Annotated in this window: 52 protein-coding genes and 2 pseudogenes (1 of these 54 running past the window's edge); 3 read left to right on the top strand and 51 right to left on the bottom strand. The window is 52.6% G+C overall.

The annotated features are described in order from the left end of the window. The 5 genes from C6Y32_RS09345 to C6Y32_RS09325 all read right to left on the bottom strand — a co-directional run. Positions 1-8 carry the 5' end (the start) of a tyrosine-type recombinase/integrase gene (locus C6Y32_RS09345; protein ID WP_015535499.1) on the bottom strand. The gene continues 1,204 nt to the left of window position 1, outside the view, so 8 of the gene's 1,212 nt are visible here — the first part of the coding sequence; the start codon lies at positions 6-8; its stop codon lies off the left edge, out of view. Between the two features lie 143 nt (positions 9-151). Beyond that, positions 152-1,384, bottom strand: a complete 1,233-nt coding sequence (locus C6Y32_RS09340; protein ID WP_015535500.1) for a tyrosine-type recombinase/integrase — start codon at positions 1,382-1,384, stop codon at positions 152-154. 61 nt (positions 1,385-1,445) lie between these two features. Next, complete coding sequence (locus C6Y32_RS09335; RefSeq protein WP_044933357.1) at positions 1,446-1,682, bottom strand: helix-turn-helix domain-containing protein; 237 nt, start codon at positions 1,680-1,682, stop codon at positions 1,446-1,448. Between the two features lie 9 nt (positions 1,683-1,691). Then, entirely contained in the window at positions 1,692-2,222 is a 531-nt protein-coding gene (locus C6Y32_RS09330) for a type II toxin-antitoxin system PemK/MazF family toxin (RefSeq protein WP_015535501.1), read from the bottom strand. A gap of 620 nt (positions 2,223-2,842) precedes the next feature. Further along, the gene (locus tag C6Y32_RS09325; RefSeq protein ID WP_044932497.1) at positions 2,843-3,295 is read right to left on the bottom strand and encodes an RNA polymerase sigma factor; all 453 of its coding nucleotides are present in this window, start codon (positions 3,293-3,295) and stop codon (positions 2,843-2,845) included. Positions 3,296-3,809: 514 nt separating this feature from the next. Between C6Y32_RS09325 and C6Y32_RS09320 the strand changes: the two genes are divergently transcribed. After that, complete coding sequence (locus tag C6Y32_RS09320; protein ID WP_049940538.1) at positions 3,810-4,142, top strand: helix-turn-helix domain-containing protein; 333 nt, start codon at positions 3,810-3,812, stop codon at positions 4,140-4,142. Between the two features lie 50 nt (positions 4,143-4,192). Here C6Y32_RS09320 and C6Y32_RS09315 read toward each other — a convergent pair whose 3' ends face one another. Next, positions 4,193-4,366 (bottom strand): cysteine-rich KTR domain-containing protein, encoded by a 174-nt coding sequence (locus C6Y32_RS09315; RefSeq protein WP_015535502.1) that lies wholly within the window; start codon positions 4,364-4,366, stop codon positions 4,193-4,195. Between the two features lie 213 nt (positions 4,367-4,579). Here C6Y32_RS09315 and C6Y32_RS09310 point away from each other — a divergent pair, with 213 nt between their 5' ends. Beyond that, entirely contained in the window at positions 4,580-5,611 is a 1,032-nt protein-coding gene (locus C6Y32_RS09310) for an IS6 family transposase (protein WP_105205005.1), read from the top strand. 76 nt (positions 5,612-5,687) lie between these two features. Here the strand turns inward: C6Y32_RS09310 and C6Y32_RS09305 are convergent, their stop codons facing one another. From C6Y32_RS09305 to rplM, 44 genes and pseudogenes are all read right to left on the bottom strand, one after another. Then, positions 5,688-6,059 carry a metal-dependent transcriptional regulator gene (locus C6Y32_RS09305; protein WP_015535503.1) on the bottom strand — a complete coding sequence of 124 codons (372 nt, stop codon included), beginning with the start codon at positions 6,057-6,059 and terminating at the stop codon, positions 5,688-5,690. A 38-nt stretch (positions 6,060-6,097) separates the two neighbouring features. Then, complete coding sequence (locus tag C6Y32_RS09300) at positions 6,098-6,685, bottom strand: MptD family putative ECF transporter S component (protein ID WP_015535504.1); 588 nt, start codon at positions 6,683-6,685, stop codon at positions 6,098-6,100. A gap of 14 nt (positions 6,686-6,699) precedes the next feature. Continuing rightward, entirely contained in the window at positions 6,700-7,404 is a 705-nt protein-coding gene (locus tag C6Y32_RS09295) for an energy-coupling factor transporter transmembrane component T family protein (protein WP_044932499.1), read from the bottom strand. Next, positions 7,397-8,896, bottom strand: coding sequence for an ABC transporter ATP-binding protein (locus C6Y32_RS09290; protein WP_044932501.1), 1,500 nt, complete (start codon positions 8,894-8,896; stop codon positions 7,397-7,399). Before C6Y32_RS09290 ends, C6Y32_RS09295 begins: the two co-directional genes overlap by 8 nt. A gap of 11 nt (positions 8,897-8,907) precedes the next feature. Beyond that, positions 8,908-10,632: an ABC transporter ATP-binding protein gene (locus C6Y32_RS09285; protein WP_015535505.1), complete on the bottom strand. Its 1,725-nt coding sequence runs from the start codon at positions 10,630-10,632 to the stop codon at positions 8,908-8,910. A gap of 1 nt (position 10,633) precedes the next feature. Next, a complete protein-coding gene (locus C6Y32_RS09280; protein ID WP_015535506.1) occupies positions 10,634-12,391 on the bottom strand; it encodes an ABC transporter ATP-binding protein in 1,758 nt (585 codons plus the stop codon). 67 nt (positions 12,392-12,458) lie between these two features. Continuing rightward, entirely contained in the window at positions 12,459-13,049 is a 591-nt protein-coding gene (locus tag C6Y32_RS09275; protein ID WP_015535507.1) for a TetR/AcrR family transcriptional regulator, read from the bottom strand. Between the two features lie 202 nt (positions 13,050-13,251). Then, positions 13,252-15,063 carry a CHAP domain-containing protein gene (locus C6Y32_RS09270; protein WP_164998203.1) on the bottom strand — a complete coding sequence of 604 codons (1,812 nt, stop codon included), beginning with the start codon at positions 15,061-15,063 and terminating at the stop codon, positions 13,252-13,254. Between the two features lie 33 nt (positions 15,064-15,096). Next, positions 15,097-15,885 carry a class B sortase gene (gene srtB / locus C6Y32_RS09265; RefSeq protein ID WP_015535510.1) on the bottom strand — a complete coding sequence of 263 codons (789 nt, stop codon included), beginning with the start codon at positions 15,883-15,885 and terminating at the stop codon, positions 15,097-15,099. 17 nt (positions 15,886-15,902) lie between these two features. Continuing rightward, entirely contained in the window at positions 15,903-16,655 is a 753-nt protein-coding gene (locus tag C6Y32_RS09260) for a DUF6674 family protein (RefSeq protein ID WP_105205004.1), read from the bottom strand. A 26-nt stretch (positions 16,656-16,681) separates the two neighbouring features. Further along, positions 16,682-17,086, bottom strand: coding sequence for a DUF6075 family protein (locus C6Y32_RS09255; protein ID WP_081459202.1), 405 nt, complete (start codon positions 17,084-17,086; stop codon positions 16,682-16,684). Then, positions 17,083-19,440, bottom strand: a complete 2,358-nt coding sequence (locus C6Y32_RS09250) for a VirB4-like conjugal transfer ATPase, CD1110 family (protein WP_081459203.1) — start codon at positions 19,438-19,440, stop codon at positions 17,083-17,085. The genes C6Y32_RS09255 and C6Y32_RS09250 overlap by 4 nt, the downstream gene beginning before the upstream one ends. Further along, positions 19,433-19,846: a PrgI family protein gene (locus tag C6Y32_RS09245; RefSeq protein WP_055271109.1), complete on the bottom strand. Its 414-nt coding sequence runs from the start codon at positions 19,844-19,846 to the stop codon at positions 19,433-19,435. The genes C6Y32_RS09250 and C6Y32_RS09245 overlap by 8 nt, the downstream gene beginning before the upstream one ends. Positions 19,847-19,861: 15 nt before the next feature. Then, a complete protein-coding gene (locus C6Y32_RS09240; RefSeq protein WP_055271107.1) occupies positions 19,862-20,065 on the bottom strand; it encodes a hypothetical protein in 204 nt (67 codons plus the stop codon). A 16-nt stretch (positions 20,066-20,081) separates the two neighbouring features. After that, positions 20,082-20,375 (bottom strand): annotated as a pseudogene (locus C6Y32_RS09235) (hypothetical protein); the annotation flags it as partial. 102 nt (positions 20,376-20,477) lie between these two features. Further along, entirely contained in the window at positions 20,478-22,310 is a 1,833-nt protein-coding gene (locus tag C6Y32_RS09230) for a reverse transcriptase/maturase family protein (RefSeq protein WP_105205003.1), read from the bottom strand. Positions 22,311-22,913: 603 nt separating this feature from the next. Further along, a pseudogene (locus C6Y32_RS09225) lies at positions 22,914-23,456 on the bottom strand (VirB6/TrbL-like conjugal transfer protein, CD1112 family); the annotation flags it as partial. Between the two features lie 73 nt (positions 23,457-23,529). Further along, positions 23,530-23,883, bottom strand: a complete 354-nt coding sequence (locus tag C6Y32_RS09220) for a hypothetical protein (protein ID WP_015535514.1) — start codon at positions 23,881-23,883, stop codon at positions 23,530-23,532. Continuing rightward, complete coding sequence (locus C6Y32_RS09215; RefSeq protein ID WP_015535515.1) at positions 23,867-25,690, bottom strand: VirD4-like conjugal transfer protein, CD1115 family; 1,824 nt, start codon at positions 25,688-25,690, stop codon at positions 23,867-23,869. The genes C6Y32_RS09220 and C6Y32_RS09215 overlap by 17 nt, the downstream gene beginning before the upstream one ends. Next, positions 25,677-25,874, bottom strand: coding sequence for a hypothetical protein (locus C6Y32_RS09210; protein WP_015535516.1), 198 nt, complete (start codon positions 25,872-25,874; stop codon positions 25,677-25,679). Before C6Y32_RS09210 ends, C6Y32_RS09215 begins: the two co-directional genes overlap by 14 nt. 15 nt (positions 25,875-25,889) lie before the next feature. Then, positions 25,890-26,813 (bottom strand): hypothetical protein, encoded by a 924-nt coding sequence (locus C6Y32_RS09205; RefSeq protein WP_015535517.1) that lies wholly within the window; start codon positions 26,811-26,813, stop codon positions 25,890-25,892. Between the two features lie 6 nt (positions 26,814-26,819). Further along, complete coding sequence (locus tag C6Y32_RS09200) at positions 26,820-27,632, bottom strand: PcfB family protein (protein WP_015535518.1); 813 nt, start codon at positions 27,630-27,632, stop codon at positions 26,820-26,822. 6 nt (positions 27,633-27,638) lie between these two features. Continuing rightward, positions 27,639-29,075: a relaxase/mobilization nuclease domain-containing protein gene (locus tag C6Y32_RS09195; RefSeq protein WP_044932516.1), complete on the bottom strand. Its 1,437-nt coding sequence runs from the start codon at positions 29,073-29,075 to the stop codon at positions 27,639-27,641. Between the two features lies 1 nt (position 29,076). After that, entirely contained in the window at positions 29,077-29,508 is a 432-nt protein-coding gene (locus tag C6Y32_RS09190) for a plasmid mobilization protein (protein ID WP_015535519.1), read from the bottom strand. Next, on the bottom strand, positions 29,505-29,618 hold the full coding sequence (locus C6Y32_RS09185; protein WP_015535520.1) for a DUF3789 domain-containing protein: 114 nt from the start codon (positions 29,616-29,618) through the stop codon (positions 29,505-29,507). The genes C6Y32_RS09190 and C6Y32_RS09185 overlap by 4 nt, the downstream gene beginning before the upstream one ends. A gap of 141 nt (positions 29,619-29,759) precedes the next feature. Next, positions 29,760-29,951: a DpnD/PcfM family protein gene (locus tag C6Y32_RS09180; protein WP_015535521.1), complete on the bottom strand. Its 192-nt coding sequence runs from the start codon at positions 29,949-29,951 to the stop codon at positions 29,760-29,762. Positions 29,952-30,030: 79 nt separating this feature from the next. Beyond that, complete coding sequence (locus C6Y32_RS09175; RefSeq protein ID WP_015535522.1) at positions 30,031-31,425, bottom strand: helix-turn-helix domain-containing protein; 1,395 nt, start codon at positions 31,423-31,425, stop codon at positions 30,031-30,033. Positions 31,426-31,509: 84 nt separating this feature from the next. Beyond that, positions 31,510-32,481 carry a DUF3991 and TOPRIM domain-containing protein gene (locus C6Y32_RS09170; protein ID WP_015535523.1) on the bottom strand — a complete coding sequence of 324 codons (972 nt, stop codon included), beginning with the start codon at positions 32,479-32,481 and terminating at the stop codon, positions 31,510-31,512. Between the two features lie 335 nt (positions 32,482-32,816). Beyond that, positions 32,817-33,149, bottom strand: a complete 333-nt coding sequence (locus C6Y32_RS09165; RefSeq protein WP_015535524.1) for a DUF6664 family protein — start codon at positions 33,147-33,149, stop codon at positions 32,817-32,819. Between the two features lie 83 nt (positions 33,150-33,232). Then, complete coding sequence (locus C6Y32_RS09160) at positions 33,233-33,568, bottom strand: DUF3848 domain-containing protein (protein WP_015535525.1); 336 nt, start codon at positions 33,566-33,568, stop codon at positions 33,233-33,235. Between the two features lie 11 nt (positions 33,569-33,579). Further along, positions 33,580-43,341 carry an LPD11 domain-containing protein gene (locus C6Y32_RS15525; protein WP_015535526.1) on the bottom strand — a complete coding sequence of 3,254 codons (9,762 nt, stop codon included), beginning with the start codon at positions 43,339-43,341 and terminating at the stop codon, positions 33,580-33,582. A gap of 18 nt (positions 43,342-43,359) precedes the next feature. Further along, positions 43,360-43,668 (bottom strand): hypothetical protein, encoded by a 309-nt coding sequence (locus C6Y32_RS09135; RefSeq protein WP_015535527.1) that lies wholly within the window; start codon positions 43,666-43,668, stop codon positions 43,360-43,362. Between the two features lie 10 nt (positions 43,669-43,678). Beyond that, a complete protein-coding gene (locus tag C6Y32_RS09130) occupies positions 43,679-44,224 on the bottom strand; it encodes a hypothetical protein (protein WP_015535528.1) in 546 nt (181 codons plus the stop codon). Then, positions 44,221-45,177 carry a hypothetical protein gene (locus tag C6Y32_RS09125; protein ID WP_015535529.1) on the bottom strand — a complete coding sequence of 319 codons (957 nt, stop codon included), beginning with the start codon at positions 45,175-45,177 and terminating at the stop codon, positions 44,221-44,223. Before C6Y32_RS09125 ends, C6Y32_RS09130 begins: the two co-directional genes overlap by 4 nt. Continuing rightward, positions 45,177-45,815, bottom strand: a complete 639-nt coding sequence (locus C6Y32_RS15520) for a DUF7007 domain-containing protein (RefSeq protein ID WP_015535530.1) — start codon at positions 45,813-45,815, stop codon at positions 45,177-45,179. The genes C6Y32_RS09125 and C6Y32_RS15520 overlap by 1 nt, the downstream gene beginning before the upstream one ends. Next, entirely contained in the window at positions 45,812-46,435 is a 624-nt protein-coding gene (locus C6Y32_RS09115) for a hypothetical protein (RefSeq protein WP_015535531.1), read from the bottom strand. Before C6Y32_RS09115 ends, C6Y32_RS15520 begins: the two co-directional genes overlap by 4 nt. Beyond that, positions 46,435-46,674, bottom strand: coding sequence for a hypothetical protein (locus C6Y32_RS09110; RefSeq protein WP_015535532.1), 240 nt, complete (start codon positions 46,672-46,674; stop codon positions 46,435-46,437). Before C6Y32_RS09110 ends, C6Y32_RS09115 begins: the two co-directional genes overlap by 1 nt. Continuing rightward, positions 46,667-46,909: a hypothetical protein gene (locus C6Y32_RS09105; protein WP_015535533.1), complete on the bottom strand. Its 243-nt coding sequence runs from the start codon at positions 46,907-46,909 to the stop codon at positions 46,667-46,669. The genes C6Y32_RS09110 and C6Y32_RS09105 overlap by 8 nt, the downstream gene beginning before the upstream one ends. Positions 46,910-47,098: 189 nt before the next feature. Beyond that, positions 47,099-51,328, bottom strand: coding sequence for a SpaA isopeptide-forming pilin-related protein (locus tag C6Y32_RS09100; RefSeq protein ID WP_015535535.1), 4,230 nt, complete (start codon positions 51,326-51,328; stop codon positions 47,099-47,101). A gap of 283 nt (positions 51,329-51,611) precedes the next feature. Then, on the bottom strand, positions 51,612-52,583 hold the full coding sequence (locus C6Y32_RS09095) for a ParB/RepB/Spo0J family partition protein (protein WP_015535536.1): 972 nt from the start codon (positions 52,581-52,583) through the stop codon (positions 51,612-51,614). Further along, a complete protein-coding gene (locus C6Y32_RS09090) occupies positions 52,537-53,385 on the bottom strand; it encodes a ParA family protein (RefSeq protein WP_105204999.1) in 849 nt (282 codons plus the stop codon). Before C6Y32_RS09090 ends, C6Y32_RS09095 begins: the two co-directional genes overlap by 47 nt. 145 nt (positions 53,386-53,530) lie before the next feature. After that, entirely contained in the window at positions 53,531-53,695 is a 165-nt protein-coding gene (locus C6Y32_RS15375) for a hypothetical protein (protein ID WP_015535538.1), read from the bottom strand. 442 nt (positions 53,696-54,137) lie between these two features. Beyond that, positions 54,138-54,536: a 30S ribosomal protein S9 gene (gene rpsI / locus C6Y32_RS09085; RefSeq protein WP_105204998.1), complete on the bottom strand. Its 399-nt coding sequence runs from the start codon at positions 54,534-54,536 to the stop codon at positions 54,138-54,140. A 17-nt stretch (positions 54,537-54,553) separates the two neighbouring features. Next, positions 54,554-54,982: a 50S ribosomal protein L13 gene (rplM, locus tag C6Y32_RS09080; RefSeq protein ID WP_105204997.1), complete on the bottom strand. Its 429-nt coding sequence runs from the start codon at positions 54,980-54,982 to the stop codon at positions 54,554-54,556. 306 nt (positions 54,983-55,288) lie between these two features. On the opposite strand from rplM, the gene C6Y32_RS09075 reads away from it, so the two are divergent. Next, positions 55,289-55,999: a tRNA 2-thiocytidine biosynthesis TtcA family protein gene (locus C6Y32_RS09075; protein ID WP_105204996.1), complete on the top strand. Its 711-nt coding sequence runs from the start codon at positions 55,289-55,291 to the stop codon at positions 55,997-55,999. A gap of 58 nt (positions 56,000-56,057) precedes the next feature. Here the strand turns inward: C6Y32_RS09075 and C6Y32_RS09070 are convergent, their stop codons facing one another. Then, positions 56,058-57,440, bottom strand: coding sequence for a DUF5011/hyalin repeat domain-containing protein (locus tag C6Y32_RS09070; RefSeq protein WP_129589426.1), 1,383 nt, complete (start codon positions 57,438-57,440; stop codon positions 56,058-56,060). Positions 57,441-57,671 lie beyond the last annotated feature (231 nt).

Genomic DNA, 57,671 nt, shown 5'->3' with positions numbered 1-57,671 from the left:
TTCGCCATGATTTCAGTTCCTTTCTATTTAATATGTATTTCAGCGCCGATACCTTCTTTATACTGAAAAATCATGGCTCTATCAAAGGTGCGATTCTGGGAAACGCAAAGGGCGGGGAACACTCCCCGCCCTTTGTACGTTTTCCGTCAAATTATTGTGCCGCTTCGTATTCACCGCCATCCCATTCTGCAAAGGCTCCGCTTAAAACTCCTGCCAGTTGCTCCGGCTTGTTGTACTTTACCTTCGCATAAATGTCCATCGTGATCTTACTGCTCTCATGGCCAGCCAAGTATTGAACTGTTTTCGGGTCTACCGAAGCATGAATCAAATTTGTGATGTAGGTATGACGAAGCATGTGTGGCGTAACCTCAAAATCCAAGCTATATACCACATGACCATTGTTCCGTGCTTTTTCACCCAGCTTCGGGTAAAGCATATACTTCACATATTTCCCGTCCACAAGTTTGCGAGCTATCCTCGGTTTTGCTGTCCGTGTCACGATATACTGCCAAAGCCGCTTAAACTGCGTATAAGACAACGGCTCTCCATCCTGGTTGGCAATTACATAGTCTGATGTCGATTTTTTCTTTGCCGCTTTCAAGCACTCTGCCAAACGATCCGGGAGAGGGATATTCCGCTCCGCAGCCTTCGTTTTTAACTCTGTGAGAATGACCGGCCTATTATGTTCCGTGTGCCACGCCCGCCGGACCGTCAAATACGGCGCATCTGTATCCAGATATACCGAATCCCATTGCAGTGCAAGGATTTCTTCCCGCCGCAGCCCGGCATACAGGCCAATCATCACAAATACATAGGGCGGCAACCCACGAATGGCGTCCAAAAGCCGTTCTACCTGTTCATCCGTCAAAGCCTGCCGCTCCTCCTGCGGAACGCCTCCGCCTTTTGCCTCAAGGTATATCGTCGGGTTTGTATCAATCACATGGCTCTCCTTGGCCGCCCGGAAAATAGACTTGTAGAGGATTACCACGGACTTATATACTGAAGCCGACTTTTTAGAGACTGGCACAAGGGCAACCTGGATGTCATCCAGGGTTACATCGGCCATTCGTTTCTCACCCAGCTCCTTGATAATATGCCGCCGCACCTTGGATGTATAATCAATCAATGTGGTGGCACGGATATGGACGGACTGCATCAGAAGCCACTTTTCACAATACTCGGCGACCGTGGGGGATTTACGCCGGAATGTGGCGTTGTCGATTTGCTCAAGAGCCGCCATTTCCTTGTCGTAAACTTCCTCGCGGGTTTTTCCGTAAAGAATCACCCGTTTGCCATCTGCGTCCTCAATATCTGTTTTGTAATACTCATGCCCATTTATCTGGACTTTGCTGTACCTGGGAATTCGTTTTCTTTTTGCTGCCATTTTTCTACCTCCAAATGCAATCGGTGTTGTATCTTTGTTTTACCAAAACCGCACGATTTGCTCAAAGGTGCGATTTGTTTCCTCGCACATTTCGGTAGGTTGCTTTCTTTTCCACAGGTTTTGCCCGATAGGTGCATTTAGCAACATATTCCTGAAGGTAGGCAGAAGTGAAATATACGCACCCATTCGGTACATATTGAATATAGGAAATCAAACCGCTGTTTCTGGCTTCATCCAAGGTGGCAAGGCTGATTCCCAACAGTTTTGCCGCCTCCTTACGAGTAATCAGCTTTTCCATATCCAATCTTCACTTCCTTTCCTTCTTTTTTACTACTTCATAATCAAAACCGGGCCGCTGGCCGCAGTAGGTGCAGATGTCCTTTTCCACCCGGCCAGGGTGGACCCGGCGCAAATAATAAGAGCCTGTGCCGTAGAAGTTATTGGCACAGGCCGGACAAAGGCACATGATTAAATTTTTCGACGTTTCTTCAATCAATCCCACGCTGACTGCCAGAGCGCGGTTGAGCCGGCGGATATGCTGTTCCTCCAGATGTCCGATGTACGTTTCCAGCCGTCTTTTATCAATGGTGCGGAGCTGCTCCATCAGCACCAGAGAAGGCAGCTCCAGGCCGTTCTCTGCTTTGAGAAGGTAATGAGTGGGCAGCTTGGCCTTGGCGTCCACTTTGCTGGATATGGCTGCCACAATGACCGTGGGGCTGTGCTTGTTTCCAGTATCGTTCTGAATAATAAGGACAGGGCGATACCCTTCCTGTTCGGAGCCGATTCCCCGGCCCAGATCGGCATAGTACATATCGCCGCGCAGATATGTCTTATTCATGTCTATGACCTCCCTTTGAAATGCAGGCGGCAGGTGCCGCCTATGTAGAGCCGGACAGCAGAACAGAATGAAGGCCAGGGAGAGATAAAACAATCCTCCTGTTTTCATTGGCCCGTCCTGCTGTACGGCCCGTATTTCAAAGTGTTCCTATTTGTCCTCGACACCCCGGAACACTGCGGGAAGTCATCAAACGGCTGGCGGCTCACCAGCTCCACGGGGAATCTCACCCCTCGCGTGGTTCTCACGCAACCGCCCCCATTGCCTGCGACGGATCACGGCGGCAAACCGCTTCAACGCTCGGACGTTAGGCTGGACGGGAGTATCATTGTCCCCGCTGCTGGTTATGGCCGTACCGGGAGCCGCCCGGTACTGGCAGCCTGCTGTTTCTCGCTCCTTGCCTGGAAGAACAAACCAAAGACCTACAATCTCTTTTTTCGGTGGTGTCTCGTTGTTTTCTCCCGGCAGATCACTGCGCAGCCGCTACCTGGGCTTTGGCTTTCGCCAAAGCAGCGGGAATGTGCCTGATGAATGGGTATGCAGTTTTCAAGGTGCCATGAGGCCATAAAAAGAACCTCTCACCCTATTTGCCGTTGGGTGAGAGGTTCTATAACCGCTAAAACTTATTTTTCCAGAAAAATTTTTAGCTTTTTGAGGATTTTCATTTTCCTCTTATAAACGGCGGGCTGAGAAATGCCGAGTTCCACCGCCAGCTCGCTCTCCTTGCGCTCATCAAAGAATAATGCCTGGATCAGCGCACGTTCTTCTGGGGTAAGCAGGGAAAGCGCGGTATGTAGCCTGTCCACTTCCAGCTTGTGGAGCACCACGCTCTCCACGCTTTCCTGCTCATCGGAGAATTGCCGGGCATTTTCATCCACCAGCCGGTCCAAAGAATCTTCGCGGCTGGGGATGATCTGCACCACTTGGCCCTCCTTTCCGAGAACGAACCGCTCGGTTTTCAAATCGTTCTCAAAATAGCGCATTTTCCGGTCGCCCTGCATATAGGCCCGGTACACTTCATCCGTGACCTCGACAAATTGGCCGCGAATCCATATTCTTTTTTTATCAGCGTCCACGCTGTTTTCCCTCCGATCAGTCTGAATTGCGAGAAATTCAGACTGGCCGGCGGTCCCCTACAACGTGAAAATGGGGTTTCTCTATATTGAAAAACGCACCTGCAGAATGGGGTATTCCCCCAAACAGCAAGTGCGTTTCTTTTTAGTTCGTATAAATCATGGCATGATGGTTCAGTGCGAAGGGCATAGTATCCCGCTGAAAAACGGGAAGTTTTTTTGACCGTACACCGTCAAGCAGGCGGCCTACGACATAGAATCATACTCGCTGCTTCTAATAAGCAGCGGTGCGAAGGATGACCAACGCATGAAATATCCCTCCAGGCCAAAACGTGGTCTGGAGGGATGGGCATGACAAACCAACCTGCCAAAACCTCGTTTTTTTTATTGACAGGGCCAGTTATACGATCCTGGTCAGTTCACTTTTATCCGCACTATCAGTTCTCTAAAATTTGAACTGCTATGCCATTATAAATCTGGCATAAATCCGTAAAATAGAAGGAGAGGTGAACTGAAAGTGCAGAATGAACATGAAATGCTTGGCGAGATCATCAAGAATGCCCGCATGAAAGCAGATATTACGGTCGAAGATCTGGCAGCCAAGGTCGGAGTAGGCGAGAGATTTATATATCGTATCGAGAACGAAGGCAAAAAGCCCAGCTACGACATCCTGTACAAGCTGATTCGGGAGCTGTCCATTTTACCCGATCAGATTTTCTTCCCGGAAAAGAAGATTGAGGATTCTGAAATGGAAAGCCTTGTCCGTATGCTGTATAACTGCGATGAGCGTTCTATGCAGATCATCAAGGCGACAGTTAGAGCGGCCTTGGATAGCCAGCCCAAAGAGTGAAAAAGAGCCGATGTCCGTGGGAAATTCTCACGGGTTCATCGGCTCTGCGTCTATGCGTCTGGCTCTTTGATGACAACGATGTGTAGCTGTTTCGCCTGAATCAAGCTCTTTCGTTTGCACTTCGGGCAGTAGAGAGGATAATTGATTAAAACCGTATCCTCCCTGATTCGATCACGGGTTTTATTCCCGCAGACGGGACAATAAACCCATTCTGTTTGCTGCATGGGAACCACCTCCATTCTCTTGTTTCCAAGACATGGCTGAGGACTTGCTACTCTGCAAGCCCGTCGGCGTGTCTTTTCTATTTAATCTTCATTTTTCCTCCCATAAGTTAGCCACGGACTGTAAAGTTAAATGAAAGTTGAGGACCCGTCAGCCCTTCTGGTACAATGGTTTTACCACAAACCCACGTACCTCCCGAAAGGAGACGAGTCCTCATGGCAAAATTGTATCAAATAAGCTGCCCGAAGTGCAACAACAAAACGGATTTTTATCGCTACGGAAAAGATTCGCATGGACATCAAAAGTATCGTTGCAAGAAGTGTTGGTATCAGTGGGCACCGGAAACGCCGGAGCGTGTTTATACTCGAACGAAGAGCTATCCTTCCTGTCCTATTTGCGGCAAGGCAACTTTCCTGCACCATGATATGGAGCACTACAGCGACTACCGCTGCTGTGACAAGAAGTGCAACCACTCCATGTTTGTACCGAAGCCTACCGCTATCTCTGCTCCGTCCATGTCCCAACTCTTTGGAAAGACCGATTTCAAGCGGATACGCTACCCTGTTCATGTGATTCTAACGGCCTTGAGCATGTTCTACCTGGGCAAGAACTCGTTCCGCAATATCGCATTGATTCTGCGTACCGTGATGAATGTCCAGGTGTCCCACACGACCATTAGTAACTGGTGTACCAACTTCGCCCCGATGTTCCAAAACATGGCCTTACAGCTCATTCCAGCACTCAATTTCAACTCTGACGAGTGGCATGCCGATGAAACTGTCGTTAAGATACAGGGCAAGAAATACTACCTCTGGCTCATTCTGGACAGTGAGACGCGCTTTGTCCTTGGCTTCCATCTGGACCGCCACAGGGACAGTCCTCAGGCTTTCACCATACTGGAAGCGGTAAAGGATTTAGGCTCGCCTCGCGCCATTGTGAGCGACCGTTACTTCGCCTATCAAATGCCTGTCAAGACGCTGCATGGGGTTCAGCACATCCGCGTGGAAAGTTTCCACGATGACATCACCAACAACCTCATTGAGTGCTTTAACAAGCAGTTCAAGGCATGGTACAAAACCAAACAGGGCTTTTCCTCTTTTTCCTCTGCCAACAACCTCATTTCCATGTTCATCTTTTTCTACAACTTCGTCCGCCCTCACTCCGCCTTGAATGGCCTTACTCCGGCTCAGTGCGCCGGCCTTCAACTATCCAAAAAGCGTAAGCGCGAGCTTCTGCTCGTTGCATAGAGCTTTTTTGTGCTTTCGGGTCCTATTTTTTCATTTTTACTTTACAGTGCCGTTAGCCATTAAAAATTTATCCAGGTTAATCTTGTTTCTGTGTTGCTGTCTCTTTCAGCCGTGAGAAACTTTCGTCGCTGATGTTGTGTTCAATCCGGCAGGCGTCGGCCTCCGCAGTCTTGGGGTCAATACCTGCGGCGATAAGCTGTTCAGTAAAAAAACAGTGACGCTCATAGATTTTCTTGGCTGTTTCTTGTCCTAAATCTGTGAGTAAAAGAAAACTGTGATCATCCATTGTAAGGAAACCACCATCTTTTAGGACAGTCATTGCCCGCCAGACGCTTGGTTTGCTAACATTTAATTGTCGAGCTATATCAACAGAGCGCACCTCAATTTGTTTTTTAGCTACTATTAAAACTGCCTCTAAATAGTCCTCCATAGATGATGTTAAGGGCATAATGGTACACCTCCTTCTGACACATATAATTACTTCATTTACACCATACCTGCTTTTTTGAAATGCTTCTTGAGCAGTTTCTTAGCGATGAGCGCGCCAACAAAGGCGCAAATTGCAACAACGACAAGCATTATGATAGCTGTTACAGGTGATACTAACGTTTGCAAAATTCCCAAATAACTTTCGCCAAACATTCCCGCATACTGCTCAAGTGTTTGATTTGAGAAAAACAAGAAGGGAATATATGTACCACTGAATGCTGCTAAAACCATATAAATGATATAACTGAACGTAAGTGTTTTTCCATTAGTGCAACCTGTTTTCCACGCGATCAACGCAGAAATAATGCCAGCAATAATGCAGCAAATTATCATGGGCGGATAAAATCCATAAATGCCTGTTACCGCACAAAAAATGAACAGTGCCCACGGTTTCTTAGTCTTAGCTGCTACAAGGAAATATGTAATAGCTGCCAATAATGACCACAATGGACTTACCACTAACATCGTGTAGGGAGAAAAAGATAGGAACGCACAAATGATATAGATAACAAGTGCGCACAAAGATAAAAGAGCTGTGACGATCAAATCCTTTACTTGAAATCCTTTTTTGTTTTCGGTTTGCATGAAATAAATCCTCCTTAAAATGATATTGGTTGGAACGATGTCCATATGATAACCGCAAAAAGAGCAAGCATACCTATCAACAAAATACTATCTCTTAAGCGGAAATCAACTAATATATAGTGAGTTTTTTCACAAGGATAGCTGATGCCTCGCGTTTCCGCTGATGCGGATAATTCTGTCGCCGTCATCAGAAGGCGCATAAGTATAGGGACTAAAAAGCCTTCGTATGTCTGCGCCGGATGACTTACTATTCTCCAAAAAGACAATCCCACGCCCCTCGTTTTCATCCCTTGTTTTATATAAAGCACATCTTGTTTCAAAGATGGAAGAAATCTCAATATGATAGCCACTGGTATCACAATTGCTTGAGGGATATGACTTGCCTGAAGCGCTGCTATCAATTCCGATATTTCCGTAGTCTGAAATAGAATATTCAAAGCAAGTGCAATAGTCAAAATTCTTAGTAAAAAGAATGTTATCACGGAAGATAAATGAATTGGAAGGACTTGCGCCAACATAAGCAGAACTATATAAACTATTGCAACTTTGATACTTGTTTTCCAAAGTCCACTTAGCAAAGCAAACAGGCAAACGACGCCAAAGAGTAACAAGCCTGTTAAGCCTCCACCCAAAGCAAACGCCAAAGCTGATGTCAATAGAATCAACAGAAGTTTTATGCGAGAATCGTAATATACTCCATGCTTTCTCAATTTATTCACCACCTTCCTCCACCATAAAATTCTTTACGATTTTGAAATTGTTTTGTTCCGTCATTTGTAAATCATCTTTAATAATCCCTTCCTTCAAAAGCAAAGCGCGCGAGGCGGTCAGGCTGATAAACTCCAGATCATGCGTAATAATAAAGACCAGCTTTCCAGCCTCACGCATATAATTAACAGCATTGGCAACAGCGCACATATTATCCCAGTCTAACCCGCTTGTTGGTTCATCCAAAACGATGATTGGTTTTTCCGAAAGCATTGCCGCTCCTATTGTCAGTCTCTGTTTTTGACCGCCTGATAAAGCATACGGATGGCAGTCTTTGAAGTTTTCCAGATGGAGCATTTTCAAAATTTGAGACACTTTTTCATCTATGCTTGGAATCCTTTTGTTTCCTAACCTCAATTCCTCCGTCACACTGTCTGTATAAAGCTGGTGATCTGCCTCCTGCATAACAAAGTACACATAGTCGGATAATTTTTGTTGCTTCACATTCTTTCCATCAATGTAAAACGCACCTTGGCGGCAGCGAATCAAGCCAGACAAGATTTTCCCCAATGTTGTTTTCCCGCAACCATTTTCTCCAATCAAGGCAATCGTTTCGCCTTTGTAGGCTTCTAATGAAATGTTGTGAAGAAGTTCCGGCATGGCTTTATGCGAAAAGCTCAAATTTCTAATTTGGAGAAATACTTCCGAGCGGCAAATAGATTCTTTCCTTTCTATTTGTATTAAATCCAAATTTAACGGGCGAAGCCTTCTGTTGTGCATTTGGACAGCAGATAATTCTGCCATTTCCTCACCTGTTAATTCTTCGCAGATTTGACCATCCTCCATAATTAAAAAGCGATCTGCGAGTCCGTATAAGTAAAACAATCTGTGTTCTGAAACAATAATCGTGTGTCCAGCGGCTTTCAAAGCAGAAAGAATCTCTCTTACCTGTAAGATTGTATGAATGTCTAAATTAGCCGAAGGCTCATCCAGAACATAAATTTGTGGATTAAGAGTAGTCGCTGCGAGAAAAGCAACTTTTTGCCTTTCTCCACTGGACAGGGCAAAAATATCTCTGTCTTTTAGGTTCTCCATATTCAGTGACTGAAAGGCGCTGTTAACACGTTTAACGATTTCTTTATGTGGAATTCCATAGTTTTCGCAGGCAAATGCAACTTCGCTGGAACTGTTTGTAGTAAAAAATTGACTGCGGGGATCTTGAAAAATTGAAGCAATCTCTTTGCCAGCCTCACCGGCGTCCGATTCTTTTATGGAACGTCCCAATACAATGACTTCGCCGGATAATCTGCCTTCAAAAAAGCGGGGAATCAAATTATTGATACACCTGGTTAATGTGGTCTTTCCACATCCGCTCTGCCCAGTAATAACAAGAAATTCTCCCGATTTTATGATAAGCTTTACATCCTTTAGACTTTCCTGAGACTGTCCTTCATACTGAAAAGAGGCATGTTCAAAAGATATAATTGGAAATTGTTTTTTCATGGCAACACACCTCATAGCTTCCAACTGATGGATTTCTCCCTGCACTTCAAAAAAGTACGATAAATCCCTTCTTTTTCTGCTAATTCCTTATGGGTTCCCTTTTGAACAATATGGCCTTGATCAATGACAATAATTTGATCTGCCGTCCGAACAGTAGACAACCTGTGAGCGATAGAAATTAGTGTTTTATTTTTCGTCAATTCAAAAATTGCGTCCAAAAGAGCTTTTTCATTTTCCGGGTCTACGCTGGATGTCGCTTCATCCAAAATAACGATGGGCGCGTCTTTCAATATCGCCCTTGCTATTGAAATTCTCTGTTTTTCTCCCCCAGACAAAGTGGAACCTGCTTCTCCTATCATTGTTTCATAGCCTTGTGGGAGCGCCTCTATAAAATCATGGCAGCGGGCCCTTTTAGCGGCCTCTACCACCTCCGCATGGGTCGCGTTAGGTTTTCCGAATTTGATGTTATTTTCAATCGTATCATTAAACAGATACACCTTTTGGAATACCATACTTACATATGATAAAAGGCTATCACAAGTAAATTCTTTTACATCGTGTCCTCCAATTTTAACACTTCCAGAATTTACGTCCCAAAATCTTGCAATCATATTACACAAAGTTGTTTTCCCTGAACCTGACGGCCCAACGATAGCACAAGTAGAGTTCTGTGGGATTTTCAAGGTGATTCCATCTAAAACCGGACGGCTGTCATAAGCGAAAATAACATCTTTCAGTTCAATCTCATATGATTTCAGGACAATATCCTTTCCGTCTCCATCTAAAACCGGTATATCTGAGATGAAATCCAGCCGATCCAACTGCGTAGCGAGCATTTTACTCAAAAAGGCCCCGTCATTCATCAATTCCAATTCCATGAACATTAAAAATGCACAGATGATAAATAAAAGGCAATAGGGCAATGTGATAACTCCCCACAAATAGAGCAAAGCTGACAATAAAAATAACAGGCAACTTGTAATCTTAAATACGGCTTCATACAGCTTCATAATTCCGGCAGTAGAAATTGTAACCGCTATATCGCTGCGACACTTATTTTCAAAGGCTTGATCCACTTTTCCTTTTCCTTCTTTGCCTTTTCCGAATATGCGCAGAACAGAAATGCCTTTTATGTATTCTAATGCACTTCCCACCAACAATTCCTGAGCATTTTGCATATCTTCCGTATGCGCGCCGGCCCGCTTTTTTATCTGGCCCAGTACAAGAATTCCCGCTAAAATTCCTGTTAAAGCCAAAAACCCAATCTGCCAGCAAAATATACCCAACATTAGCGTCATGGCAAGCGCCTGTACAAAACCTCCTACCAAAAATGTTAGTGCAAGCATACAATTCCCTTCCAGATCGGAAATTGTTGTTGTCAATACTGTTTGTACGGTGCCGAGATTATTTTCTGTAAAATAGCCCATTGGTGCCCTTTTGAGCTGATTTCCAATCTCAAGACGCTTTTCCCGGAAAATCTCATATCCAGACGCACTCATTAGCACATCGCTTAGGTACTGAAACAAAAAGCGGCCCAAAACACTAAGTGCAACAATTCCAAATGCCTGTAAAATGACAGTCTCTGTTAAGTGTTCGATATTCAACATTACCAATAGCACAGCAAAAAATACAAAGGCGGCGCAGCAGGATTTCAGAGCATTGAAGATCAGTCCGGCAATTACACGGGGACGATATTTCCCAGATAACCGTAAAATCCTTTTTATAATTGAAAACATATTAAAATGTCCCTCCTTCCACTTGATCAGCTGAACTCACATAATCACTCCATAATCTTTGATAAAGTGGGCATTCTGATAAAAGCTCTTCCTGCCTGCCGCAGCCAACAATCTTTCCATTTTCCACCACAAGGATTTGATCAGCCTTCTGGATGGTCGCAAGACGATGAGCTACTACGATGAGGGTTTTTCCTTTTACAAGTTTACTGATAGCGTTTTGAATGAGATACTCATTTTCTGGATCAGCATAGGCCGTGGCCTCATCAAGAATAATTACTCTTGCATTTTTTAGAATTGCCCTTGCGATAGTAATTCGCTGACGTTCTCCGCCAGAAAGTTTTCCTCCTGCGTCTCCGGCATTTGTATCATATCCGTTTTCCAACTTTACAATAAACTCATGACAGCAGGCAGCTTTTGCAGCAGCTACCACCTCATCGTCTGTCGCATCCGGTTTTCCGAGCCGGATGTTTTCACGGATACTTTCATCGAACAGAAAATTGTCCTGTGCAACATAACTGACTTCACCCATCAACTGTGCGAAAGGAATCTCTTTAATATTCTTTCCGCCAAAAATAACTTTTCCTTTTGTGGCGTCCCAAAAACCAGCCATGAGTTTTGCAATCGTTGATTTTCCGGAACCGGAAGGGCCGACAATTGCTGAAACAGTACCTGGTTTGATTTCAAAGGATACATTCTTCAGAACTTCCGTCTCGTTATAAGCGAAAGAAACATTTTCAAAGCGATAGGCTGTTTCATCCAGTGCAACATTTTTTTCTGGACGTTTCAGTTCCGGTTTTTCAATAAAATCCCGTATTTGATCGAGGCAGGCTTTCACCATATTAAATTGTTCAGAATATTTTCCTACTCGCATAAGCGGGGCAATAAATCCAATAGGAAGGATAATGCAAGTGATAAAATCTGATAATGGTAATGTTCCAGTCATATAAAGCCATGCGCCAATCGGAAGCGTTCCCAACAATGTTGTCGGCATTACAGCCTGAATGACTGCTGACCAAAGCCAACTCTGCTTCCACCATGCCAGAGTACTGTCATGGAAGAAGTTAATTGCACCTGTAAATTTACTATAAGAAGCACTTCCTTGATTAAATGCCTTAATAACCTCTATACCATTTACATACTCAACCAGCGTACTGTTCATCGCATTTTGTGATTTCATATAAGTGGTACTTTTATTCACATAATCGTTCATCATTCCAATGTAACCCAAAAGTCCGAGGGGAATTGTAATCAATGCAGCTAATCCCATGCGCCAGTCAAGAATAAATACCAGTAGTATACAGCATAGGGGAGCCACTACATTAGAGGTTATTTCAGGCATAAAATGAGCCATCGAATCCTCTAATTTTGAAACTGTATCTGCCATCAAATTTTTGAAATTTCCGGTCGGCGTATCCAACATGACGCCCATTGGAACCCGAAGCATTTTATCTGCGATTTTGCTACGGATATTTTTCAATATTTTATATGTAGCCTTATGCGACATAAAAGAGGATTGATATGTAAGCCACAGTTTTAATATTTGCCCGCCCAAAGCGACTGCAAACAAGATACATACATTTTGAATAGTAGCTGTTTTGTTAAATAGTTCCGCGACTAATAATGACACTGTAATAAAGGGGGCCATCCCGAATAGTTCGCCCAGCGTTGCAAGAAAGGTTGAAAGATATAGTTGCTTTTTATTATTTCCTGCATAACTCAACAATTGCTGAATTGCTCCAGGTTTCGTTTTTTTCTTCATGAAAAATCCTCCTTAAATAGGTTAGCGAAAACTAACTATTTGGCAAAAAATAAATGGCAAAAGCCACTTATTTTAGTGGAAGCCCTAATACACCATACCAGCCATAGTGCTGGAATTTTATGATATTTTTTACATAATCCTCCGCCTTTTTATAAGGAACATCGTGCAAAACACACTCACATAGTGCAGTAATATATCCATGCGTCAAAATGTGTATTTCTATATCGTTTGGCAGACATTTCGCATATCCCGCTTCATATGCCGCCTTTACAAATAGGGCATTCTGTTTCGTATATTGAATTGTAATTTCTTCTATAAAGTTTTCGACGCGAGAACCTTTGCTGCATTTCAGCAAGAGTTGAAATTCCTCCAAATGCTCGTACATATAGTTGACATATGTCATTGCCTGAACATATGACGCTTCAACAGAATCCCTTTCAATAGCTTCTCTAATTCCAACTTTATCGTAAGGTTCTGCATTATCCAGAAAATCTAATGTATAATGGTAAACATCTTCGATTAAGGCAAAAAACAACGCTTCTTTATCCTTAAAATGTCGATATATTGCACCTGTTGTAACCTTTGCAGCGGTAACAATATCTTTAAGCTGCGTTGCCTGAAAGCCTTTTTTTAGGAATTCCACTTTCGCACATTCCATAATTCGCTCTCTTGTCAAGTCGGAACAGTAACTCAAAATATTTTCTCCCTTCTCTGATAATCGCTTTATTTAAGATAATCTAATTATCAAACCAAAATCAGAATAGCATATTTTTGTCTTGCTGTCAAGGGGACGATGCTTTTGTTATTATCATTATGTACCCAGCCGCCTGTGCGGCTGGGCTTCTTCTTTTTTGGAGCTGTTAACAGGCAGGTGTGCCATACCCGTAAATCTCATAGTATCCCACGGGATAGCTGTTCTGTCGCACGGAGTCGCCAGAGTTGCCCTCCACGGTGTAGACGCGGCCATTCTCCACCTTCTCCACAATCCCCACATGGTCGGAAGAACCGTCTTGGCCTCCATCATCCCAGTCAAAAAAGATGATGTCGCCGGGGCGCGGCTCATAGCTGTTATCCTGCCACAGCCCACGCTCCTGGAACCAGGGAACACCCTGGGACGCGCAGGCCGCAAACTTCGGGATCACGCCGGCTTCGATATAACCGCACTCATTGGCGCACCAGCTTACAAAGCAGGCGCACCATTCCACACGACTGCCAAAGCCGTACCAGCTCCAGTACGGTTCGCCGCCAACATTGCCCACCTGGGAGAGCGCCACCGTGACGATTTCGCCATCCCCTCCGGTAATGCCGTAAAGCACCTGGGACCAAAGGGAATTGTTCTCATCGGCTAAAAGTTCCGCCATCTGTTCCCGCTGGTCCTCGTTAAAGCCGAACTGGTTGGCCATTTCCTCCGCAGTCTTGTGGCTGACAGTGATATACAGATAGGTTTGCGTGACCGTGGTTTCCGTTTCCACGATATTGCCGTTGCCGTCATCGGATGTTTCAATCACTGTTTCCGTCTGGGTGGACGTGCTGGACGAGATCTCATTCATCTGCCAGAAGATGTCCTTTAACAGCTCTAGCTTCTCATCATCCATGGTGGCCACTTCCTGGGCGTTGTCCGAATCGGTGGTGGTTTTGACGGCGTAAACCGCCAATACCTCTTTCCACACAGCGCGGGAACCGGACATCTCCAACACATCATAGCTGTGGGACGTCTTGATCTCATCCAGGTTCTCCTGGTAATCTGTATTGATCTCCTGTACAGCAGTCTGCATGGTCTGCCCGGTGCCGGAATCCTCGCCGGAAAAGAAAATCCCAAAGCAGGAGCCGATAATCATACCGATGAGGCAGATTACAATAATTACCAGCACGGCGATCCAGCCCCCGGCAGCGATGGCGGCAATCAGCGCCTTGGTGGCTGCAATGATGGCTTTCACCGCCGCAACCGTAGCCTTGACCGCTGCCTTTGCCGCAACTACCGCAGTTCGAGCCGCTATGCGGGCGGCATGAGCTGCAGCCCTGGCCGCCCGCGCCGTGGCCTGGGCAGTCCGCTGGGCAGCTTTAGCCGCCTGTTGGCTGGTCTTGATACTGGCCTTGGCAGTCTTTTCCGCCGTCTTAATGGATTTGCTGGTGGTTTTTATGGTTCCCTTGGCCGTGGAAGAAGCCTGCTTGATGTTTTTTCGGCCCCTGTCCACTGTCTTAATGCCTTTCTTGCCGCGGTCCAGGGTCTTGATGGCCCCGCGCTCCTGACGGACCGCCTTGGCCGGCTCGGAAACCGTATCGGCTGCCTGACGGCCACTCCAGCGTGTGGCGGGCTGCCCAGCCTGCTGAGCCGCCTGTTTCTCCGCTTGTTTTTTCGGCTGTTCGGCTGCGGCTTTCCGCTTTTGGATTTTCTCCTTGAGCTGGGAGATATTCTCCTTAGTCGTCTGAACCCCTCTGCGGCCCTGTTTATCAAACTGGTGAACCGCTTCATGGGTGACGTTATCCACCCCAGCGGAAAGGCGGTCGGACGCATATTCACCAGGAGAGCTTTCCTCCGCATACAGGCTGTGGTCGGCCTTATCCTTGGTGCGGATATATGCCTCCTTCATCCGTTCAGAAGCAACCGCCGCTTTATCAATCGCTTTAATGCCTTTTTTCGCAGAAACTCTTGTTTTTATACCCTTGCCCATGGGCTTCACCTCCTTCCCCGGGCGGGGCCGCCCTTATTCCTCCAGCAGCTTGGCGACAACCACCATCCGCCCGTTGGTTCGGGAATACTCGCAGGTGGAAAGGGTAATGAGCTGGTCGCCGTATTCCGCAGTCACGCCCGTGTCATAGAGCGCCAGTTCCTTGCACTTGGCAATAAACTCGTCAAAATCTTCTTCCTGTTCGGCCCGGACGAAGTGGTAATACTTGAAGCCTTGCTCTGAGTAGGCCACCGTCTTAAATGCGGCGATTACCTCATACTCGCCAAAGCTGTCCAGCGTATCAAAATGAATGGTCTTGTGGTCCTGGTAGAAATCCTCACTCTCGTACTTGCACAGATCGGAGAACATACTGCCGTTGTTCATGTGATGGCCGTACAGCATCAGATTGTCGGAAATGCCGACGTCGCAGTTTTCCTGCATATAGGGCACCCCATAGCTGCTGTACGACTTATCAAAAGCGTGCTTCAGATAGAAGTTGGGGTTATCCTTGGTCTGCATGACGGGATAATCAATCCGGGTGCCGGGAATAGAAATCCAGCCCACCAAATCGCTGTTCTTGGCGTACACATCCGCATACTTTTCAAAAGCCGTGAGTTCTTCCGGCTCCTGGGCCGGGTCATCGGCCAGCTCCAGCGCGGGCAACTCCACATCTTCCTTGACCAGCCCGGCCACCTCGTCAAAGGCTTCGGCGCTTTGCTTTTGGTCCAGATATTCGCGGGCCAACATAGCCCCGGAGAAAAGGAACAGGGCGGCACAAAAGGCCGCCCCAGCGATCATCAGTCTGCTTTTCACTTTGTCACTCATATTTCACCCTCCTGTACTTATCGTGCCTGTTCCTTGCTGGCCGCTTGGCGGCGCTGCCCGGCCTGGGCCGATCTCAACCCCTGCAGTTCGGTTTTCACCGATGAGCGCCCGCCATTGATTCGCTCCACCGTGAGCGCCATGTCGCGTTCCATTTCCGAAAACACCTTGCCGCAAGACAGCACAAAGCTCCGCAGCTTGGCAAGCACACCCTTATCCGCAGATAATTCCTTGCTTTCCTGGGGTTCCTTTCCCGTAAGGGCAAGCCCGGCGTTTTTGATGTGGCCACCCGCCTGGTGCAATTCTTCCCGCATGGAGTCCAGTCTCACAGCGAGTTGCCCCATGCTTTTTTCCGAATGGGCAAAGCCCCGTCCCATCCGGGAAAGAACTGAGGGGATGTGCAGGGCCTGGGCCGCATGGCACAGGGCAGAGCGCCCTTTTTCCCGGAAGGTCTGCACCATCTGCTTTGCAGATGAAATGAGGTTTTCCTTTGCCGTGGAAACCATCACTTTGGTCTGGCGGACTTTACCCTCCACAGTGTCCGCAAGCTGGGAGCACCGTGCGCGGATTCCCTTGTCGTGGAGCTTGCCCACCTCCAGGCGCATTTCCTTCATTTCGTCCATCATCTGGGACAGCTTTTCTTCCATACCGTCGATATAGCCCACCAGGGCCTGTACTTCTTCCTTCTGCTTTTGAAGCCCGCTCTGTTCCAGAACGGAAATCAGGTCTATGATCTGCGGGTGGTCCCGCAACGTAAGAGCCGGTTCAGCCATTGTTCATTCCTCCATTCTCAAACGTATCATCGCGCCGGTTCCGCCTGCTTTCTTACAGGGGGCAGCTCCCGGCAGTATTTCGGGTAACGGATTTTCACGCCTTCCATAAAGTAGGGGGCGAACTCGCAGCAGAACAAATCCTCCGGGGAATAGGCGTTGCTGTGCTCCGGGTCGGTATAGCCGTTCCAGAGATTAAAAGCAAGGCGGCACACCCGGACGGTGCCGCTGGTCTGCCAGCCGCCGTGCATACCATCCGGCTCGATACAGTCCTGCTTGAAGTCAAACATCTGGCGGATGTTTGACCGCGTTTCCGGGGCAATCCCCATCACATAGAAAAAGGCCCGGTGGTAACAGTCGTTCCTCCGAGCCTCGCTCATCATATCCAAAAAGAAATCCCGGTGTTCCGGGGACGCAAAGCGAAGATTGCTCATACCGGCACCTCCTCGCCGCCGAATACGCCTTCACCGGGCTTGGTCGTCATCAGGGCATAGAGCTTGGTGTCACGGGGGAATCGGTTGATGAACGGCACCAGGGCGCTGCCATACCGGATGAGGCCGCAGCCAGCGTCCGCATTGGTGACATAGCTCATCTGCTCGTTGGAGATATTGAGGAGCTTCGCCAGCTTTGCCCGGTCGGACGCCGCCTGGTTCAGCATGACGATAAACTCCGAGTTAGAGAGCATGGTGCTGGCCTGGACGGAATCCAAAAGGTACTCCACGTTCTGGGTGATAGCAGTCGGGTAGGCCCCACGCTTTCTAAACTGCCTCCATGCGGAATTAAAGAAAATGCCGCTTTGCTCATTCTCAAACATCACATGGAACTCGTCGATGAACACATGGGTGCGCTTGCCCCGTTTCCAGTTGAGGGTGACGCGGTTGAGGATCGTATCGGTGATGACCAGGGAACCGGCAGGCTTTAGCTGCTCGCCCAGGCCGTGGATGTCGAACACCACATAGGGCTTGTTCAAATCCACCGTGCTTTCCCGGCCAAAGATGTCCAGGGAACCGGTGGTGTAAAGCTCCAGGGAAAGGGCGATCTCCCTGGCCTTATCCTCCGGCTGCTCCAGCAGTTTTTGACGCAGGTCGCAGAGGGTAGCCACCCTCCCGGCATTCTCCGCCTCCGGGTACACCAGGGCGGTGCAGCGGTCGATGATGGATTTATGCTGCGGCCCCACGCCGCGCTTGTCGATCTGCTCGATGAGGGACATGACAAACTGGCTCTTTTCCACGATGGGGTTTTGCTCACCGTAGCCCTCCACCATATACATGGCGTTGAGGCGGTCCTTGCCGCCTGCCACCAGATGGGCCACCGTCGCTTTCTCCCGGCCCAGGGCTTTGACGAGTGCGCCAAATTCTCCCTCCGGGTCACAGATCAGGATGTCGTCATTTGCGTAATCTGGGTGGAGCATAAGAAACGCGATCAGCTCCTTGGCGCTGAAGGACTTGCCCGCGCCGGGGACGCCCAGCAGGAAGGCCGACTGGTTCAAAAGGTTCGCCTTGTTGCACATGATGAGGTTGTGGGAAATGGCGTTCTCTCCAAAGTAAATGCCGCCCTTATCCTGGATCTCCTGGACCTTGAAGGGGATGAATACGGCCAGGGATTCCGTGGTGAGGGTACGGAAGGCGTTGATTTTCCGCACCCCGATGGGCAGGGCGGTGTTCAGGCCATCAAGCTGCTGGAACTTGAGCACCGCAAGCTGGCACATGTGCTTTCGCGCCACGGAAAGCACCGCTTCGGTATCGCTGTCAAGCTGCTCCTTGGTGTCGGCGGTGATGGCCAGGGTCATCACCGCGAACATCATCCTCTGGTCGCGGGTGGTGAGGTCATCCAAAAACTCCTTGCTTTCCTTGCGCTGCAATTCCATATCGTAGGGGACCACAGCAGAGAAGTTGTTGTTGGCGTTCTGGCGGCGCTGCCAGTTGGTGATGTTGGTTTCCACACCCAGCAGGCGGTTTTCCACCTCCCGCACGGCCTCATCCGTGGGAACCGGCACAATGTCGATGGAGAACATCAGATTTCGGTTGAAATCGGTAAGCTCCGTCACCATGTTATCCTTAATATAAGAGGCGTAGTCTTTGAGGAACAGCACCCGGCAGAACTTGCCGCCCAGCTTCAGATAGTCGCTCTTTTTTTCGATCCCGTCCGGGCAGATATAGTCCTTGAAGCTGTGGCCCCGCTTCATCATCTCACGGGCATTGAAAACAAACTCGGATTCCTCGCCTTGGCGGTAGAAGTCGTGCAGGATACGCAGGCGCTCGGTGGCGTCCAGCTCCACGCACTTGGAGCCAAGGGCCGCAAAGTGGGAAATCAGGTCGGCTCCCACACGAGAAAAATAGGCGCGGGCCTCCTCAATATCCTTCTTCACCACGGAGATGGTGATATACTTTTCCTGCATAATGCCGTTGGCTCCGGTGGCTTTATCCAGCAGCATTTGGTTATATTCCCCCCGGTACTCATCCCGGAAATCCCCCTGCATGGGCATGAGGATGGACGTTTCAAAGTTGGCCTGATTCATACGGCGGTTATTGATGGTGATTTTCGTCACCGCACCGGAATCCAGGGAATTGAGCAGCTCCGAATAGGTGAGGAACATGGATTCCTTGTCCTCGCGGCTGGCCACCAGATAGTTGATGTCGCTGAATTTATAGGTTTTGGAGAACTTGTTCCCCACAAGGAAGATGCCGTCCGGCCAGATACGGCGGACGGGGATCACATCCTGCACCTTCCGGGGGACGGTGTAACGCTCCTTTTCCTGCTTGGACATGGTTTTGATGGTCTTAATCATGCTTGGCCTCCTTCCGTTTGCTAAAGTGTTTCGGCTCCTTCCGGCGCTTCTTGCCGGGCCGCCCGGTTTGCAGCTCCTCGATGGTATCTTTCAGGGCCGCATAGTAGTAGTTGCTGTCCTCGAACTTAAACTCCTTCGGCTCCAGCATTTCCGAGCGCAGCCACGCCCAGATAAATTGTTCCGCCGTCATACCGTGATAGGTGATGAACCCCAGCATGGCAAAGGGGGCCGCCCCCAAAATGCACATCCAGGACAGGGTTTCCACCCCAAAGTAGGGGCGCAGGATAAAGTAAAGGCCCACGGCCACGCTGCAGGCGAGGACAGAAAAGATGAACTGCCGCATACTCAGCCCGAAAAACATGGATTCGGTGTAGTTGCGGATTTCCCGGTTGATCTTGACTTCCAAAATATCACCTCACAATCACATCGCCGGTTTCCAGGTAAACAATGCTGCTCTTGGGTATATAGGCAAAGCCCAGCAGCCGGTCGCCCACGGTAAAAATCTCGTCTGGGGCTGCTTTGGAGAAGTGCCCACAATTCCCTTTTCAGCGGGCAGGTCGTAATCCTCCACCATTGGGATGGCGGTTCCATCAATCAAGTGCAGCACATAGGTTTGATAACGCATTTATTTTCCTCCTTTTTTACAGGCCCATCATCTCGCGCACCACGCGGTCGGCCATTTTCACCGCGCCCACGAGGACAAGCATATTAAAGACCAGCTCCCCGATATAGCTCCACACCTGGGTGACTGCCGCCGCATTGGGGTCAATAGCAGGCGGGGCCGCCGCGAACAGGGAAAAGATGATACAGGCCAGCACAATGATGGCCCCTTCCAGACACACGGCGGCATAGCTCTTGATAAAACTCTTGCCCACGTTTTGGGTCGGTTCCCCGGCGAAGGTGGACAGGGGCACCGGCGCGATGGCCGTGTATAGTAGGGTAAGCGCCCAGCGCCTTGCCGCATTGCTGCGGTAGGTTTCCAAACGCTTCCCTCCAAACCGGACGTACACCTCTCAATGTATCCGGCTTTCCAGATATCAGTCTAACTTTCCATTGTGCAGCTTCACATGGCAGGAATGGCACAGGGCCATTGTCTTGCGTTTACGCGCAATCATTTGGCGTTCCCATTCTGCCTTACCACTTAAATCTTTCAGTTTTCGGATATGATGAATTTCAATATCCTCTGTTTCGGTTCCGCAGGATTCGCATATATGGCCTTGCAGCCGGTCTGTCAGACTTGTATAGCGGCGGTTTTCGTTCGCTCTGCCAATGATGTCCGGGTTTTCCGACACGACGACTTTGCCATTATGACGCATGCCCTGATTGTAGAACACCACAGATTTAGTCCCGTTTTTCGTTGGATACGATACGGTAAAATCTCCGTTATGGCAGTATTTACGAATGATTTTTCTCATATTCGTCCGATATTTTCCGGCAAAGGTCTTGTACATGCTGAACTTCATCACATAGAGAAAGTTATTTAGTACCGTTGCGTTGTTCGCCAGTCGGTAATAGTTGTACATTCCCCGTACTTCTGCATTGTACTGGTTCAGAATCTCAATATCGTCCAGGCGCATCAGTCCCGGACGCCGCACCGGTTCCCATACCCCTTTGTTCCCATAGGCTTTGTCGCAGTTGATTTTCAGTGCGCCATAGGAGAGCAGACGATTGACCCATTTCTCTTTGGGCACATACAGCTTAACTTTTCCTACATAAGTCCGGCGTGTAAATCCAGTCCTTGTTCGGGTGCTGTTTTGCTCCCGACTGATTGTAATCAGATATCCGAGGAAGTGAGCAAAGTCGTTGCCGTGGGTGATGAGCGTTTTTTCCTGGGACATCTCTAAATGTAGGTTCTTCCTGATGAACATTCCCACGTCGGATTTGACTTGCCTTGCGTCCTCTTTACTTCCAATCACACCAATCAGAAAGTCATCAGCGTAGCGGACATATACAATCCGCTTGTATTCCGTATCCATTGGATCGCTGTAAGGGATAAGATGCAGATAACCGTTCAGTTCCTGTATCTTCGCCATAACTTCCCGTCTTTTTTTCTCACTGATTTTCGCTTCATTGCGTTTCAGCCATTCCTGTTTGCCGCGCCGGATACTTAACAGCTTTTGGTAAGCCGGGTTGATTTTCCGTCTTGTACCGTGGTTAAAGGATCTTGCATATTCCGCCATAAATACGTCCAGTTCATTGAGATAGATATTCGCCAGGATTGGACTGATCAGCGACCCCTGTGGGGTGCCGGAGTAGGTGTTGTAGTACACCCAATTTTCCATATATCCGGCTTTCAGGAACTTCCAAATCAGGCCGATGAAATGCTCATCTGCAATGCGCCTGCGTAGTATCTGTATCAGCACATGATGGTCTACATGGTCAAAGCACCCTTTGATATCGCCCTCGACAAACCATTTAACCCCCGTGTAATTCCGCTTAATATACTGCAAGGCTGTATGGCAGCTCCGCTTTGGGCGAAATCCATGGGAGGTGTCTTGAAAGGTAGGTTCATAAATACTTTCCAGTATCATGCGTACCACCTCTTGTACCAGCTTATCATTGAAGGCTGGAATACCAAGAGGGCGTGTTTTACCATTTGCTTTTGGGATATATGTTCTTCTGGCGGGTTTTGGCTGATAGCTGAAATCCTTCAATTTTTCAATGAGGGCCTCAATTCGCTTCATACTCATGCCATCGATTGTTTTCCCATCGCTTCCGGCTGTCATGTTTCCAGGTTTTGCTTGGATACGCTCATATGCCAGCAGAAAAAACGCAGGATTGTACAGGTTTCGATAGAGACGCTTGTAGTGGTAATCTTTGTTTGCTGCTTTTGATTTCAGACTTTCCAAAACGTTCTTTGGACTTCTCATAGTGCCTCACGCACCTTTCCATTGATATTTTGGACGATATCCTGCCGTCCTTCGCCATGCGCAAGGCTTTCCCTTGCTCAGACTACTACGGCGGCTCCGTTGCCATATCGGATTTTCAGGCTCTGAAAGCCATAGCCTTTGAGGGCATTCCGGGTTAGGCAATCCCCGGTTAGGCAGTTTGGGACAGCTTGTTGTGATGTCGAAATGGGTTTTCGTCCGTTATCCGCTTACTGCGGTTGGCTGTCGTGGGTATTTCGCAATCGATGTCTACATGTCACTAATTGCCACGGCATGCGGCGAATACAACTATCCTGCGCCGCCGGCTCAAGTATGCCGCCTTGGACTGCCCTTCAAGCAATCCAGCTTTATTCCTCGTTCACAACGTTTCACCTTGCCGTTCAGTAGTGGTTCGATAGTTTCCCAACTTACGGCGTTGCCGATATGCTGCACTCCCCATTGGGTTTCCCCTCCGGATAAATCGGCTGGTGATAGGGTAATTTACACCTCCCTTCGAAATACCTTTTCCTACTACCGCGCTACTGGCAGAATCCCAAATTGCCCGCAGGCTGCTTTAGCTTACGCCGCAGCCTTTCCGGGCGCACAATAGAGCTTAAAAAACCGCCCGTAGACGGTCATTATCATAATGAAAGACAATATCGTGATAAACAGCCCGCCAATGAGCGTCACCGCCCAGAGGGGGATACTCTCGAAAAAGCCGCAGCTTTCCACCGCCGTGACAATCTCCTGGGGGAGAACCGTCTGCTGCGCGGTTCCAAAGCCCGCCGCGTTCATTATTGTTGAAACGAGGCCCTGGACGATATTAAAGAGGGCCATCATCAGCTCCAGCCCATAGGTCACGACACCTTTGGCAATGGCGAACCGGATAAACAGCTTTAAGGCGTGCTCCGGTTTCTTTACCTCGGCAAAGCTGCCGCAGGTACGCATGACGCCCACTACAAAGAACAGCACCAAAAGCGCAAGGCCAATGGCCCGCACCGCGTCGTGGATGTTGACAATGACGCCCCAGATGGAGCCACCCTTAAACTGTTCCGGGCTTTGGGTGATGAGCTGCCAGATCTCGGACAGGTACTTGTTCCAGGTGTCGAGGGCATTTTGCAAATTTTGAACAACCCAGTTATCGGACATTCAACAACCTCCTTTCCGGCAACGGTAAGGGGCAGGCCGCCATGGGCCTGCCCCCACACTGCCGTTATTAGAATCAGCCGGTAATCAGGGTCAAAATCTCCTTCGCAAACGTAATCACAACACCGCCGGCCAAGGTGAGAAAGCCGTTAGCCCTCTGGCTGGGGTCATGGCTTTTCAGAGAAAGGCCGATCTGCACGACGCCGAAGCCCAGCAGGATCATACCCACGGCGCGGATCAGGCCGAAGATGAAATCACTGAGGTTGTTGATAACAGTCAACGGGTCGCTGGCGGCAAAGGCCGTAGTGGTGCAGCAGCACAGCATGAGCACCAGGGCTGCATAAACAGCAAAGGCGCTCCGGCTCTTTTTTCCCATGGGCAGGCTGCGGGTTTCTTTCTTCTGCTTGCTTTCCTTATGAAACAGTTTCATTTTTGGTGTCCTCCTTAAATTGAAAGATATTCTCCATGTCCTCATCGGACAGAAGTTCGTAAAGGGTTTCCGGCTCCTGGATATTGGCAAGGTCGCCGGGGGTGAGGCGGCCAATGGTCATATCCGCCACGGCGTTTTCAGTGCCGCCGTGGGAATAGACAGGCGCGCCGCCATCGGTGGTGTACTTGATGTTGGGATGTTTCAAAAGGTCATACTTTTCATCCATCAGCGGCGCTTCGCCACGGATAAAGAGCAGGGCCAGGTTATTGTCCAGCATACGGACCTCATCGGGCGTCATCAGCTCCCGGCCCGTGATCTGGTTGTTGGTGGAGTAGCTGCCGGAATGCCCGGTGCTCTTGCCGTAGGTGTCCAGCCAGAGGGTGCTTTTCCCCAGGTAGTTCTCAGAGATCAGCTTGTGAGTGGACGTTTCATTGCCGCCCAGGTACAAAAATTCATCACAGTTGCCGATGATGGATTCCCATTGCTTTTCAAACAGCGCCTTGAGCTGGGCAATGTTCTGAATGATGATGGAAACGCTGATATTCCGGGAGCGCATGGTGGCCAGCAGCTTGTCGAAATCATCCGGCAAGCTCACGTTGGCGAACTCATCCATGAGAAAATGCACCGGTACGGGCAGGCTACCGCCGTGTACCCGGTCGGCAGAATAAAAAAGTTCCTGGAAAGTGCTGGCATACAGCAAACTTACCAAGAAATTGAAGCTGGCGTCGTTGTCCGGGATGAGGGCAAAGAGTGCCACTTTTTTCTCGCCCAGGCTGGAAAGGTCCAGTTCATCCGTGGCGGTAAGAGCCGCCACCGAAGAAAGATTGAATTTTTCCAGGCGGGACGCCAAGGTGATTTGGATGGATTTCAGCGTTTTGGCAGAGCCGGAACGGTAATCCTTGTAATACTTCACAGCGATGTGATCCGGGGAGCGCATTTCCAGCCGGTCAAACAGTTCGTCAAGCGGCGATTGGTAGGAATCATCATCCTCCCGCACCTCCCCGGCTCGGAGCATCTCCATAATCATGGGGAAATTCTTCTCATCCTCCGGCGCTTCGTACCACAGATAAAACACCAGCGCCATGAGGAGCATACTGGCCGCAGTATCCCAGAAAGGGTCGTTGGACTGGCTCCCTTTCGGAGTGGTGGCTTTGAAAAGGTTCGTCACCATCTTCTGCACATCGTTGTCGGATTTCAGATAGGCAAAGGGATTGTAGCAATGGCTTTTCTCCATGTTCAGAAGGTCCACCACCTTGATCTCATAGCCCATCTGTTCCAACAGGCCGCCGCAGTCACGAAGCAGTTCCCCCTTACAGTCCAAAATAAAAAGGGACGTATTGCATTGGCAGATGTTCACTTTGGCGTAGAACCGACTTTTTCCCGCACCACTGCCGCCCACCACCAAAGTGTTGAGGTTGCGGCGGTGCTTCCGGCCATCCAGCCCCATGCGGACGTGCTGGGTAAAAATGCGGTTTTTGAACGGATCCTTGTCCCGGTATTTCTTATTCACGGCCCGCGGATCGCCCCATTTGGCGGAACCGTGTTCTTCACCTCGTCTGTAATTGCGCCGGGAAGAAAGATAAATGCCAATGCCCAGCCCATAGGCGGCAATAAAAATGAGGACAGTTTTTACACTGTCCTCACACCACACGATTTTGAATGGATTGTTCATTGCCGCAGGCAGGGCGCTGACGATCTCCGAAAGTCCCCCGGAAATGGCAGGCGCAATCAGCAGGGCGAACCAGATCACCGGGACCAGCCCCAGGGCATAGAGCCAGGGGCCGCCCGCCTTATTATCTGGCTTCATCCCGGCGCTTCGCTTTCTTGTCTTTTTGGGCTGGGGCGTCAATGGTTTTCAGCAGAACGTCCTCCACCGGGCCGGGGTCACGCTGTTCCTCCAGCATATCGTTGCGCAGTTCGTTGAGGGCGCGAATCATGATCCCATGCTCATAGCTGTCCAGGGTGAGGACGACTTTTTCCTGTTTTTCCATGGGTCTACTCCTCCTTTACCGTTCCTGTTCCTTCTGCTTGCTGTCGCGGGTGAGGCCCATAGCCCTGGCCATACGGCCATTGAGGGATTTGAACGTATCCCGCATATCGGTGAGGGCAGCAGGAATATCCTCCCTGGGGACCTGCCCCTGAAACACGCCGTCCAGTTTGGAAATCTCATACTCTTTGGCGTCCACGCCATACCGCTTGCAGAGCATATAGCTGACAGCATAGGCTTTGTAGCCATCTGTCTCTCTGGAATAGCCGTCCATGCTTTGGGCAAGCTGCACGTTGGCAACCTCCAGAGAAACACAGCGGAAGATGTCCGGCGCGTCCATGCCCTTTTTCACCAGGATGGCGTTCTGCTCTGCAGAAAACATGGCCCCACGGCCCTGTGGCAGTTCCTCCACGGCCCGGATGGGCACCGGGGAACTGGCAATCAGGCCCTTTAAGAGCAGACGGTCATCGTAGCGCACCTGGGGCTGAACCTGATCCCGCGCCGTAGTCTGGGAAATATCATAGACTTCCTTGGCGTAAAAGTTCTGGCCCACGCTGCCATCCTCACGCCGGTATGCCTTGCCCGGCTCCAGAATGATGATGGGCAAACGCTTCTCATCCTCCAAAATCTCGATCCCCTGGGCGTGCCACTCCTTGTAGCCGCCTACACGCACCGCGTCGGGGCATTTATCCCCAATCAGAAGTGCATTGCGAGCAGAGTGGAAGGGAAAACGGCTCTGCACATCCAGATATGCCTCCATACTGCCCGTACCCTCGGAGAACTCTCCAAAAATCCGGTCCAAGGTGGCATAGGCTTCTTTTCGCTGTTTTTCCTCCCGGATCTGCCACCACTGGCGCTTGGGGCGCTCTTTCTGGCTTTCCTGCTTTTGCGGCGCGGCCTCCGCCTGGGGCTGCTGTTCAAACAGATCGTCAAAATTATTCATCACAGATTACCTCTCTTTCGATTTGGGCTTCTTTTTGGGTTTGGGCGGCTGGTGCCGGGTTGTTTTCTGAGCCGCCTTCTTCTGGGGTGCAGCCGGCTCCTCGGCCCTGGCAGCCTCCGCCTCCTTCTTCCGCTGGGCCTGGATGTCCCGCAGCTCCTGCCGGACGGAAGGCTTCTCGGCTCCATCAGAAGTACCCCTTGCGGACTTGCTGCTGCTCTCGGAGATAGGCTCGGACGGAGGGGATTTTTCCGCCGCTGGGGCAAAAGGGGCGTTCTTCTCCGCTGCCGGATTTTCCGGCTGGGCTTTTTCTTTCTGGGTGGGCTTTTCCATCAGCTCATCCAAAAGCTGGTCGTCCACACTCTTTTCCGGCATGGCCTGCTCCGGCGCGGCGGGTTCGCTGCCGCGCTGTTCGCGGGATTTCTCAATATCCTCCTTGATCGAAGCCGTATCCACAACGGTGAGCTTGAACTTCTCCACGATCCGGTTGGCTCTGGCAGCGTCATCCTCGAACACCAGAATGTCGATGGTGTCGTCGCCTTTCTTCACCGGGATGGGCGCATAAAGAATCCCGTACCCCTTGGCTTGCTTGGCAAACTCCGGGCAATCCTCCTTCTTGATGGTGTAAACCTTTAAGGGGCGCTTCTCCCGCAGCATGGCTTCAATGCGGGCTTTGCCCTTGGTCTTTTTCTGGTCTTTCAGAACCGTGTAAAGGGCGGCGGCCAGATTTTTAGCAGCAGAACCGGTGATTTTGAGGGCAAATTCAGCGCCCTCCAGGCTCATCCGTACCACTTGCTCCGCCGCGTCGCCTGAGTTATACATCAAAAATCATCTCCTTCCTGGGGGAGCCGCCCGGCCCTGCTCCGGCTCCTGGCGGGCTTTCTCATCCCTGCCGGAGACTTCCTCACGGGCGGCCTGTATCTTATCCTTGATGGAAGTGGAGCGCAGGGCAATATCCCCGCACAGCTTCACCTCCCGGCGCAGCTCCTTGATCTGCGCAGATAGTTTGGAGATCTCAGCCCGGATATACTCCTGCCTGGCAGGGTCGGCCAGAACTGCCTTGGTGCGAAGTTTCCGGTACAGGCTTTTCCGCTGTTCCGTCAGGCCGGCAAACTGAGATTTCACATCGGACCGATAGGCGTTAAGCTGCTCCAGGGTGTCAATGCGGTGGCGGGAAAGAAGGCAGGCTTCATCGGTAAGCTCCTGCGCCCGGATCAAATCCTCCCGCAGTGCATGAGGCACCCGCCTGGGCGGGCGGTTCTGCTTTTGGGGGAATACCCCCAGCAGATAGCAGTAGTGGAAGTAGAGGGCGCGGAACCCCGTCACCTTTTTGGCCTGTTTCAAATCCCCGTGTAGCCTGCACCGAAACGGCTCCGGCCTGTGTTCCCGCTGGGGGCGGCGCTGGGCTAAAATCCGCCTGCGGATGTTCTCCATCGAGTAGTCCTCGCCAAAGTTACGCATGAGCTTGCGTCCACGGGGGTAATTCGGCGGGCGGACCGTAATATCCTTGCCCACCTTGACGTCATAGCCCATCTGCCGCAGATGATAAAAAAACTGCCGTTCCGTCATAGACTGGCGGATGGCAGTATCCACATCGGCTTTGATGAGGGAGAGATAGGTGGGGCGGCCTTCCTGCTCGGCCCGCCATTCCCCGTAGTGCTTGGATTTTCCCCGCTGGGGGTTCTCAATGACAGAAAGCCCATACTCGCGGCACAGCCGGTCGGATTCCCGCTGCATATCGAAATAATCCTGCTCGGTACGATGGTACTTGATGCCGTCCACGAAGGAAACCGTGTTCACTACAAAATGATTGTGCAGATGATTTTCCCTGTCCAGATGGGTAGCCACCAGCACCTGGTATTTTTCACCCCACAGCTTTTTTGCCAGGGCAAGGCCGATCTCATGGGCCAGCTCCGGCGTGGCCTCGCCGGGGGCAAAGCTCTGATAGCCGTGGTAGGCCACAGTCCCGTCCTCCTTTCCGAAACGCTTTTTTACCGCTATCATCTCATCGCGGGCCGTAGAGGGGCTGCAATTCACCCCGGAAACAAACTGCCGCATGACCGTTTCGCCTTCGCTTTCCACCGTCTTGCCTGTTTTTTGCTGCTGGACGGCATACTCGATCACATCGGATAGGCCCTGGGCCTCCTTGCCATCCATATCCTGCTTTTCAAAGAAATCAGGATTTTCGGTCTTATCTGGATTCTCGATATAGATGAGAACCTTGCCCAGCCAGCCGTTCACCCGCCAGATAGACGTGGTAGCCACGTCACACCGCGCTCCGCTTGCCGCTTTTGCCGCAAGCGTCAAAAGGCTCACCGCTTCGCGGGTGCTCCTTCTCCCCACGAAGCAGGCTTCGCGGGGACCCCTTCGTGTCCATAGCGCGGGGAAGGATCACCGCTTTGGTGATGTCCCGGACGAGCTGGTCGAATTTTCGCATTTCCTCATCATAGCGGCGCTCATCAATGACGCCCAGCACATGGGCTTTCTGGGCGATCTGGTTGAGGTTGCCGCCAATCCGGTGAAGCTCCCGCATAAAGTCGTAGTAGGCGGGCGGCGGCGCGTCCTGGGGAACCAGGCCGTTCACCAGATGGCGCAGGTACGCCTCACGGGAAAGGCCGCTGCGCTTTACTTTTTTGTTGAAGGCTTCCGCCTCTTTTTTGTCCAGCCAAAACTGTACGTGTACGTTGCGTTTTCTCATTCTTCCGAATCCTCCTTTCTGCCTATGCGGTTGATTTGAAGCAGGCACATAATCAGCACGCCGACCACACCGCCCAGCAGAAATCCAATGGCGAAAAACAATCCTTCCATGAAAACCTCCATCCTTTCAAAAGGGGTATTAGGGGGCGTTCCCCCTAACAAGCGGCCTTTGTGGTATCACAAAGGCGATGCTTGCTGGTACAGCTACATTCCATTCCCCTGCGGGGAATCCGGGACAGGCGAAAAAAGAACTCATCGCTCGCCCCGGTCACGGAAATACCGCTTGGCATGGAACTCCACGCCGGTAAAATGGCTGGCGTCCAGAACGACTTCGCCGCGTTTCCATTGGTCCCTGGCAAACTGCTCGGCCTCCTCCCGGCTGTTTGCCGCCACCTTCATTTTCACCTCCAGCGTTTCCCGGATGGTAACATCATAATGGTTCATCACTCACGCTCCTCTCTAAAAATGGGCAGCAAAAAAGAGCGTCCATTTTCAGAACGCTCTCCAAAAAAGAGATTCGTTTTTACCGCGCCTTCTCCTGTTTCAGATGACGGGTGGGGATTGCCAGCAGCTTACGCACCCGGCTCTCCAAATGCTTCTCAATGGCCTGCAAATGTTCTTCCGGCAGGCCCAGGCTTTCGTGGCGCTTGAACCGGAACCCGATCATGCGGCGAAGCTGCTCTTTCTGCTTTGGCCCCATGACCTCTGCACACACTTCCTCATAGGAGATGTTGTAGGGGTTAGAACGGGTTTTTGCATACTCGTCCAGATTCGCATAATCTTCCTTACCGGCATAGCAGAACAGGGACAGCCCATTGTCAAAAATGGGGGCGGGCGCAATAATGTTGCCGCTGTGGTTATCCCGCAGGACGCCAAAGTTTCCAAAGTGGCGGTCCTCATTGTAAATCAGAGCGTCAAACACCAGCATACTGCGGATTTGCTCGGAAAACTCCGGCCCCAGCTTGTCGTAGTAGGCAAGGCAGGCGGCAATGCCCCCGGTTCGGACAATGCGCCCGATGGGGATATAGGCTGTGTCGATGTTGGTAAACAGGGCGCACTTAGAGGCGGTAATGCCTTTCCAATTCTCCAGGTCATAATGCACGGCGTTCAGACGCATGGTTTCCGCAATCTGCGAAGCATAATACTCGCAGTACGGCTCCCGGCCCGCATTGGACGCGCCGGTCGTGCCGCCCTTGTAGAGATAAATCCCATCGTGCTCCACATATCGCCACGCCTTGGGCAGCATACCGCCTGTGGTCAGCTCCGGGGATGTGGTAAACGCCTGCCTGCTCCCGCCTGCGCCGGTATAGGCCACCAGCGCCAGTATCTCGGAAAAGCGATTTTCGTAAAGATTGTATTGGGAGAATCCCCCCTCAAATCCTTCCGGCACCACCCAATAGCTGTCGTTGAGCGACAGCCCCTTGCACACGTCGATGATTCCCTTGGTGTCGTTGTGGCTGAGGCCAAGGGTTTTCAAAATCTCGTCCACAAAGGCGCGGTTTTTGGGGATAACCCGCCGCTCCAGCCAATGAATGACGCCCTCGCCGGTGCGCTCCATATCCAAAGGCAGCAAATGGGCCTGCTCCTCGTTGGTGTATAAGATTTCAGCCACAAGGCCGGACAAGCCCTGCTTTTCCATGGAAAAGCGCATTAGCTCCGTATCATAAATGCGGAGACTGTAAACATTACTCATAGGCTCCTCCTTGTCGTTCAGTTCCAGTGAAACATCCTTTCCCAGCGCCGAGGCGATTTTTAAGATCATATCAAGCGTGGGGTTCTGTGTCCCACTTTCCAGGCGGTTAATGCCGGAACGCTGGATTCCCAGCCGCCTTGCCAGTTCTGCCTGGGAAATGCCCTGCTCCAGACGGGCCTCCACAAGCTGGGATATGATTTTCTGCCGTTTGCGCAGTTCATCCATACTCTCACCTCACTGCTTTAATGTTAACATATATGATAACAATTTGCAAGAGGGAGAATCTGTCGAAGCTGCAAAACTGGCAACTCACCGCTCCGGCTCTTTGCTGTGGCTGCCCCGAATGGGAATCCCCAGCCGGTGGCACAGAAAATCATTCACATCCTTTCCACGGGGCGGCGGTTTGTTCTCCACACGGTAGCCCTCCGGCATGACAGCCATGATTGCCTTGGCCGCCAGCCGGCCAGCCGTGTCATTGTCCAAATGGAGATAGACGGTTTTCACATGGGGGTGGTCATCCAAAAATCGGGTGAGGGCCACCGGCAGCTTGCTTTCCTCCATCTTTTTCTTCGGCTGGTACACCCCGGCCAGGGACAGCAGATTGTGCCGCCGCCAGTCAATCCCGTCCAGCTTGCAGAGAGTGGCATAGGACATCACATCAATGGCGCACTCGCACAGATGGACTGCCGGATTTTCCACGCAAGCGGGCAGGGCGAAGGAAAAGTGCTTATCACTGCCGCTTAAATCCCCGTGGAACCGGGCTTCACTGATTCCCCGCAGGCAGCCGAACCGCGCCTTGCCATCCTTGTCGAAGCCCACAAAAACCACGTTGCTGTGGCCCTTGTTCCGGCTCTCATAAATCCGCCCGGTCTGAACGCAGTAGTCCAAAATCTCCTGGTCAATGCCCCGGCCTTTGAGATAGGCCATCATCGCCCGATTATCCGGGGCGGCCTGGGGCAGAAGCAGGTGCTTGGGCTTTTCCTCCTTCGGCGCTGGCACAAAGGAAGGCGGCGGGATGGCAGCCCTTCCGGAGATAGTTTCCATGGCCTCCAAAAAGGAATAGCCGTTGACCTTGATGAGATAGTCCAGCGCACTGTAACCGCCAATCCCGCGGGAAAACCAGCACCATTTGCCGTTGGAAATCCGCAGGCTGTCATGGGTCTTGGTACAGTAGACGTTGCCGGACACATGGACCAGCTCCTGGGGTTCGCAGGTTTGCAGGTAGGTGAGCAGGTCCACCTGCCTTGCCCGTTCGATGGCTTCTGAATCGTAAAAAGGCATAAAAAAATACAGCCCCCTTCACATAGCCATAGATTAGCCGCCCCATGTGGGGTAGCTGACTATGTAAAAGGGGCTGTACTCTTTTCAGATATGGAAAAAGCCGACTGGATTGCTCCAATCGACTTTCTGCATATACTTTTGCGATTTATATGCAGATATGAATGGGGAATGTGCAGTTTTGGGCGGCAGCTTTAAGCCATATCCAAAAACTCCAAGAATTTCAATAGTTTTTACTCCTAATCCGTAAAAACTTGTTTTGTTCAAGACCTTTTTGGGGGTGCGAATGAATTTGGATATGTAAAAGCGGCATGGATTTTTCCATGCCGCCCAAAAAACTATTCAGTTTTGAAAGCGCCGATTTTCTTCAGATAGGCAAATCCGTCTGCATGGCCCCGGAAGTAGATGTGTTCCCGTTCCATATTATCGGCCCGCATATACAGCCGGATAAATTCTTTCAAGGCTTCATGCTCCTCAGCGGTAAAAGAAAGTTCTCCCTTGCCCTCCAGCAGAGCGCCAATCACAAGATTTTGGCGTTTCAGTTCCTCCATCTGGGCCTTCAACTCGGTATATTCCGGGCTGGCAGCCGCCAAATCCATCACGATGTCGCTGTCGATTTCAGAAAACTGCTCGGAAATGCGCTCCGGGAGCAGGCAGTAGCTATCGTCCATCTATCATCGTCCATCTATCATCACCCCTTATCACGATTTTTATTATACTATACCTGCCCCGCAGCGCAATGGCAAATGTGCAATCACCTTTCTTTCTGCGCTTTGGCTTTCTGTTTGGCTTCGGCGGCCCTGGCCTGTTCCTGGACAGTATCCCATACCGTATCCATATAAGAGGTTTCCTGGTTCTCCCACCTCTCAAAAATCTGCTTCAAGGGCTTGTCAGATTTCAGCAGCGCCCTGGCCTGACTATCCTCCAGATCGTGGTATTCAAGAGACATCAGGATGTCCTCCCGCACCGTGTACTCATAGGCATGGTTCAAAATCTCAGCCGGCGGTTGGGAGAGCAGCCAATCCCGGAACTGCTCCTGTTCCGCAAACATTTTCTCATAGAGCCTGGTATTTAATTCTTCGTTGGTCATCGTATCCTCCTTTACCGTGCCAGCTCCGCAACCCTCCGGGCAGGCACATCCTCGCCCTCGTCTGGGGTATCGTCCATCAATGTTTTGTCCTTCTCATCCATGTTGAGCAGAATATTCAGCTCTTTCAAACGGGCTGTTTTCTCCGCCAGCTCCTCCTCGCGGGCAAAAGGTGTAGCCAATTCCGTGCGGGCGTTTTCAAGCTGGGCCTTGGTTTCCTCCAGGCTGTTCTGCTCGGCCTGCAGGCTGCCTGCAAGGTTTTCCAGAGCGTTGTCCAGGCGGGTGATATTGCCGAACACATCCGCCCCCAGCGTCACCGTATGGGAAAGAGTGCCTTTGAGCGTGATCCGATACTCGTTGCTCCTGCCATCATAAGCCAGCACCATGGAAAAGCCCCGGTACTGCCCCAAAAGAACAGCGTCGGAACCTGTCATACGGGTGCAAACATCAATGATAGCCTTGCCGGCGCCCTCTTTTTCGGTGTAGTGCCTGCCATCCACCTCCATGCCGCAGAAGCCCTCCTGGGCCTTGGGGTGGGCCGCCGCCAGCGCCACATCCTGCTCATAGCCCGCGATCCGTTCCGTGAGCCGGGTGATTTCCTCCGGGTATTTCCGATACACCAGTTCCTCCAGAGCGTACACCTGGTTCAAGTGGCTGGCTTTCAGCATATTGAGCCGCGCCACCTCCATATCCAGGTTGCACTTCTCGATAATAAGTGGGTTGCCGGTGGCCAATGCCTTGATTTCCGAATAGCTGAGGGCAGTTTCATCTACATCATCCGCCACACGGACGGGGGCCTTGCTGGTCATGATCTGGGCGATGAACTTCTGCTTGTTCTCCACAAGCTGGTAGAGGTAAGCGTCAAAAGTGCCTTCCGTTACATACCGATAGATTTCCACCTCCTCATTTTCATTGCCCTGGCGGACGATACGCCCCAGCCGCTGCTGAAGGTCGGAAGGCCGCCAGGGGCAGTCCAGGTCATGCAGGGCAATGAGCTTATCCTGGACGTTAGTGCCTGCGCCCATTTTGGCCGTGGAACCCAGCAGCACCCGCACCTGCCCGGCGCGCACCTTGGAAAACAGCTCCTTCTTTTTGGCTTCGCTGTCTGCCGTGTGGATAAAGGCGATTTCTTCTTCCGGGATACCGGCGTCCATCAGTTTCTTTTTTAGGTCGTCATAAACACTGAAAGAGCCATCGGTAGTAGGTGTGGACAGGTCGCAGAATACAAGCTGGGCAGAGCGTTTTTCTTTAGTCTGTTCCCAGATGCGGAACACATTCCGGGCGCAGACAGCCACCTTGCCATTGGGGTCGTCGGCAGCGAGAGGGTTGATGAGCCGCATATCCAGCGCCAATTTCCGCCCGTCATTGGTAATGCGGAGCATATTGTCCACATGGGGGTCAACCCCACCGGCACGGATTTTCTCTGCCCGTTCCGCCAGCCCCCTTATCATCTCTTTCTGAAGCTCCGAGGGCTGGATCACTTCCGTGTGGAAGTTTGCCTTGGGAACAGGCAGACAAAGCATATCCGCTGTTTGGATGTCGGCAACCTCCTTGAAAGCAGCCATCAGCTCCGGCAGGTTATAAAACTTGGCAAACCGGGTTTTGGCTCGGTAGCCGGTGCCCTCCGGCGATAACTCGATGGCTGTAACCGTTTCTCCGAAGCTCCCCGCCCAGTCATCGAAATGGACAAGGCCCATCTCCTGCAGGAGCCTGTACTGCAAATACCTCTGGATGGTGTAAAGCTCTACCATGGAGTTGGAGATAGGGGTGCCGGTGGCAAAAATCACGCCGCGCCCGCCGGTCAACTCGTCCAGATACTGCGTTTTCATGAACAGGTCGCTGGATTTCTGGGCTTCGGTCTGGGCAATGCCGCCCACGTTTCGCATTTTTGTCGCCAAAAACAAGTTCTTAAAATAATGGCTCTCATCAATAAAGAGCCTGTCCACGCCGAGCTGCTCAAAGGTGACGGTGTCATCCTTGCGGCTCTGGTCGTTGAGCTTGGCCAGCCTTGTCTCCAGCGATTTCCGGGTACGCTCCATCTGCTTGACCGTGTAGCGTTCCGCCTTCTGTGCCTTGGCCTGCTCGATTCCTTCCAGGATTTCTTCAATCTGGCGCTCCAAAATGGCCTGCTGGCGCTCCAGGCTCATGGGGATTTTTTCAAACTGGCTGTGGCCGATGATGATGGCGTCGTAGTCCCCGGTGGCAATGCGGCTGCAAAACTTCTTGCGGTTCTGGGTTTCAAAATCTTTCTTCGTGGCAACTAAAATGTTGGCGCTGGGATAGAGCTGGAGCCATTCCGCCGCCCACTGCTCGGTGATGTGGTTTGGCACCACGATCAGCGACTTGGTGCAAAGGCCCAAACGCTTCATCTCCATGGCAGCGGCCACCATCTCGTAGGTCTTGCCCGCCCCCACCTCGTGGGCCAGCAGGGTATTCCCGCCGTAAAGGATATGGGCAATCGCGTTGATCTGATGAGGCCGTAGGGAAATTTCCGGGTTCATGCCCTCAAACCGGATGTGCCGCCCATCATACTCACGGGGGCGGACGCCGTTGAAGGTTTCGTTGTAAACACGGCACAGCAGTTCCCGGCGGTCGATGTCTTTCCAGATCCACTCGGCAAACTTCTGCTTGATGAGTTCCTGCCGGTCCTGGGCAATCGCGGTTTCTTTTTTGTTGAGGACAGGCTTTTTCTTGCCGTTCTCGTCCTCAATATAGTCAAATACCCGCACATCCCTTTGATTTAGGGTCTGCTCCAAGATGTGGTAGGCGCTCATCCGCTTGGTGCCGTAGGTGGTAATGGCTTTCACATTGCTGCGGTCGGCGTTTTTCTCCCGGATGCTCCATTGGCCGGTGGCTTCGGAGCGCAGGATTTTAATACGATCCCGCACATAGTAATTGGGGGTGAGCAGCTCCACCATGAATTGCTGGTACACCTCGATGGGCACCCAGTTCGCGCCAATGCGCACGCCAATTTCTCCAGCGCCCAAATCCTGGGGCTGAACGGCTTCCAGGGCCTCCACATTTCTGCGGGCGGTTTCCTTCTGATTGTCAGGGGCCACTTCCAGGAATGCTTTTGCCATCCGCAGCTTTTGGCGCACTTTCCCGGAAAGGTACTCATCCGCCGTGACAAGAGGATAGCGGCTCAAATCCGCCAAAGAAGGCAGGATGTCCTCCGGGTTCTCCGCACAGCGAATATCCCGGTAGATCACCCCGGCAAGCTCTTTTTCCAGTTCCTCCGGGGATTTACCCGACAGCTCTGCCATATAGTCCATATCCACACGGGCTTTTTCCGAAATGGACACCGCCAACGCTTCACTGGCTGTATCCACACTGGTGACAGCCACATGGGGCCGGATGGTGCGCCGGGTGAACATATCGGCTTTTCTTTTTAGGTTGCCCTGCTCATCCAGCACCTCCAGAGAGCACAAGAGGCAGTAGCTGGAGTCCTCCGAAAAGGCCAGCTTGTTGCCGCGACTGTTCAGCAGCCCATACTTGGCGGTGAAGCTGTCGTAAAGGGCGTTGAGCTTTTGCTGCTCGGCTGCAATATCCTCATCCGGGTAGCCTTCGGTCTGGTACTCAATAAGCCTGCGGGTACATTCCCGCAGCTCGATCATGCCACGGATACGGTTTTCCGCCGTGACGGAGACTTCCACCGGGTGCATGAGACTGTTTTCTCGGTAGTATACTTGCCCATCTGCAATCGTGTAGCTGAAATTCTTCACTGTGGGGTCGGCAGGGATGGAGCGATCTTCCTCCTCGTCCAGCTCCTCCAGCTCATAGGGCTTGATTTCCGCCTGCAAAAACTGGATGGCATTGGCAAGCTGCTCGGATAAATCTTCCCCCTCGCGGGCTTTGCAGGCGCTGTCCGGCCCGAACCGTGTGGATTCCATCACCATGTCGCCCAAAATCATCTCCGGGTGCTGCACGAAATAGCGGTTCATGCGGATTCCGTTTTCATCGGTGTCCAAATGCACCCAATCCTGGTCTAAATCGGTGATGTGGTCGCGCTTTTGCAGGAAAATGATGTCGCTGGTCACTTCCGTTCCGGCGTTCCGCTTGAAGGTGTTATCCGGCAGGCGGATGGCCCCAATGAGATCGGCGCGCTGTGCCAGGTACTTTCGGACGCTGGAGTTTTCCTTGTCCAGAGTGCCTTTGCTGGTAATGAACGCCACAATACCGCCGAGCCGCACCTTGTCCAGCGTCTTGCCGAAGAAATAGTCGTGGATCAGCCAGTGGTGCTTGTCGTACCGTTTATCCAGCACTTTGAAATCCCCAAAGGGGACGTTGCCCACGGCTACATCAAAAAAGCTGTCGGGCATTTGCACAGTTTCAAAGCCGTTTACGGAAATGTTGGCATTCTGGTAAAGCTGGCCCGCAATCCGCCCGGAAATGGAATCCAGCTCTACGCCATAGGCTTTGCTGCCCGCCAAATCTGTGGGGAGCAAGCCAAGGAAATTACCGGTGCCGCAGGATGGCTCCAAAATGTTCCCTTGGGTAAAGCCCATCTGAGCGAGGGCCTTATAGATTCCCCGGATGACCACAGGCGGCGTGTAAAAGGCGGTGAGGGAGCTGGCCCTGGCCGCTGCGTATTCCTCCGAATCCAGCAGAGATTTCAGTTCCTCATAATGGGGGCTGGTTTGTTCAAAGCAGTTTGCAAGGCCGCCCCAGCCCACATAGCGGGACAGGATTTCCTGTTCTTCGGGCGTGGCCAGCCGTTCCTCAGCTTCGATCTGCTTCAAGGTGCGGATGGCGGCAGCATTGGCCGCGTATTTCTCGCTGGGGGTGCCGTGGCCCAGGGCGTCATCGGTGATGTGGAAATCATGGCGCTGATCCCTGGGGACCTCCGGGTGCAGGGTTGTGAAAGTAATGCGCTCACGGCGGGGGTGCTTCGGCGGCAGTGGGAGTGCTTCTTCTTTTTTAGGCTGTAAATCGGCCTGCTCTGGGCTGGCTGACGGTTCCTCTGCGGCAGGGGCTTGTTTTGCCTGCTCAATGGCTCGTTCATCAGGGAAGTTCCCGTAAACCCGCAGCCATCTGTTCTCCTGAAGGTCATAGATACCCGCGCCATCATAGGCAAAGCCATCCTCGCCCTCCATAGTGCCGGCCACATATTTCTGCGCAGCTTGTTCGGCCTCCGCCAGCGTTTGGTAATCCAGCCGTTCATCAAAGCCATTTTCAAAGTGGTGGTACACCACCACTTCGTAAGGCGGCTCCATGCGCTGGGCATAGCGGTCGATGTCCTCCATGGTGAGCCATTCCGGTTTTTCCGGCAGGGCGTCATAGAGTTCCCGCATTTTGGCGATTTGCTCTCGCACGTTCCCAGCCCACAGGTGCTTTTCTGCCCGCCCGCCAGCGCCCAAGAAATAGTCGCAGTCGGCTTTCAGGCGGCTTAAAAGCATATAATCATTTTGTGGTGGTGTACTTTGCTGCAACAAGGGAAGGATGTCTTGGTACTTGGGATATTGTGCGAGGAAGTCCAGAACGCCCCCGTCACCGTCCCCAATATCCTGGCGCTCGGTGTAGGTGGTGCCATCTGGCATGACCACGGTAAATTTCACCTTGTCATACCCCAGGAACCGAGCATTTTCTGGGTCATCGGATTCGTACCACGCCTGCCAAGTGCCGTATTTTTCAAGAGCAGCCTTTGCACCGGCCACCTGCTCCTCATCCGCCTGTTTCATCAGGGTGTCAAATTCACGGATACCGTAGCGTTTTCCATCTTCAAACACGGGGCTTTCGCTCCACTCGCAGAAGATGTATGGCTCTATGTCGGGAGGGTATTTTCCATTGAAATAGTCCTGGTCCACAGAGGTGAGTTGGTCAAAGTCCAGTTCGGCCAGCTCATTTTGGATGAGTTCATCCAGGCTCTCATACTGCCTGCGCTCCAAAAACTGCCCGTCCAGATAACGCTCAATGCGGTAATGGACCAAGTCGGCATTGACCTGGATGGGAATTTCCTCATCCGTAACAGTGGTGTAGGCAATGCCCACCTTTTCCAGATCACTGAAATCGGCTGGACTGCCATACTCGGCCTCGCAGAAATCGTTGATAAATTCTTTGGCAATCTCCAGTGAAGCAGGTTCCGGCTCCTCGGACAAAAACTCGCGCTCAATGAAGTCGGCAACATCCTGGCTGTTACCTTTGCCGCCATGGGCACGGTAATCCATCAAACCTTCTTCGACCAGTTCGCTGGATACCGCATATCCGGCCTCCTCCAGATAACCGGCGATTTCTTCTATCTGCGCCTGTTCCGGGGTAAGGGCCGGGGGCAGCTCCGCGATCTGCTCCATACAGAGGGTGATGTCCACCGCGATTTCTTCTTCCAGGTCCGCATGGTCCAGGAAGGATTGAAGCAGTCTGCGGATTTCCTCTCTCTGAACGGGGTCATGGAGCTGCCGGGCGATATTTTCCACCGCCTGGGCGTCATCCTCACCATAACCCATGCGGGAACCATCAAACTCTCCCACAAAACGCAGCACCTGGGCGGCCAGCTTCGGGTAGGGGTCTACCGGTTCTTCTTTTTGGGGTGGTTCCTGCGCCCTGGGCGGCACGGTGAACACCGGCGCGTCCTGGGTGGCGGAAATGGTCATTTCCGAAGTGTCAGCAATCCGCTGGATTTCCTCCCGCACTGCCTGGGGCATTTCCTCCTCGTAGAAGGTCACCGTGCGGTCTGGGGCGATGTGGGCAACCGTTTTGTAGTCACCGTGTTCCTCCTCCAGCCGGTTCCACACCGTGACGCCGTTTCCCAAATAGCCGTAGCCCAGGTCGTAGGCTTTGGCTTGCGGCATGGTGGGAACCACAGGCTCCTTGTGCTCTGCAAAGAGCGTGAAGGTTCCCTGCCGGAAGGCAGTGAGGTTTTCAAACGCCTGCTGGCGCAGGGCGTACATCCTGTCATCCTGCGGGGTGGCCTCCCAAATGGGGACCATCATCTGATAGATTTCTTCCACACGGGCCGGGTCGTCAAGCTGCGGCTCGATGAGCTTCACCGCGTCCCAATAGTCAAAGCCAAAGGGATAGGGGTGGGGCTGCTCCTGGGGTACGTTTTCAAAGAAAGTGCGGATATTCCGGGCAAGCTGGTGCTTCTCATACTGCGGCATGGCGGCGCGGTCCTCATCGGTGAGGAACCGCCCCTGGGCGATCATGGCGCTGACGCGCTTTTCCACGGCGTTCCATTTCAGCTCCACCTTGGCGTAGGGGGCGGTGATACTGCCGTGGCTGAAAGAAACGCCTTTACTGAGCTGGTAGGTCACATCGTCATTCCCACTGGAATGGCCGCTGTACTCGCCGTGGTAGTGCTTTAAGAAATTCTCCCGTTCCTTGCGCTCTGTGTGGTTGCGATAGAAAGAATACACGGCCAGCCGGTAATCGGTGCTGCGTTTTCCACCCCGGAGAAGGTTGTCGATCTCGTCCCCGGAGATGAAAAAACGCCGCTGGGGGGCGTACCCTTCGGCGGCGGTAAAGTGCAGCGGTTCCCGCTGCAGGTCGGAAAGCTGCTCCAGCAATTTTTGCGGACGGTGGAAATGGAATCGCAGCAGTTCCCGGTTCTCTCTGTATGCCTGGACAAACTGCTCCAGCTCATCCCGCAGGTTCTGCAGCCCCTCCGGATGGCCTAACAAATCGCTTATGGCGGCGCTTTCCTCTGGAAACCCATGATTTTTACCGTAAATGGTATTCACCGTGGGAAGATAGCCCGCGTCGGCAGTGCCTTCTGCAAAATCCTGCCGGAGATACCATAGCTGCGCGGCCCGTTGCTGGCGCTCATACTCATCCACCCGGTCAAGCTCGCTCTGGGGCATATATCGGCCCAAGTCCAGCAGTTCCCGGATACGGGCCGCCGCCTGTTCCCAGGGGATGAGGGTGGCGCTGGAACGCTGGGCGCTTTCGCCCTGGGCAATGCGGATTCCCTCGGCGTTGTACCAGATGGCATACTGTCGGCCATCCAGATAAAAGCCAGCGCCGTTCTCTCCATAGTGCTCTGCCAGGAACCTGGCATTGTCCGGCTTATCCTTTTTGAAATAGGCGCAGATGATGAGGCGGCTGTTCTGGTCGTTAGCACCAATGCACAGCGCCTCGTCGATTACCTGCTGAGGCAGAGCCGGGTGAGGGAAAATGGATGGTTTGGCCGTACCCTCGGCCTGGGTTGGCTGCTGAAACGCCGCAAAATCAAAAAGGGACATCTGCTGGCTCTCTTGGGTAGGGAGCTGCGGGATGTCCGTCTGAATGAAGTATTCTTTTTTGTCAATAAGCTGGGCGGTCCAGCCTGCCACCACTTCCCAGGAAAATACAGATTCCCTGGTGCGGGATGGGTAAGAGCCTTCCCACATGAGCAGGCCATTCTCCTGGGGCTTATATCCCAGGCGCTGCCCGTCAGCGATGATCTCAGTGTACCGGTCCTGATAAGCGGATTTCAGGTAGTCGGCCCGTTCCTGAACGTCGCTGTGAACCGAAAAGAAAAGCTCGATCTGATTTTTCTTATATTTCAGGTCATCATCTTTGTTGGCGATGATGGCCATGATCTGCTTTTCATCCAAAAGCGCAGGGAGCTGTTCGCCACCTGCGCTTTCTTCCGGTTCATCAATTAGCTGTAAATCAGCTCCGCCAGCACCGTTTCCTCCGCCGCGTTCTGCAGGTTGCTCATCATCTGCACCCACTTCATCTGGTCGCTGGCTTTCAGTTCCTCTGTCACGCCCTGGTTCTTGGCCATCTGCGCCACGATCTGCTCCATCCGGCGCTGGGCGGTCTGCTGGATCTCCGCCAGATGGCTGTTCAGCTTGCCGCTGGTCAGCAGGTTGGTGTACGTCACCCTGCGGTGCTCCTTGAGGAATTTCTTCCGAAGCAATGCGTATTTCCCATGGGGAACCGGCTCCTCCTGGGGCGGCAGAAGGTTCGGCAGATTGTAGTCGCCCTGCCTGGTGTAAGTGATCTCGGTCATATTCAAAACTCCTTTCCAGCTGTGTGTTTTCCTGTTCAGTTACAGCATACTGGTTTTTCTGCTGGGGTTCAAATGTGCGATTTTCTTTTTGGGGCTGTCTTTGCAGGGCAAGAACCGTGCGGGAAATGGCGGAAAGGCACATCTGGGAGATGTCCCCGGTGGCCACGCCTAAAGCGTTCAACGTCTGCGGGGTGTTAAAGTCCGTCACATCCCGGAAATCCATGTCCTCAAAATATTCAGACGGGTCAAGGCCGCAGCGCACCAGCAGCATATATCCAATGCTGTTTTGCACCGCCCTGCGGTATTCCACTTCCAGGTTCAGCTCATCCAGTTCTTCCAGAAAGCTGCCTTCCGTGAGGGTTTTCAATTCTGCCAGGTAGTCGGGCATATTGTCCTCCACGGCGTTCTTTGCCGCAGAGAGCAGTGCTTCACCCAAATCCTCCTTGCGCTCCAGCTCTCCAAAGCTGTTTTCCAGCGTTTCAATGATGTCCGGCGCATATTCCTCCCGCACCGTCCAAAGGGGGACGGGGCGGGGGAACCGGGCCTCATGGGTATCGGAAATATCAAAGTAGTATTTCAGTCGGGGTTTTCCATTGTGTTCACCGTCAAAAACGGCAATGCCGTTTGCGCCCCGGTTTACCCAGCGCCCAAATTGCCGGTTCCATCGCTCGATCTCCAGGACGGCGGTGGCGTCTGGGCGCTGGGCGTAGACAAGCAGTTGTTCATCGAAAGAAAGCCGGTAGTTGCGGCAGGCAGAAGCCAGAAACGCCCGCCACTGGTCAGGAGCTGTCACGCTGCGCTGCGTTTCCTGGTACAGCTCCGTCAAGGCTTTATATCGTATCGCCATCGGTTGCCCCTCCTTTTCTTATTCTTTTTTCGCAGCTTTCAGTTCTGCGCTGTAATCCTTATCAGGGTCATATTGATTGCACAGGGAGAGCAGCAACAGCCAGATGGTATTTCCGGCCTCCTTCGGGTACATCCGAAGCGCCACGCAGGGCGCATGGTCACTGTCAACAAAGGGCCTCCCATAGCGCATAAACTGGTCGATCAGCTTTTGAGCCATCTCCCGGTATTCTTCATAGGGGTTCTGTTCCGCCTGCTGATGGAGAACCGTCATCAGCAAGTTGAACCAGTCCTCATGCGTATCCAGTTTTACGGGCGGTAAAGACGCCATTTTTATCACCTCATCTTTCCATGGCGACGGCCTGCCGCTGCCGGGGAATGGAAAACCCGTAGACTTTGGCGATGTCGTCGCCCAGCCTGCGGGTCACTCTCGTAATATCGGCGCGGGTTGCAATGCCGCGATATAGTTTTTCTTTCAGCAGTTCAATTTGAGAAGGGCTGGCGCTGTCCTTGTAAACGCGGTAAAGATAAAAGTTCGTGCCATCATGGTGGATGGCGTCGCACCGCAGATCACCCAGCCGGTCCACATACCAGGTGGAATAATCCGTATCGGAATACAGGCAGTCCCGGATATTGCCGCTGGGGATTTCCTTATATCCCATGCGCCGACCATTCCACAGGCCCAGGTCGCCTACGACTAAAATCGGTTGGGAGAGCTGCACATTGAGGTTGGCGCGTTCATCATCCAGGTAATCCCCATTGATCTCATACATCAGGGAAATGCGCTCATCTTCGGATAAATCCGGGTAGTCCGCCTCCAGGTCATCCCTCCAATCCTCATAGTCCAGGCCATAATTGCTCCAGATAACGTGTCTTTCCTCCTTCATCGGGCTTCACCCCGGTCTTTCTGCCTGGGCTTGATAGGCTGCCCCTGCTCGTCATAGTTTCTGGGATCGGCGGCGGGAGTCTGCCAGCCAAGCATGGAGCCGGCAAGCATGGCGGCCTCCTGTGCTTTGGTAACGCCATTCTTCACATTGCGGTCGTCTGCAAACTCTCGGTTCTGTTGAGCGTCAGGAGTTGAAAAATCATAGCAAGGGCTGTAGCCTTTTTCGCCCCTGGTCAGAAGAATCAGCTCCCCGGATGAGGGCAGTACACTAAAACACTGCACCGGCAGAGAAGAACGCAGCGGGATCACGCTCCCGTGAGTTTGCTCCAATCGCTCCGCAAATTCGCAGATATGATACAGGGCGCTGGAATACCCGCCGCTGGTTTCAAAATGGGTTTCGTCGATGACCCGGCAGGTGCGGTCGCGGGTTTCTCCGCCGCCAGTGAAAATGCGGATGTGGTCGCCGTCGGGAATGCGGAACAGCTCCTTGTAGCCGGGCGTGATAAACCGGATACCCTGTTTGGCCTTTTCCATGTGGTGTTCCAGGAATCGGGAAACGTAGGCGTAGAGGTAAAAGTTGTAGTCTCCATAATTGGGATTGCACCGGAGCATATAGGTGTGCTGCGGCGTCTGCACCTTAAAACCATACTCGGCGCAGTAGTTTCCCTCAAACTCAGCCTCCGGGTTCTGATAGCAAAACCTGGTCATGCTGTCACGGGTACAGAGCAGCCCATTCTTCTCCCGCAGAGTGTTGACCACCTCATCAAGCTCCGCCTTAAACTCGTCCGTCTTGTATTCCCTCCGATGGTCGAACCAGGAAGTGTAAAACTCTTTTCCAGCGCCAAAATCCCCGCGCAGATGGCCGATACAGCCGGTTTGCCCTTCAAGCTGGCTGCTCTGGTTGTACGCATACAGGCGATCCGCCGGGGTCATGCTGGTAATTGTCAGTTCCATTATCGCTCACGTCCTTTCTTTTTCGCTTGTCGTTTTTGCTCCGATATGGCTTTTTCCCTTGCCTGCCAATATTCGGGGTGGTGAATTTGCACGCTGCTATTGATAACAGCCTCATACGCACCGGGGGCAAAGCGCCCGTTCACCGGAGCCTGGATCATCTTTTTATCCATCAGCTCCCGGAGAGCCACCTGCGCGTCATTATCTTCCTCAAAGCAAAGATAACCGCTCGCTATAAAACCGCAGCCCATCGCTTCTTTTCGGAATACCTTTTCCGCCAGCTCCCGCCGCACCATAACGCCGCCATGCCCTGGGGTAGAAACGGAATAAACGCCGGGGCAGAGCGTTTCGCACTCCTGGACTTTGCCCCATGGGGAATAGGGCGGGGCCTCCGGCGCAATGGTGTTTTGCCGCTGTTCCTCCAGGCACTGCACCTCCTCCTGCGCCCGCGCCACCAAATCCTTCTGCGCGGAAAACAGGTCGCTGAAATAGTGGCCCCAATCGTAGTCCGTCCGGTTACTACATTTCCAGGTGACAAACTGCTGGGGCGCTGTCAAATGAACACCCAAGACAAATTCGCTGTCGCCCACATGACAGGAATCCGTAATGATATATCCGGCGTTTTCTCTGTAATCCATCATCGCTCACGCTCCTTTGCGGTTTTCTTTTTGGCCTGTTCCTGCTGAATCGCAGTAAGGCCATGCTTGGCCCAGCCGGGAAGGTCCTCCGGCTGTATCGTTCCCAGCACGTCCATGCGCTCATAGCGGCTTTCTTTTCCAGTATAAAGGTCAACGCAGTAACAGGCTGACCCCCTGCTGTGCGGGGAAGCCCCAAAGCCTCCCATACAGAGCTTGAGCTGGCGAGTGGCCCTGCGGTATTCCCGGCGCAGCACCTCCGGCTTTATCACCACGATTTTCCCGTGCAGATCATCCTCATAGGAAATGGGGATGCAGCCCTCCGCTGTAATGGGGCGGTCGTCTATGCCCTGTATGCGGGGCTTATTGAGTTCTATGTGGGTTTTCTGCGCTTGCTCGGCAACCCGCTGGCCGAACAGCTCCACAATCTCCGGGAAATCATCACTGGCCATCACTTCGCTGTATTCTGCAAATAAGGCGTTTTGCCGACAAAAGGCGCACATATACTTCATGCCGGTTTCATCCTGCGGATTTTCCCCCAGGACAACCTCGCGGTCGCCAATCTGCACCGCCTGGATAATCTCATAATCACCGGCCATGCGTTTTTCTGTGGAATCATCGTTCATCACTCTGCCTCCAATTCCTGTTTAATAAATACTTTGATTTCCTTTACACTGGCAAAATCCCGTTCATCCCCGGTAAGGTAGCGCACCGTGTCCTGCCATTGAGACAGCGGGTAGCTGTTCTCATCCATCCTGCACAGGTCCAAAAGGGCCGCCCGCCGCAGGATAGGCGAAAGATTTAAGTCGGAGATGAAACAGCCATGCCGAGCCGCCAGTATGTCCAGCAGGTGCAGTTCATTCATGGCAACACCTGCTTTCTTCAGCTTCTTTCAGCAATTCCTCCACCAGCCTGCCGCTGCGGACTTTATTCCGGTCTGCCAGCACCTTGTTCTGGACGCACAGCACCGCCCGGATGTTGGGAACGGTAATGCCGGGGACCTCCACCATCTCCTCCGGGGTGATGGTGAGAAGCTGCACCGGGGAGTAACCAGCCTGGGCAAAGATGCGGAACAGCCGTTGTTCAAATCGTTCTCTCATCTGCAAAGCTCCTTTCTTTTTTGGTATGTAAAAGGGGCGGCCCCGCATGGCCGCCCCTGGCTGGTTACTTCTTCCGGCTTCTGACTTTCAGGAAAATCAGGCCGCCGATGATGAATACCACCAGCGCAATGGCAATAATCGCTTTCAGTTCCATAAAATCATTCCTCCTTACACAGATTCAAACCGCCGTTATTTTGCGGTATGGTTGTCCTTTTTGCGCTTGCCCACATAGGCCGCAACGCCCAGGGCGGCAGCGCCCATAGCGGATACGCCCATCAGGGCCGCCCACAGCCACGGCTTGCTGTCGTCACCAGTTTTCGGGGTGTCGCGCAGCTCATTGTGCATTTGCGCCACAGTGGTCTTATCCGCCAGAATCGTCACCTTTTTATCCGCAGGCAGCACATAGTTGGCGCTGGCCCCATCCGATACCTCGGACACGGTGTAATCGCCTACGCGCAGGCCCTCGATGAAGATTTCGCCGTTTTTATCCGTTTTGAAGGTCTGGTCGTAGCCGTTGGCCCCGGTCACGCGGAAGGAGAAGCCCTCCACCTTGCCGTCGCTGGACGTTTTTTCAATCCGCAGGGAGCCAGTCTGGGCCATGTTGGTGAAACCAATCCCGGCCTCGTTCTCTACCTCGTAAATCTTGCCGTTCTCGGTGATCTCCACATAATAGGCGTTTTCATCCAGCAGGAAGCCCTCCGGCGCTTTGGTTTCCCTTACGAACACGCCGCCGTAGAGGATGTGGGACATCTCGTAAATGCCGGTGCTGGTTTCCTCCAGCTTGCCCAGCAGCTCGTCACCCTCGTCCAGCTCTTTGTTGCCGTTGGTATCGCGGTACACTTCAAATTCAGCGCCCGTCAATTTGTTATCGGGATAATCCTTATCCACCTTGGTGAGCCGCAGATCACCATACACACGCTCATTGGCAAGGGAAATCTCTACAACCTGTCCATCTTCCTCCACAGTAACGGGAATCACTTCATCGGAGAGGATGAACCCTTCCGGGCTTTCCAGTTCTTTCAGCACCCAATCACCGTAAGGCACATTGGTGAAAGAAAAGCTGCCGTCGTCCGCTGAGGTAGTGGTGGCAAGGGCGTTTTCGGCGGTAAACTCGGTTTCATCGGACTTAAACAGACCGATTACAGCCCCGCCCAGGCCCGTGCCGTTCTCATCGGTTTTGAGGCCCTTGATTTCGCCGCGGATCAGCTCGTTTGTGACAGCCTCGCCATCATTAGCGGAAATCTCTACCACGGCAACAGAAGGCCCGCCGTACTCAAAGGTGAACGGGAAGGTTTCGCCATTCAGCAGGTAATGGCTGTCAGTGGAAAGCTCCTTCAGGTAGAAGCTGCCGAAAGGCAGGTCGGTGCTGCAAACGGCCTGGCCGTTCTCATTCACAGAAACGATCTCCAGAAGCCCGTCTGCCGGGATCACGGAACCGTCTGCTGCGGTGATGTCCTCCTGGGCATAGAGGCCAAAGGTCACGGCGGAGATCTCGCCATTCATGCCAATGCCAAAGGTTTCATCCTGCTCCAGCACCTTGTCAAGCGTCACAAGGGCTTTCTGGCGCTGGTTGTAGAAGCTGGCAGAGGTTTCGGTGACTTCCACCTCCTGGCCTGCGTACACCAGCTCCACGTTGGTGACGTTCTCGCCGGTATCCACCATGCCGTGAGGGAACTGGATTTCCTTCACCTGGAACTTGCCCAGGTAGAGGGGCTGGCTCTGGGCTGTCCCGTCCTCGCCGGTGGTGATGGTGTCCACTACCTCGCCCGCAGAGTAGCGCAGGGTGCCGTCCAGGGTGTAGACGTCCTCCAGGGCGGTGATTTCAAACACCGCACCGGGCAGGCCCTGCACCTCATACACCGGCTGGTAAACGCCCTCGTTTTCTGTCACAGAGGAAAATACCTCGCCGGTCTTGCTGACTTTGATGATTCCTTTCTGGGCCATGTTGGGCTTGGTGACTTCAATCACCGTCACGCCGCCTTCCACGCTGGAATTGTCCTCGGTCACATCAAAGTAAACCGGGGTGCTGTCCAGCACATAGCCGTAGGGGGCCTGTACTTCAACCAGGGAATATCCCGCGCCGTATTCCAGCTTTTCAGGCGTTACCAGATAGCCCTCGGAATTGGTGTAGAACGTATCAATGGTGGTCGGCGTCGGGTAAGTGAAGGTCATTTCCACCTTGCTGCCATCGGGACGGTAAATCTGGAACCCGGCCCCCGCATAGGGGATGGTGACGCCGGTTTCCGCGTCCACCTTGACCACCTTGATGAAGCTCTCAAAGTTGGCGTTGTTGATGAGATAACGGTAGGTCTGGCCGTCCTGAGCGATATACACTTCAAAATCGTCCATCAGCTCGCGGCCTTCCCAGCCCTTGGTCTGACGGACGATATAGGTGCCGTAGGGCAGCTTCTTCGACTGTGCAAAGCCGTTCTCATCGCAGACGAGGACATCGCGCTCAGATTCCTTGGCATTTTCATAGCTGCCGGCTGATTTCAAAAACACCTGGAATTCCGCGCCGGATTCCGGGGTTTCGATCTGGGTTTCCCCGTCGTCGGTATGCTTGATTATGGCAATGTCGCCCTTGATGACCTGCTCCGTCACATCGTTGGCGGTGTCGTTCAGCTCAATCTCATACAATTCCGGTTCCGCGCCTACCTTGTGGATAGAGGAATCCAGCAGGTAGCCCTCGCTGGGGTTGATTTCACGGATTGTCCAGTCCGAATCGCAGACGTAATATCCGGTGGTGAACTGGCCGTTCTCATCGGTGGTATAGCTGTCGATGAGTGTATCTCCCTTATACAACCCATAGGTTGCTCCGGCAAGAGAACCGTCGCCCTGGGGCGCGCCCGTTTCCACATCGCTCTTGGTGACAGTGACACGGAACTTTTTGAGGACATTGTTCACGCTCTTGTGGGTCACTTCATTCCACTCGATGGTGGCTGTCTGGGAATCCGGCACCACATAACGGATGGGGGTATCCACCTCCTCCAGTACATAGCCCGTGCCGATGAGCACGTTTTCAAAGCGCGCCACACCGTTTCCGTCTGTCACCGCATACTCATCCACCGGCTGCCCGGAGAGGGATGTGCCGTACAGATGGAAGGTCATGCCCTCCACCAGCCCGTCCTCGCTGGTTTTCGTCACTTCCAGGCTGCCGCGTTTGAGCACGTTGCTAAAAGTCACGGTGGCGGTCTGGCCGCTGACGATGGTCACGCGCTGGCTTTCCTGGGGTTCGTATTTGTCAATCGACTGCTCGGTTACGGTATAAACGCCGGGATTGAGGTCGGAGATGTCGATCTCGCCCGCCTCATTGGTGGTCTTGGTGGCGCTGTATCCTTCGCCGGTAATGGTGAAGCTGATCCCGGCTACCTGTCCATCCTCGGAAGTCTTGACCAGCTTCATATTGCCGGTTTTTACTTCCAGGTTCAGATAGCCCACCATATAATCGGACACGGTTTCCCCGTAGGTGGCAAAGTCCTGCTTGCCGCCGCCGATAATCCCATCCGTCCATACCACTACGCCGCTGCGCTGGGCGGAGATTTTTTCTGCTTTTACCGTTACAGAGCCTTTGATGGCCTGGCTGGAAGTGATGGTGAGCTGGTTTCCGTCCACAGAGAAGTTCAGGCCGGTAATATTGCTGGTAAAGGTGTAATCTCCCAGCACGCCGTTGGTATCCGTGAGAGTGAGGGAATACTGCTGGCCGTCCCATTTCAGCTCGTAGGCCCCGGCGTCTGCGGTGCTGCTGAAAAAGCTGGGCAGCATGGTATGGCGTTTTACCGCGCTCTCAATAGCGGAATACTGGCTGAAGATCTCGCTGTAAAGGGGATTCTCCGGGCTGGTATATTCCGCGATATTGTTCTTGCCCTGGGCGTTGGCGTCCACATGGTTAAACTGGCTGTCGCGCTCGCCTACGACGGTTTCCCAGACAAGAAGCTGGGTGGCGATTGCCCCGGCCATCTTGCTGGCGTCCTCCGGGTCATCGGTCATCCATGAGGTGCTGGCGTTGCCCTGCCATCCATAGGTCATAATCCGCCCGATATATTCCTTGATGGTGTCCGGTGGGATAGTGGGGTTCAGATCGGACGGGTAATCATCCCAGAAATCCTCGCCCCGGCCAGTAAACTGGTCGCCGGAATGAACGCTGACGCCGGGTTCGATACAGTAGATGACTTTCCCGTTAAAGGAATCCTGCGTGTGGATGGTAAAACCGTTATTTTCGCCGGTAGACCATCCGCCCAAGAAATTCATAGCGGAATGTCCCCAGCCTGCCTTGTTGGGGTCGCTGGCACGGGGGAACTCCACCATATACGTCGTCATGGTTTCCCCTGCGGCAAACGCTGTGGTTCCCGTCCCTGCGAATATGCCCAGGCACATGAGCATGGCCATGAACAGGGACAGGGGCTTTCTCAATGCTTTCATCGTGTTACCTCCTTGAAATGGCCGCAAAAAAGCACACCGTTTCCGATGTGCTGCGGCTTGTGTTGGTTACTGTCTAAAAAAGAGAGGCCCGCCCGGTTTTCCTCGCAGCCCGATGTCTGCCTGTGGAAAAGAGGCCGGAGCTTTCTATATACATCCAGGCTCCCCAAATATCTTCTTTTTTTAGGCTGTTTAGGTTGTTTGGAAGGGGTGAGGTGTGGAGAGGGGGAACCGGCACAAGCTGCCGTTTCCCTGCAAATGGGCGCACTTCCCCCTTGTGAGTGGGCTATCTCTCTAAACTGCGCTGGCGTTTGCGGTAAAGTTCCAGCGCCTTGACAATGGTGTCCTCGATCTTCTGCGTGGGCGTCCCCGGCGCAAAAAACCGGCTGATTTTTTCTTTTGGGATTTTGAACTGTTCTTTTTGATTGGGCTTTTCCTCCTTCATAATGGAAACAAGGGCGTCTTTGGCCAGCCGTTCCCCTCCAGTCTTGGCTTCGGACATCTGTCGCATTTTGATGGCTTGGGCGTGGGACGGGGTGCAGTCCATCTCGTCCATGATAGCGAACAAGTCGGCCTGTTCTTCTTTTCGCAGGTAGGACAGCTCCACCGCAGGGCGCATGGCAATCTGGAGCATTTCCTGGTCTTTAAGGACTGAGTTATCTACCAGCTCCAGAATTTCCGGGATAAGGTGGGTAAGGCGGATATACCTATAAATCTGAGGTTGACTATCTCCGCTATCCCTGCTGATCTGCTGGGCTGCTGTAACGCCTTTTAACTTATTATCCAGTGGAGAAGAAGTTAAATCCGTCCGCTGACCCTGTCGTTTTAATGCGTCCAGCTTCATTTTGTAGGCAAACGCCTTCTCCGAGGGCAGAATCTGCTCCCGCTGCAAGTTGGAGTCCACCATGATAATCGTGGCTTCATCATCGGTGAGCTGCCGCACAATACAGGGGATTTTCGCAAGCCCCGCTAAATCCGCCGCCTTTTTCCTGCGGTGTCCGGCCACCATTTCATAGCCGCCCTCCGGTTTGGGGCGCACCAGGGCAGGGACCAATACGCCGTACTGCTTCACGCTTTCCGTCATTTCCTGCATAGCTGCGTCCATCCGCACCTTAAACGGGTGGTTCGGGAAGTCGCTGATTTCCGTGGGCGAAAGATTGACAACTTTTTCAAGCCGTGCCTCAGCCCGCTCTTCCTCCGTGGAAAACAGGTCATCGACTGAGGGAAGATTGAAGTTTAGCCCGTTGCTTTTCGCCATCCGCCAGCACCTCCTTTGAAAAATCCGCATAAGCCTGGGCCACCTTGCTCCCCTTGTCGTAGGCGTAAATACTCTTGCCTGCGGCGCTGATTTCTGCGGCTTTGATGGCTACGGGAATCTCGGAACGATAAATTTTCAACACGCTCCCGTAACTCTGCCGCAGTGTATCTGCTGTCTGTCTGGCAAGGTTTGTGCGCCCATCCACCAGAGTGAGCAGCACCCCGTCCACCTTCAGAGCCGGGTTGATCTGCCGTTTCACCTTATTGATGGTTTTCATAAGCTGGGTCATGCCCTTGGCGGGGAGATAGTGGGCCTGCACCGGGATAATCACGCTGTCCGCCGCAGCCAGGGCGTTGATCGTAATCATACCCAGGGACGGCATACAGTCAATGAGAACCACGTCATAGTGCTTCTTGGCTTCATTGACATAGGTCCGCAAAGTAAACTCCCGGCTCATGGCGTTGACCAGGCTCATTTCCAGCGCGGACAGCTCAATGTTGGCGGGCATAAGGTCTACGCCCTCGCTGTGGTGCAAAATGCCCTCATCCGTGGTGAATGGCTCATCCCGGATCACTTTTTCCATAACGGTGGCCAGGGTGGTGGGCAGGCTGTCTTGGTCTTGCCAGCCTAGGCAGGTGGTGAGGTCGCCCTGTGGGTCTGCGTCAATGAGCAGTACCTTTTTCCCCAGACGGGCTAAACCAATGCCCAGGTTCACCGTCGTGGTGGTTTTGCCTGTGCCGCCTTTCTGGTTGGCCAGCGCGATCACGCGGCCATCCCTGGGGCGGCTTCTTTGTTCCGGCATTTTCATGTCCTCCTTCTTCTTAGATTTAGCCGCCCGTTGGCAAGACGGACGGCTATGTATGAGAAAATCCGAAAGATGGACATGAAAAAAGCCGCTTACTCTTTCTGAAAAGAATAAGCGGCTCATCTGGCAGCGATATGTAATTTTACATCTTCTTCACCGGGGCGCACATGGCTTTGAGCAGAAGTTCATCCAGGCAGCCGGTGTCCCGGTTTTCACGGAGCATAGTATTGCGCAGGTGATTAAGGCTCTGGATCACAATGCTGTTTTCGGCGGGGGTGAGGTATATCTTGAATTTCCGTTTTTTCATAGGGCGTTCCTCCTTTACGCTTTCAGTATATATGGAAGGAACACTGCGCCGCAAATGTGCGAGAGTTCATCCACTTGAAACACAGCAGCGGCAACTCAGAAGGACAAGATAAACTGGATTCGGTTTGGTCAAATCCTGACAAATCAGGACATCCCCTTCAAAAGAAAAACCGTTCACAAAGGCCGTCATGGAATCGAAAAAATGACGGGGAAAATGCCCTCTAAAACACCCCGATTTCGGCTCGCAGTTGCCCCATTTTTTAATCATAACGGGGTCAAAAAGGGCCTGTTGCCCCATTATTAATCAAGAAAAACCGGGTCAGGCAAGGTCAAATCCTTCCAAAATCGGACAAAGGACAACAGACTTTTTGGAAAGGAAAAAGCCCGGAAAACCGCATGGTTCCGGGCTTTTTGAGCATTTTTGAATTGGTTTGTCGGGCCTGTTATCTCTTGGAGAACTGAGGCGCACGACGGGCAGCTTTGAGACCGTACTTTTTGCGCTCTTTCATTCTGGGGTCGCGGGTGAGGAAACCAGCTTTTTTCAGGTCGCCGCGCAGCTCGGGATCGTGCTGCAGCAGAGCTCTGGACAGACCGTGGCGGATAGCGCCGGCCTGGCCGGACACGCCGCCGCCGGTGACGGTGCAGACGATGTCGAACTTGCCCTCGGTCCCGGTGAGTGCCAGAGGCTGTTTGACGATGACCTTTAAGGTCTCGAGACCAAAGTAGTCGTCGATATCGCGGCCGTTGATGGTGACTTTACCGGTGCCGGTGTAAACGCGCACTCTGGCGACGGAGTTCTTTCTTCTGCCGGTCCCGTAGTAGTAAGGGGTCTTATCGTACATTTATGAATACCTCCTAATTAACCGTTGTAGACTTCGGGTTTCTGAGACTGGTGTTTGTGCTCGGAACCCTTGTATACCCGCAGGCGGGTGAGGGAGTTGCGGCCGATGACGGTATCGGGCAGCATACCTTTGACCGCCAGCATCATGGCCTTGTCGGCATTCGACTTCATAAATGTGCGGTAGTTGACCTCTTTCAGGCCGCCGATCCAGCCGGTGTGGTGGCGGTAGAATTTGTTATCCAGCTTGTTGCCGGTGAGGATAGCCTTGTCGCAGTTGATGATGATGACATGGTCGCCGCAGTCAGCGTGGGGCGCATAGGTGACCTTGTGCTTGCCGTTGAGCAGGTGCGCAGCGGTGGCAGCGACACGGCCCAGCGGTTTGTCAGCAGCGTCGAGGATATACCATTTGCGGTTGATATCTGCTGCTTTGGGCATAGTAGTTGACATTTCAGTTCCCCCTGATAATCATAGTAATAAAGGTGGCACACACCGGCACCCGGGCCGATGCGCAATATTTATTATAGTGCCGGGCCCACGGCTTGTCAACACTTTTGCTTGAAATTTTAATATACCCAGAGAAGAACTCCCGTTTTCTCTGTTTTACTCGTTTTTACACCTCATTTCCTCGCTCTCTATTTTTGTTTTGCGGGGCCTGGGTGCTGGCGTTTTGCGCGCGCAACCGGTATAATAGGAGCCGGTTTAAAAGAGTGGCGAATCGGGCACCGGCGCCACACAACAGGAGGGGAGACTGCGATGCAGCGCATTTTGGGACTGAGCCGCAAGGCGATACAGATGTACGACATGATCGCCGATGGCGACCGGATCGCCGTCGGCGTGTCGGGGGGCAAAGACTCGCTGATACTGCTGCAGAGCTTGGCGCTGCTGCGGCGGTTTATCGGCATCGATTACGAGCTGGTGGCCATCTCTATCGATATGGGGCACGAGAATGTGCGCACCGATTTTTCGGCCATTGGGAAAATGTGTGATGCGCTAGAGGTCCCCTACGTGGTAAAGCCCACCGAGATCGGGCCCATCGTTTTTGACATGCGCCAGGAGAAAAACCCCTGCAGCCTGTGCGCGCGCATGCGGCGGGGCAGCCTGCACGACGCGGCCAAGGCCAACGGCTGCAACAAGCTGGCGCTGGGCCACCACAAAGACGACGCGGTGGAGACCTTTTTTATGAACCTGTTTTCAGAGGGGCGGCTGGGCTGCTTTCAGCCGGTGACCTACCTGTCGCGCAAAGATATGACGGTGATCAGGCCGCTGGTGCTGGCCAGCGAGGGAGAGATCTCGTCGGCGGCCAGACGGTTGGGGCTGCCCATTGTAAAGAGCAAATGCCCGGTGGACGGACACACCAACCGGGAGAAGACCAAGCAGTATGTGCGGGATATGGAGCACCGGGATCACGGTTTTCGCGACCGCATTTTTGGAGCTATGCAGCGGGCACATCTGGATGGGTTTTAGCGGTATGGCCGCCGTGTACAGATAGAAAAAAGCGAGGAGCCGCGGCTCCTCGCTTTTTTTACTTGTTCTCGGGGCTTTTTGCCGGTGCCGTCAGCGCTCGCAGACGGGCTGCCCAGCATACCAGCAGCGCACCGGCATAGGCCAGCAGGCTGCTGTGGTCGAGCGGGCAGTGGGACAGTGGCCACAGCACCGCACACAGCCCGGCCAAGGCGCCAAAGAACAGAATATCGGGCAGCCAGCTGGTGCGCCGGCGGCGCAGCAGCGTATAGCCCACGGTCGCTGCCGCCGCGAGCAGGGCCAGCCAGTGCAGCCGGCAATCTGCCGCCGCACCGTTACCGCCGAGGCCGGTATCGACCGAAGAGCCGTTTTGCCCCGCACCGCTTTCTGTGCCGTCAAATGGGTCCACTGTGTGGGTGATCTGCCCGGTGGGGTCGTTGGGGTTTTTGACCAGGTGATAGGTGAGCTCTACCGTGGTGCGATTGCCCTGACTGTCTGCGACGGCGTAGCGCAGCAGATAGTCGCCGGGCACGGTGGTATCGATGCCCAGGGCGGTGATATCTCTGCCATCGGCGGCGAGTATCTGCAGCCCCAATGGAGAGAGTGTCCCGTCGGGCTGAGCCGAGCGGATGTCGAAGCGCCCGGTGAGCAGCGCCTGCGCCGTTTGGCGGTCTATGCGCCCACCGTACAGTGCCGGCGCACGGGTAATGGTCTCGGTCACCTCGTCGGTGATGAGCGCGTGCCGGTAGCCGGTATCGGGGTCGGTGGTGACTACCGGGTCGGGCAGCGTTTTATTGGGGTCGATGGGCGGGCCCACCGGGGGATTTTTTTCGTCCGGGTAGACTACCACCGGCGGTTTTCGGCGGTCGACCAGCGTATCGGTGAGCAGGATGGTGGTCGTGTTGCCCTGAGGGTCGGTGGCGACATAGCGGATGGTAAAACTGCCCGGGTGCGTGGTATCTATACCCTGTGCAGTGACGTCGACGCCGTCTTTTATCACCGTCAAGCTGGTGGTGAGACCGCCGGGCAGATCGGTGGTGACGCTGTAGCGGTAATCCATCAGCGCCTGGGCATGGGCGGCGGTGAACCGCCCGCCGTAGAGCGGTGTTTGCTCATCGATGTACTCGAAGATATTTTCGGTGATGGCTCCGTGATTAAGGCCGGTGTCGGCATCGGTCGTTACAGTGGGGCCGGGCAGTGTCTGGTCAGTATCCAGTACCGGACCAATCGGATCACTGCCGTCACTGGGATCGGGTCGGGTGACAACGGGCGGCCCGTAGGGAGACAGTGCAGTGGCCGCACCGGCGTTACCGGCGGTATCCACTACCCGGTATACCCCGTTTTGAAGAATGGTGTAGTTTTGGCTGGCGGCACCGATACCGTCTGCGCTCAATGCAAAGGTCTCAAGATCGGCAAAGCTGCCGTTGGACTGTTTTTTCTGCAACTTCCAGACACCGGAGAGATTATCGGTCAAAGTAATGGTGTTGCCGCTAGCAGACAGCTTTGGCGCGGTGCGGTCAATACGGATATCGTCTGTCTTTTTAACTGAAGGCTATGTCACAATAAATAGTTGACTAAATTTAGTAAATGATGTAATATAATGGTAGAAAAAGCAAGAAAGAAGAATTGCCAATGTCTGCCATTAAAGAAATTTTAAACTCCATACGAAAGTTGT

This window comes from Neobittarella massiliensis (ex Bilen et al. 2018) (assembly GCF_900289145.1).
Lineage (GTDB): Bacteria > Bacillota > Clostridia > Oscillospirales > Ruminococcaceae > Neobittarella > Neobittarella massiliensis.
This window is presented reverse-complemented; position numbering and strand designations above follow the sequence as displayed.

Coding starts and splice junctions, on each gene's coding strand:
- C6Y32_RS09340 (WP_015535500.1), bottom strand. CDS start 1,384: ATGGCAGCAAAAAGAAAACGAATTCCCAGGTACAGCAAAGTCCAGATA.
- C6Y32_RS09335 (WP_044933357.1), bottom strand. CDS start 1,682: ATGGAAAAGCTGATTACTCGTAAGGAGGCGGCAAAACTGTTGGGAATC.
- C6Y32_RS09330 (WP_015535501.1), bottom strand. CDS start 2,222: ATGAATAAGACATATCTGCGCGGCGATATGTACTATGCCGATCTGGGC.
- C6Y32_RS09315 (WP_015535502.1), bottom strand. CDS start 4,366: ATGCAGCAAACAGAATGGGTTTATTGTCCCGTCTGCGGGAATAAAACC.
- C6Y32_RS09310 (WP_105205005.1), top strand. CDS start 4,580: ATGGCAAAATTGTATCAAATAAGCTGCCCGAAGTGCAACAACAAAACG.
- C6Y32_RS09305 (WP_015535503.1), bottom strand. CDS start 6,059: ATGCCCTTAACATCATCTATGGAGGACTATTTAGAGGCAGTTTTAATA.
- C6Y32_RS09300 (WP_015535504.1), bottom strand. CDS start 6,685: ATGCAAACCGAAAACAAAAAAGGATTTCAAGTAAAGGATTTGATCGTC.
- C6Y32_RS09290 (WP_044932501.1), bottom strand. CDS start 8,896: ATGAAAAAACAATTTCCAATTATATCTTTTGAACATGCCTCTTTTCAG.
- C6Y32_RS09285 (WP_015535505.1), bottom strand. CDS start 10,632: ATGTTTTCAATTATAAAAAGGATTTTACGGTTATCTGGGAAATATCGT.
- C6Y32_RS09280 (WP_015535506.1), bottom strand. CDS start 12,391: ATGAAGAAAAAAACGAAACCTGGAGCAATTCAGCAATTGTTGAGTTAT.
- C6Y32_RS09275 (WP_015535507.1), bottom strand. CDS start 13,049: ATGGAATGTGCGAAAGTGGAATTCCTAAAAAAAGGCTTTCAGGCAACG.
- C6Y32_RS09270 (WP_164998203.1), bottom strand. CDS start 15,063: ATGGGCAAGGGTATAAAAACAAGAGTTTCTGCGAAAAAAGGCATTAAA.
- srtB (WP_015535510.1), bottom strand. CDS start 15,885: ATGAGTGACAAAGTGAAAAGCAGACTGATGATCGCTGGGGCGGCCTTT.
- C6Y32_RS09260 (WP_105205004.1), bottom strand. CDS start 16,655: ATGGCTGAACCGGCTCTTACGTTGCGGGACCACCCGCAGATCATAGAC.
- C6Y32_RS09255 (WP_081459202.1), bottom strand. CDS start 17,086: ATGAGCAATCTTCGCTTTGCGTCCCCGGAACACCGGGATTTCTTTTTG.
- C6Y32_RS09250 (WP_081459203.1), bottom strand. CDS start 19,440: ATGATTAAGACCATCAAAACCATGTCCAAGCAGGAAAAGGAGCGTTAC.
- C6Y32_RS09240 (WP_055271107.1), bottom strand. CDS start 20,065: ATGCGTTATCAAACCTATGTGCTGCACTTGATTGATGGAACCGCCATC.
- C6Y32_RS09230 (WP_105205003.1), bottom strand. CDS start 22,310: ATGAGAAGTCCAAAGAACGTTTTGGAAAGTCTGAAATCAAAAGCAGCA.
- C6Y32_RS09220 (WP_015535514.1), bottom strand. CDS start 23,883: ATGAAACTGTTTCATAAGGAAAGCAAGCAGAAGAAAGAAACCCGCAGC.
- C6Y32_RS09215 (WP_015535515.1), bottom strand. CDS start 25,690: ATGAAGCCAGATAATAAGGCGGGCGGCCCCTGGCTCTATGCCCTGGGG.
- C6Y32_RS09210 (WP_015535516.1), bottom strand. CDS start 25,874: ATGGAAAAACAGGAAAAAGTCGTCCTCACCCTGGACAGCTATGAGCAT.
- C6Y32_RS09205 (WP_015535517.1), bottom strand. CDS start 26,813: ATGAATAATTTTGACGATCTGTTTGAACAGCAGCCCCAGGCGGAGGCC.
- C6Y32_RS09200 (WP_015535518.1), bottom strand. CDS start 27,632: ATGTATAACTCAGGCGACGCGGCGGAGCAAGTGGTACGGATGAGCCTG.
- C6Y32_RS09190 (WP_015535519.1), bottom strand. CDS start 29,508: ATGAGAAAACGCAACGTACACGTACAGTTTTGGCTGGACAAAAAAGAG.
- C6Y32_RS09185 (WP_015535520.1), bottom strand. CDS start 29,618: ATGGAAGGATTGTTTTTCGCCATTGGATTTCTGCTGGGCGGTGTGGTC.
- C6Y32_RS09180 (WP_015535521.1), bottom strand. CDS start 29,951: ATGAACCATTATGATGTTACCATCCGGGAAACGCTGGAGGTGAAAATG.
- C6Y32_RS09175 (WP_015535522.1), bottom strand. CDS start 31,425: ATGGATGAACTGCGCAAACGGCAGAAAATCATATCCCAGCTTGTGGAG.
- C6Y32_RS09170 (WP_015535523.1), bottom strand. CDS start 32,481: ATGCCTTTTTACGATTCAGAAGCCATCGAACGGGCAAGGCAGGTGGAC.
- C6Y32_RS09165 (WP_015535524.1), bottom strand. CDS start 33,149: ATGGACGATAGCTACTGCCTGCTCCCGGAGCGCATTTCCGAGCAGTTT.
- C6Y32_RS09160 (WP_015535525.1), bottom strand. CDS start 33,568: ATGACCAACGAAGAATTAAATACCAGGCTCTATGAGAAAATGTTTGCG.
- C6Y32_RS15525 (WP_015535526.1), bottom strand. CDS start 43,341: ATGGCGATACGATATAAAGCCTTGACGGAGCTGTACCAGGAAACGCAG.
- C6Y32_RS09135 (WP_015535527.1), bottom strand. CDS start 43,668: ATGGCGTCTTTACCGCCCGTAAAACTGGATACGCATGAGGACTGGTTC.
- C6Y32_RS09130 (WP_015535528.1), bottom strand. CDS start 44,224: ATGAAGGAGGAAAGACACGTTATCTGGAGCAATTATGGCCTGGACTAT.
- C6Y32_RS09125 (WP_015535529.1), bottom strand. CDS start 45,177: ATGGAACTGACAATTACCAGCATGACCCCGGCGGATCGCCTGTATGCG.
- C6Y32_RS15520 (WP_015535530.1), bottom strand. CDS start 45,815: ATGATGGATTACAGAGAAAACGCCGGATATATCATTACGGATTCCTGT.
- C6Y32_RS09115 (WP_015535531.1), bottom strand. CDS start 46,435: ATGAACGATGATTCCACAGAAAAACGCATGGCCGGTGATTATGAGATT.
- C6Y32_RS09110 (WP_015535532.1), bottom strand. CDS start 46,674: ATGAATGAACTGCACCTGCTGGACATACTGGCGGCTCGGCATGGCTGT.
- C6Y32_RS09105 (WP_015535533.1), bottom strand. CDS start 46,909: ATGAGAGAACGATTTGAACAACGGCTGTTCCGCATCTTTGCCCAGGCT.
- C6Y32_RS09100 (WP_015535535.1), bottom strand. CDS start 51,328: ATGAAAGCATTGAGAAAGCCCCTGTCCCTGTTCATGGCCATGCTCATG.
- C6Y32_RS09095 (WP_015535536.1), bottom strand. CDS start 52,583: ATGGCGAAAAGCAACGGGCTAAACTTCAATCTTCCCTCAGTCGATGAC.
- C6Y32_RS09090 (WP_105204999.1), bottom strand. CDS start 53,385: ATGCCGGAACAAAGAAGCCGCCCCAGGGATGGCCGCGTGATCGCGCTG.
- C6Y32_RS15375 (WP_015535538.1), bottom strand. CDS start 53,695: ATGAAAAAACGGAAATTCAAGATATACCTCACCCCCGCCGAAAACAGC.
- rpsI (WP_105204998.1), bottom strand. CDS start 54,536: ATGTACGATAAGACCCCTTACTACTACGGGACCGGCAGAAGAAAGAAC.
- rplM (WP_105204997.1), bottom strand. CDS start 54,982: ATGTCAACTACTATGCCCAAAGCAGCAGATATCAACCGCAAATGGTAT.
- C6Y32_RS09075 (WP_105204996.1), top strand. CDS start 55,289: ATGCAGCGCATTTTGGGACTGAGCCGCAAGGCGATACAGATGTACGAC.